This window comes from Anoxybacillus sp. PDR2 (assembly GCF_009834045.1).
In the GTDB taxonomy this organism is placed as follows: Bacteria; Bacillota; Bacilli; order Bacillales; family Anoxybacillaceae; genus Anoxybacteroides; species Anoxybacteroides rupiense.
The window spans coordinates 1,290,833-1,348,503 of record NZ_CP047158.1 but is presented as its reverse complement, the minus strand read 5'-3'; the positions used below and the strand labels follow the sequence as shown (position 1 = coordinate 1,348,503).

General features: G+C 44.5%; 53 protein-coding genes, 1 pseudogene and 1 other annotated feature (2 of these 55 running past the window's edge). Of the genes and pseudogenes, 3 read left to right on the top strand and 51 right to left on the bottom strand.

The window, feature by feature from the left end; translation table 11 throughout:
• From smc to GRQ40_RS06480, 12 genes are all read right to left on the bottom strand, one after another.
• Window positions 1-3,229, bottom strand: the 5' portion of a protein-coding gene (gene smc, locus GRQ40_RS06535) for a chromosome segregation protein SMC (RefSeq protein ID WP_159719592.1). It extends 335 nt beyond the left edge of the window; the window shows 3,229 of its 3,564 coding nt (coding positions 1-3,229); it begins with the start codon at window positions 3,227-3,229; the stop codon falls past the left edge of the window.
• Between the two features lie 270 nt (window positions 3,230-3,499).
• Window positions 3,500-4,243, bottom strand: a complete 744-nt coding sequence (gene rnc, locus GRQ40_RS06530; RefSeq protein ID WP_066147215.1) for a ribonuclease III — start codon at window positions 4,241-4,243, stop codon at window positions 3,500-3,502.
• A gap of 106 nt (window positions 4,244-4,349) precedes the next feature.
• On the bottom strand, window positions 4,350-4,583 hold the full coding sequence (gene acpP, locus GRQ40_RS06525) for an acyl carrier protein (protein ID WP_027408166.1): 234 nt from the start codon (window positions 4,581-4,583) through the stop codon (window positions 4,350-4,352).
• 68 nt (window positions 4,584-4,651) lie between these two features.
• Window positions 4,652-5,392 (bottom strand): 3-oxoacyl-[acyl-carrier-protein] reductase, encoded by a 741-nt coding sequence (gene fabG, locus GRQ40_RS06520; RefSeq protein WP_066147213.1) that lies wholly within the window; start codon window positions 5,390-5,392, stop codon window positions 4,652-4,654.
• 2 nt (window positions 5,393-5,394) lie between these two features.
• Window positions 5,395-6,336, bottom strand: a complete 942-nt coding sequence (gene fabD / locus GRQ40_RS06515; RefSeq protein ID WP_066147211.1) for an ACP S-malonyltransferase — start codon at window positions 6,334-6,336, stop codon at window positions 5,395-5,397.
• Between the two features lie 15 nt (window positions 6,337-6,351).
• Entirely contained in the window at window positions 6,352-7,341 is a 990-nt protein-coding gene (gene plsX / locus GRQ40_RS06510) for a phosphate acyltransferase PlsX (RefSeq protein WP_066147720.1), read from the bottom strand.
• Window positions 7,325-7,921 carry a transcription factor FapR gene (gene fapR / locus GRQ40_RS06505; protein ID WP_044746177.1) on the bottom strand — a complete coding sequence of 199 codons (597 nt, stop codon included), beginning with the start codon at window positions 7,919-7,921 and terminating at the stop codon, window positions 7,325-7,327. The genes plsX and fapR overlap by 17 nt, the downstream gene beginning before the upstream one ends.
• A 92-nt stretch (window positions 7,922-8,013) precedes the next feature.
• Window positions 8,014-10,062 carry an ATP-dependent DNA helicase RecG gene (gene recG, locus GRQ40_RS06500; protein ID WP_080860864.1) on the bottom strand — a complete coding sequence of 683 codons (2,049 nt, stop codon included), beginning with the start codon at window positions 10,060-10,062 and terminating at the stop codon, window positions 8,014-8,016.
• Window positions 10,055-10,942 (bottom strand): L-serine ammonia-lyase, iron-sulfur-dependent, subunit alpha, encoded by an 888-nt coding sequence (gene sdaAA, locus GRQ40_RS06495; protein WP_044746179.1) that lies wholly within the window; start codon window positions 10,940-10,942, stop codon window positions 10,055-10,057. The genes recG and sdaAA overlap by 8 nt, the downstream gene beginning before the upstream one ends.
• 38 nt (window positions 10,943-10,980) lie before the next feature.
• Window positions 10,981-11,643, bottom strand: coding sequence for an L-serine ammonia-lyase, iron-sulfur-dependent subunit beta (gene sdaAB, locus GRQ40_RS06490; protein ID WP_044746180.1), 663 nt, complete (start codon window positions 11,641-11,643; stop codon window positions 10,981-10,983).
• Between the two features lie 66 nt (window positions 11,644-11,709).
• Window positions 11,710-13,380 (bottom strand): DAK2 domain-containing protein, encoded by a 1,671-nt coding sequence (locus GRQ40_RS06485; protein WP_159719591.1) that lies wholly within the window; start codon window positions 13,378-13,380, stop codon window positions 11,710-11,712.
• 22 nt (window positions 13,381-13,402) lie between these two features.
• Window positions 13,403-13,765, bottom strand: a complete 363-nt coding sequence (locus GRQ40_RS06480) for an Asp23/Gls24 family envelope stress response protein (protein ID WP_044746182.1) — start codon at window positions 13,763-13,765, stop codon at window positions 13,403-13,405.
• 243 nt (window positions 13,766-14,008) lie between these two features.
• On the opposite strand from GRQ40_RS06480, the gene rpmB reads away from it, so the two are divergent.
• Entirely contained in the window at window positions 14,009-14,194 is a 186-nt protein-coding gene (rpmB, locus tag GRQ40_RS06475; protein ID WP_044746183.1) for a 50S ribosomal protein L28, read from the top strand.
• A 75-nt stretch (window positions 14,195-14,269) separates the two neighbouring features.
• On the opposite strand, the gene spoVM is transcribed toward rpmB, so the two are convergent.
• The 17 genes from spoVM to GRQ40_RS06390 form a co-directional block, all read right to left on the bottom strand.
• A complete protein-coding gene (gene spoVM, locus GRQ40_RS06470; protein ID WP_003394991.1) occupies window positions 14,270-14,350 on the bottom strand; it encodes a stage V sporulation protein SpoVM in 81 nt (26 codons plus the stop codon).
• Window positions 14,351-14,428: 78 nt separating this feature from the next.
• A complete protein-coding gene (locus tag GRQ40_RS06465; protein WP_066147205.1) occupies window positions 14,429-15,076 on the bottom strand; it encodes a thiamine diphosphokinase in 648 nt (215 codons plus the stop codon).
• A gap of 62 nt (window positions 15,077-15,138) precedes the next feature.
• Entirely contained in the window at window positions 15,139-15,786 is a 648-nt protein-coding gene (rpe, locus tag GRQ40_RS06460; protein WP_044746185.1) for a ribulose-phosphate 3-epimerase, read from the bottom strand.
• Window positions 15,786-16,670 (bottom strand): ribosome small subunit-dependent GTPase A, encoded by an 885-nt coding sequence (gene rsgA, locus GRQ40_RS06455; protein ID WP_044746186.1) that lies wholly within the window; start codon window positions 16,668-16,670, stop codon window positions 15,786-15,788. Before rsgA ends, rpe begins: the two co-directional genes overlap by 1 nt.
• 4 nt (window positions 16,671-16,674) lie before the next feature.
• The gene (gene pknB / locus GRQ40_RS06450) at window positions 16,675-18,630 is read right to left on the bottom strand and encodes a Stk1 family PASTA domain-containing Ser/Thr kinase (RefSeq protein WP_159719590.1); all 1,956 of its coding nucleotides are present in this window, start codon (window positions 18,628-18,630) and stop codon (window positions 16,675-16,677) included.
• A gap of 6 nt (window positions 18,631-18,636) precedes the next feature.
• Window positions 18,637-19,386 carry a Stp1/IreP family PP2C-type Ser/Thr phosphatase gene (locus tag GRQ40_RS06445; RefSeq protein ID WP_159719589.1) on the bottom strand — a complete coding sequence of 250 codons (750 nt, stop codon included), beginning with the start codon at window positions 19,384-19,386 and terminating at the stop codon, window positions 18,637-18,639.
• 4 nt (window positions 19,387-19,390) lie between these two features.
• Complete coding sequence (rlmN, locus tag GRQ40_RS06440; RefSeq protein WP_159719588.1) at window positions 19,391-20,485, bottom strand: dual-specificity RNA methyltransferase RlmN; 1,095 nt, start codon at window positions 20,483-20,485, stop codon at window positions 19,391-19,393.
• A gap of 5 nt (window positions 20,486-20,490) precedes the next feature.
• The gene (gene rsmB, locus GRQ40_RS06435) at window positions 20,491-21,834 is read right to left on the bottom strand and encodes a 16S rRNA (cytosine(967)-C(5))-methyltransferase RsmB (RefSeq protein ID WP_066147198.1); all 1,344 of its coding nucleotides are present in this window, start codon (window positions 21,832-21,834) and stop codon (window positions 20,491-20,493) included.
• Window positions 21,824-22,780, bottom strand: a complete 957-nt coding sequence (fmt, locus tag GRQ40_RS06430; RefSeq protein WP_066147716.1) for a methionyl-tRNA formyltransferase — start codon at window positions 22,778-22,780, stop codon at window positions 21,824-21,826. The genes rsmB and fmt overlap by 11 nt, the downstream gene beginning before the upstream one ends.
• A gap of 12 nt (window positions 22,781-22,792) precedes the next feature.
• The gene (gene def, locus GRQ40_RS06425; protein WP_044746203.1) at window positions 22,793-23,266 is read right to left on the bottom strand and encodes a peptide deformylase; all 474 of its coding nucleotides are present in this window, start codon (window positions 23,264-23,266) and stop codon (window positions 22,793-22,795) included.
• 16 nt (window positions 23,267-23,282) lie between these two features.
• Complete coding sequence (gene priA / locus GRQ40_RS06420; RefSeq protein WP_066147196.1) at window positions 23,283-25,694, bottom strand: primosomal protein N'; 2,412 nt, start codon at window positions 25,692-25,694, stop codon at window positions 23,283-23,285.
• The gene (gene coaBC / locus GRQ40_RS06415) at window positions 25,691-26,893 is read right to left on the bottom strand and encodes a bifunctional phosphopantothenoylcysteine decarboxylase/phosphopantothenate--cysteine ligase CoaBC (protein WP_159719587.1); all 1,203 of its coding nucleotides are present in this window, start codon (window positions 26,891-26,893) and stop codon (window positions 25,691-25,693) included. Before coaBC ends, priA begins: the two co-directional genes overlap by 4 nt.
• Window positions 26,894-26,955: 62 nt before the next feature.
• Window positions 26,956-27,153, bottom strand: coding sequence for a DNA-directed RNA polymerase subunit omega (rpoZ, locus tag GRQ40_RS06410; protein WP_066147192.1), 198 nt, complete (start codon window positions 27,151-27,153; stop codon window positions 26,956-26,958).
• A 3-nt stretch (window positions 27,154-27,156) separates the two neighbouring features.
• Window positions 27,157-27,771 (bottom strand): guanylate kinase, encoded by a 615-nt coding sequence (gene gmk, locus GRQ40_RS06405; RefSeq protein WP_080860881.1) that lies wholly within the window; start codon window positions 27,769-27,771, stop codon window positions 27,157-27,159.
• A gap of 14 nt (window positions 27,772-27,785) precedes the next feature.
• Window positions 27,786-28,049 carry an extracellular matrix/biofilm regulator RemA gene (gene remA, locus GRQ40_RS06400; RefSeq protein ID WP_044746195.1) on the bottom strand — a complete coding sequence of 88 codons (264 nt, stop codon included), beginning with the start codon at window positions 28,047-28,049 and terminating at the stop codon, window positions 27,786-27,788.
• A 55-nt stretch (window positions 28,050-28,104) separates the two neighbouring features.
• On the bottom strand, window positions 28,105-28,980 hold the full coding sequence (locus GRQ40_RS06395) for a YicC/YloC family endoribonuclease (protein ID WP_066147189.1): 876 nt from the start codon (window positions 28,978-28,980) through the stop codon (window positions 28,105-28,107).
• 70 nt (window positions 28,981-29,050) lie between these two features.
• Window positions 29,051-31,741, bottom strand: a complete 2,691-nt coding sequence (locus tag GRQ40_RS06390; protein WP_159719586.1) for a calcium-translocating P-type ATPase, SERCA-type — start codon at window positions 31,739-31,741, stop codon at window positions 29,051-29,053.
• Window positions 31,742-31,845: 104 nt separating this feature from the next.
• Between GRQ40_RS06390 and GRQ40_RS06385 the strand changes: the two genes are divergently transcribed.
• Entirely contained in the window at window positions 31,846-33,558 is a 1,713-nt protein-coding gene (locus tag GRQ40_RS06385; RefSeq protein WP_159719585.1) for an Rqc2 family fibronectin-binding protein, read from the top strand.
• A gap of 651 nt (window positions 33,559-34,209) precedes the next feature.
• Window positions 34,210-35,220, top strand: a complete 1,011-nt coding sequence (locus GRQ40_RS06380) for a hypothetical protein (RefSeq protein ID WP_159719584.1) — start codon at window positions 34,210-34,212, stop codon at window positions 35,218-35,220.
• An 89-nt stretch (window positions 35,221-35,309) separates the two neighbouring features.
• On the opposite strand, the pseudogene GRQ40_RS18475 reads toward GRQ40_RS06380, so the two are convergent.
• The 22 genes and pseudogenes from GRQ40_RS18475 to sigG all read right to left on the bottom strand — a co-directional run.
• Window positions 35,310-35,471: pseudogene (locus tag GRQ40_RS18475) on the bottom strand (Uma2 family endonuclease); the annotation flags it as partial.
• A 50-nt stretch (window positions 35,472-35,521) separates the two neighbouring features.
• On the bottom strand, window positions 35,522-36,145 hold the full coding sequence (pyrE, locus tag GRQ40_RS06375; protein ID WP_066147182.1) for an orotate phosphoribosyltransferase: 624 nt from the start codon (window positions 36,143-36,145) through the stop codon (window positions 35,522-35,524).
• Window positions 36,142-36,861 (bottom strand): orotidine-5'-phosphate decarboxylase, encoded by a 720-nt coding sequence (gene pyrF / locus GRQ40_RS06370; protein ID WP_159719583.1) that lies wholly within the window; start codon window positions 36,859-36,861, stop codon window positions 36,142-36,144. The genes pyrE and pyrF overlap by 4 nt, the downstream gene beginning before the upstream one ends.
• Window positions 36,833-37,774, bottom strand: a complete 942-nt coding sequence (locus tag GRQ40_RS06365) for a dihydroorotate dehydrogenase (protein WP_159719582.1) — start codon at window positions 37,772-37,774, stop codon at window positions 36,833-36,835. Before GRQ40_RS06365 ends, pyrF begins: the two co-directional genes overlap by 29 nt.
• Window positions 37,771-38,541, bottom strand: coding sequence for a dihydroorotate dehydrogenase electron transfer subunit (locus GRQ40_RS06360; RefSeq protein ID WP_066147175.1), 771 nt, complete (start codon window positions 38,539-38,541; stop codon window positions 37,771-37,773). The genes GRQ40_RS06365 and GRQ40_RS06360 overlap by 4 nt, the downstream gene beginning before the upstream one ends.
• On the bottom strand, window positions 38,538-41,735 hold the full coding sequence (carB, locus tag GRQ40_RS06355; RefSeq protein ID WP_066147173.1) for a carbamoyl-phosphate synthase large subunit: 3,198 nt from the start codon (window positions 41,733-41,735) through the stop codon (window positions 38,538-38,540). The genes GRQ40_RS06360 and carB overlap by 4 nt, the downstream gene beginning before the upstream one ends.
• A complete protein-coding gene (locus GRQ40_RS06350) occupies window positions 41,728-42,822 on the bottom strand; it encodes a carbamoyl phosphate synthase small subunit (protein ID WP_044746569.1) in 1,095 nt (364 codons plus the stop codon). Before GRQ40_RS06350 ends, carB begins: the two co-directional genes overlap by 8 nt.
• Window positions 42,819-44,105, bottom strand: a complete 1,287-nt coding sequence (locus GRQ40_RS06345) for a dihydroorotase (protein WP_159719581.1) — start codon at window positions 44,103-44,105, stop codon at window positions 42,819-42,821. The genes GRQ40_RS06350 and GRQ40_RS06345 overlap by 4 nt, the downstream gene beginning before the upstream one ends.
• Window positions 44,071-45,003, bottom strand: coding sequence for an aspartate carbamoyltransferase catalytic subunit (locus GRQ40_RS06340; protein ID WP_044746571.1), 933 nt, complete (start codon window positions 45,001-45,003; stop codon window positions 44,071-44,073). Before GRQ40_RS06340 ends, GRQ40_RS06345 begins: the two co-directional genes overlap by 35 nt.
• A 169-nt stretch (window positions 45,004-45,172) precedes the next feature.
• A complete protein-coding gene (locus GRQ40_RS06335) occupies window positions 45,173-46,474 on the bottom strand; it encodes a solute carrier family 23 protein (RefSeq protein WP_066147165.1) in 1,302 nt (433 codons plus the stop codon).
• A gap of 152 nt (window positions 46,475-46,626) precedes the next feature.
• A complete protein-coding gene (gene pyrR, locus GRQ40_RS06330) occupies window positions 46,627-47,169 on the bottom strand; it encodes a bifunctional pyr operon transcriptional regulator/uracil phosphoribosyltransferase PyrR (protein ID WP_159719580.1) in 543 nt (180 codons plus the stop codon).
• Window positions 47,170-47,328: 159 nt separating this feature from the next.
• Window positions 47,329-48,240 carry an RluA family pseudouridine synthase gene (locus GRQ40_RS06325; protein WP_066147161.1) on the bottom strand — a complete coding sequence of 304 codons (912 nt, stop codon included), beginning with the start codon at window positions 48,238-48,240 and terminating at the stop codon, window positions 47,329-47,331.
• The gene (gene lspA / locus GRQ40_RS06320; protein WP_066147158.1) at window positions 48,240-48,704 is read right to left on the bottom strand and encodes a signal peptidase II; all 465 of its coding nucleotides are present in this window, start codon (window positions 48,702-48,704) and stop codon (window positions 48,240-48,242) included. Before lspA ends, GRQ40_RS06325 begins: the two co-directional genes overlap by 1 nt.
• Window positions 48,705-49,153: 449 nt before the next feature.
• Window positions 49,154-51,928, bottom strand: coding sequence for an isoleucine--tRNA ligase (gene ileS, locus GRQ40_RS06315; protein WP_159719579.1), 2,775 nt, complete (start codon window positions 51,926-51,928; stop codon window positions 49,154-49,156).
• Between the two features lie 53 nt (window positions 51,929-51,981).
• Window positions 51,982-52,199: a binding site (T-box leader), on the bottom strand.
• A gap of 472 nt (window positions 52,200-52,671) precedes the next feature.
• Window positions 52,672-53,184, bottom strand: coding sequence for a DivIVA domain-containing protein (locus GRQ40_RS06310; protein ID WP_139788078.1), 513 nt, complete (start codon window positions 53,182-53,184; stop codon window positions 52,672-52,674).
• Between the two features lie 317 nt (window positions 53,185-53,501).
• The gene (locus GRQ40_RS06305) at window positions 53,502-54,275 is read right to left on the bottom strand and encodes a YlmH family RNA-binding protein (protein WP_159720797.1); all 774 of its coding nucleotides are present in this window, start codon (window positions 54,273-54,275) and stop codon (window positions 53,502-53,504) included.
• 47 nt (window positions 54,276-54,322) lie between these two features.
• The gene (locus tag GRQ40_RS06300; protein ID WP_044746577.1) at window positions 54,323-54,592 is read right to left on the bottom strand and encodes a YggT family protein; all 270 of its coding nucleotides are present in this window, start codon (window positions 54,590-54,592) and stop codon (window positions 54,323-54,325) included.
• Between the two features lie 3 nt (window positions 54,593-54,595).
• Window positions 54,596-55,027 carry a cell division protein SepF gene (locus tag GRQ40_RS06295; RefSeq protein ID WP_044746578.1) on the bottom strand — a complete coding sequence of 144 codons (432 nt, stop codon included), beginning with the start codon at window positions 55,025-55,027 and terminating at the stop codon, window positions 54,596-54,598.
• Window positions 55,028-55,041: 14 nt separating this feature from the next.
• The gene (locus tag GRQ40_RS06290; protein WP_066147153.1) at window positions 55,042-55,722 is read right to left on the bottom strand and encodes a YggS family pyridoxal phosphate-dependent enzyme; all 681 of its coding nucleotides are present in this window, start codon (window positions 55,720-55,722) and stop codon (window positions 55,042-55,044) included.
• 3 nt (window positions 55,723-55,725) lie between these two features.
• Entirely contained in the window at window positions 55,726-56,538 is an 813-nt protein-coding gene (gene pgeF, locus GRQ40_RS06285) for a peptidoglycan editing factor PgeF (RefSeq protein WP_066147151.1), read from the bottom strand.
• Between the two features lie 77 nt (window positions 56,539-56,615).
• Window positions 56,616-56,858 carry a YlmC/YmxH family sporulation protein gene (locus GRQ40_RS06280; protein WP_044746581.1) on the bottom strand — a complete coding sequence of 81 codons (243 nt, stop codon included), beginning with the start codon at window positions 56,856-56,858 and terminating at the stop codon, window positions 56,616-56,618.
• A gap of 583 nt (window positions 56,859-57,441) precedes the next feature.
• On the bottom strand, window positions 57,442-57,671 hold the 3' end of the coding sequence (sigG, locus tag GRQ40_RS06275) for an RNA polymerase sporulation sigma factor SigG (RefSeq protein ID WP_044746582.1). 550 nt of this gene lie beyond the right edge of the window; the window shows 230 of its 780 coding nt (coding positions 551-780); its start codon lies off the right edge, out of view — the gene reads right to left on this strand; its stop codon occupies window positions 57,442-57,444.

The window sequence follows — 57,671 nt, the reverse complement described above, 5'->3', positions numbered from 1 at the left end:
GTGCGACGATTTCCACCCCTGTATTTAATAGATCATTCGAATCTGTAAGTTGCAGATCCGCGCGCCCTCCGCCGAACAGCTGCTGGAATACATCACCAAAATGCGAGCGAATCTGTTGGAATGTCGTCAAGAAGCGCTTTTTCATCTCTTGATCCATCTCGTCAATCACTTGATGCAGCGTTTCCTTTGCATGCTGCAAGTCACTTTTTTGTTCTGTTAAAAATTGATAGCGCTCCGATACGCGGTCATACTCATCAATAGCGCCTAAATTTACCGTTCCAAGTTCATCAATCGCCCGCTTAATGAGCTTCACTTTTTTCCGAGCAGCCTCCGCTTCCATTTGCAGTGGATATTTTTCTTTCGCCGCTTCAAACGTAAGCATATATTCTTCACGCAAGCGGCTAAGCAAGTTTTCAAGCTCCACATCAAGACGATTTAATTTGACTTCTTCATCTTTAATAATCTCTGTTAATTGTTTATATTGTCGTTTTTTCTCTTTTAGCTCGCGCTCACTATTTTCGAGCATTTCTTGATATTGAAGTCTTTGTTCACGTCGGCTAGCTATGAGCTCAAGCGTTTCTTGTTTGTCTTGCACTTTTTGTTGACGCAACTGATCCAGCTGCTCCTCTCCAGAAACATTGGAATTCATTTCGTCTGTAAGCGTCAGTAAATCTTCTTTTGCCACTTGAAGATGCTTCTCTGTTTCCTCTTGCTCAAGGGTCAGCTGCGCGATCTTTTCCTGAATATGCTTCAACAGCTGCTGCTTTTCGGCAACTGCTACTTTCTGCTCCGTAATCGCAGCTTGCAACGCTTCTTTCGAGCTTTGTTCATCCTGCTTTTGCAGCGTAAGATGCTGCATTTGCTCATCAATTTCAGCAAGCTTGGCTTCCATTTGGTAGAGCTTTTGTTCCACCGTTGTGATTTTTTCGCGCAGCTGCCTCATTTCCTGCTCGTCATGCGCTTTTTCTTCATCATATAAAGCCAAGCGTTCGCTCGTATTCTTTTCCTGCCACTCTACTTCGCGCCAAGCACTTTTTATTTCCTGCAAAGCAAAGCGTCTTTCCTCTATTTGCTTCCGCAGCTCCGCCATTTCTGCCTCGCGCTGGGCCGCTTCCTTTTTTTTCGACTGTACAAATAATTCAAGCTGCTCTGTTTTTGCTTCCATGTCTCGGAACTTATCAGTGATCGTTTCTAGTTCTCGGTTTCTGCTAAGTAAAGAATTTGTTTTCTTAGCTACGCCCCCTCCAGTCATCGCTCCCCCAGGGCTAACAACATCTCCTTCAAGGGTGACAAGACGATAACGATAATGAAGAAGCCGAGCTAGCTCATTCGCTCCCTTTAAATTTGTCGTCACAATCACATTGCCAAGCAGATGGGCCAGTACCGTTTGATAGATGGAATCATAGGAAACCAGTTCGTTTGCTACGCCAACAAAAGCTGGATGATTTTTAACAATGGCCAGCTGTTCAGATGGAAGTTGTTTAGGCTGGAGGACGTTCATCGGCAAAAAAGTCGCTCGTCCATATGAATGCTTTTTTAAATAGTGAATGGCTGCGCGTGCCGCTTCTTCGTCAGCAACCACAATATGCTGCATCGCTCCTCCGAGCGCAATCTCTATCGCCGTTTCATATTTGCTGGATACATGAATAAGCTCGACAACGGCTCCGTGAATTCCTGAAAGCTGTTCACGCGCCTTTAAAATTTCCTTAACTCCTTGAAAAAATCCAGCATAATCATGCTGCATTTCCTCCAGCATTTCTTTTCTTGACTTGGTTTGCTGTAAATATTGATAAGCTTGATAAAGCATTGATTCCTTCTGCTCAATTTCTTGTTTCAGCTCGGCAAGCTGAGCGCTTTTTTGCTGAAGCTGTGTTTCCTGCTCCTTCAGCTTTCGCTCCGTTTGCTGATATTTGCTTTCCAAAGCGATATATTGTTCTTTTATACGATTTCGCTCTGTTAAATGTTTTTCGTTCTCTTTCGTTAGCACACTCTGCTTTTTTTCCAATTTTTCAAGCAAAGCCTGCAAATGAGTGCGCTCATTTTTTAACGAAGCTTGTTCATGAACAAGCTCAATATAATCGCTTTTTAACCTTTCCATTTGCTCTTCAACACTGATATCATAGGAGGCAAAAGCACGCTGCTTTTCCTTCAGCTCCGTTTGAAGCGCATGAAGCTCTTCGCGTATGCGGGTTAGCTGCTCCCTCTCCTTTTCCAAAGTTGAGCATAGCTTTCCGCTTTTTTCAGAAAGGGAGGAGATCGTCTCTTCAAGCTGCTTCTGATACTGTGCCGCATTTTTTTTTCGTTCTTTTAATACTTCCTTTCGCCCTTCAAGCTTTTCCAGTTCTTCACTTACAACAAGCAACACTTGCTGAAGACCGTCAATCGATTCATCAAGTGCGGTCATTTGGTCACGCAACTGCTCCACTGTTGCTTCTTCTTTTTGCAACGCCGCTGATAAGGCCATTTCCTTTTGCTGGTGGTCTGTCAGCTGATCGCGTAAATGATTCCATTGGCGATGCAGCTCTTCAATTTCATGGGCAATCAGCGCCACTTCAAACGTTTCCAGCTCGTTTCGTTTTTCAAGATAGTCCTGGGCAATAGAAGCTTGGATTTTCAACGGTTCCAGCTGGCTTTCTAGCTCATGTAAAATATCATTGACGCGATGTAAATTTTCTTGTGTCTCATTCAGCTTATGCTCCGCTTTCTTCTTACGAATTTTATATTTGAGCACCCCTGCCGCTTCTTCAAAAATCGTCCGTCTTTCCTCCGGTTTGCTGCTTAAAATTTCTTCGATTCGCCCCTGTCCAATAATTGAAAAGGCTTCTTTTCCCAATCCTGAATCCATAAATAGATCAATAATATCTTTTAAACGGCATGGCTGCTGATTAATAAGAAATTCACTTTCTCCTGAGCGATAGACGCGTCTCGTGACACTTACTTCCTGATAATCAAGCGGCAAAAACCCATCTTCATTATCGAGTGTCAAAGTAACCTCAGCAATATTTAGCGGCCTGCGTGAGTCGCTTCCCGCAAAAATAATATCTTCCATTTTCGCACCGCGAAGCGATTTGGCTGACTGTTCGCCTAATACCCAGCGAATGGCATCCGTAATATTGCTCTTTCCGCTGCCATTCGGGCCGACAACAGCCGTCACACCCGGCACAAATTCGATCGAGACCCGATCGGCAAATGATTTAAATCCAACAATATCTAATCGTTTGAGGAACATCCGTACCCCGCCTCGCTATCTTTCATCTAAATCTTCATTATTGTATCATAACTACTTGCTCAAACCTATATAGAACTTTTTCTTCAATTTTGCAAATGCAAAGCAGAAAAAGCTTAAAAACACGAAGCTGCTATCTAAATGGAACGGGCGATGTTTGTATTTCCACTTTCCTATCTAGACTAAAGCATCGCTTGTCTGTATATCATTAGAGAAGAAAAAGGGCCGACTATTTTCGAATGAGCCAACCCTTTTTTCACAGCACTGTTTTTCTTATTCCTGTTTCGGCGTTTTTAGCTTTTGCAGCGCCATTTGTGCAGCTTTTTGCTCCGCTTCCTTTTTCGATCTTCCAGCACCAACTCCAAGCTCTTCACCATTTAAAGAAACGCGAGAAACAAACTCTTTGTTATGCGCAGGTCCTTTTTCTTGCAAAATGGCATATTCGATAACGCCACTACCATCCCGCTGAACAAGTTCCTGCAGCTGGCTTTTATAATCCATCACATGAGAAAAAGCACCTTCATTGATCTTCGGAAAAATGGTTTGCTCCAAAAACCGAATGACCGCATCAATTCCTTGATCTAAGTAAAGAGCACCGATAAACGCCTCAAATACATCTGCTAGAAGCGATGGCCGCATTCGCCCGCCGGTGATCTCCTCTCCTTTGCCGAGCAAAACAAGCTGGCCGAATGAAAGGTCATTTGCAAATTTTACAAGAGATGGCTCACATACAATCGCTGCACGCAATTTCGTTAATTCACCTTCCGTCATATTTGGAAAATGACGAAAGAGATATTGAGAAACGGTCAGTTCCAGTACAGCATCTCCTAAAAACTCAAGACGCTCATTATCCTCATGCGGTCGTTTGCGATGCTCATTCACATACGATGAATGGGTAAAAGCCTGAATTAGCAGCTTTTCATCCAGAAAAAATATGCCGATTTTCTCCTGCAACTGTTTAAATTTTACTCGTTTTTTTTCGCTCATGCGCTGCTCTTTGTCTTTCTGCTTCGACATAAATAAGGACCTCCGGGACTTCATTCAATCAAAGTATTCGGCAATTCATCAAAAGCATAGAAAGCCCCGTTAGAGCAACGGGACTTTTCTGCATTATATCGTTTACTTACATGCGGCTTTTTATGTAGTTCACAGCATCTCCTACTGTGACAATTTTTTCTGCTTCCTCATCGGAAATTTCCATATCAAACTCGTCTTCTAGTTCCATGACAAGTTCAACCACATCTAATGAATCAGCACCTAAATCATCTTTGAAAGAAGCTTCAAGTGTTACTTGAGACTCCTCCACGCCTAAGCGGTCAACGATGATTTTCGTTACGCGCTCTAATACATCTGCCACGACAATTCACCTCCTCTCATGATTATAGTAAATTTATCGGCAAAATACTAGCGGATAATCCAGATTCGTTACATGACCATTCCGCCATCGACATGAATCGTCTGTCCGGTAATATAGCTCGCTGCATCCGATGCCAAAAATGCGACCATATTGGCAATGTCCTCTGGATTGCCGAAACGGGCAAGTGGAATTTGCTTTAACATTTCTGTCCGAATCTCTTCATTCAAACGATCTGTCATATCCGTCGCAATAAATCCCGGAGCAATAGCGTTTACCGTGATGCTACGGCTTGCCAATTCCTTAGCGGCTGTCTTCGTTAAGCCGATCACACCTGCCTTAGCAGCTACGTAATTGGCTTGCCCTGGATTCCCCATTACACCAACCACTGAAGCGATATTAATAATGCGGCCGTAACGCTGCTTGAGCATTGGACGTGTAACCGCCTTTGTACAGTTAAACACGCCTTTTAAGTTAATATTGATGACATCATCCCACTCTTCTTCTTTCATGCGCATGAGCAAATTGTCACGGGTAATTCCGGCGTTATTGACTAAAATATCCACGCGGCCATAGCGATCGATCACCTCTTTCACCATTTGCTCAACCGCTTCTGTATTCGACACATCCGCTTGAATTGCCAGTGCTTCGCCGCCAAGACGGTAAATCTCATCCACTACTTCCTTTGCTTTCGCTTCGCTTCCGGCATAATTGACAGCTACCTTCGCTCCTTGACGGGCAAATTCTAAAGCAATCGCTCTTCCAATTCCGCGCGATGCCCCGGTTATAAGCGCTACTTTTCCTTGCAACATGTTTATTCTCCTTTCAACGCTGCGATTGTCGCTTCAAAAGAAGCCGTATCGTTTATCGCATAAACGCGCACATCGCGATGAATTTTCTTCACAAGACCTGATAATACTTTTCCTGGCCCAATTTCTACAAACGTATCGACACCGAACTCAATCATCGTTCTTACGGACTCCTCCCAACGAACAGGAGAATAAAGCTGCTCAATTAAAAGCGTTTGAATCATTTCTTTTTCTGTCATTGGCTTCGCTGTTACGTTCGCGATGACAGGCACATTCGCATCATGAATTGCTACTTCGTTTAGCACTTTTGCCAATTTTTCAGCCGCTGGCTTCATAAGCGATGAATGAAAAGGACCGCTTACTTCAAGAGGGATAACACGTTTGGCACCTTTTTCTTTCGCAAGCTGTGCTGCTCGCTCTACTCCTTCTTTCGATCCAGAAATAACAATCTGCCCTGGACAATTCAAGTTAGCAAGCTGAACAGGCTGGCCTTCTTCAGTAATCTGCTTCGTAATGGCTGCAAGTTCATTCGCTTCCATCCCAAGAACAGCAGCCATCGTTCCTTCACCGGCAGGTACCGCTTCCTCCATAAACTCTCCTCTTTTTCGGACAGCATACACTGCGTCTGTAAATGACATCGCTCCTGCTGCCACAAGCGCCGTGTACTCTCCTAAACTATGTCCAGCAACGTAGTCAGGCGTTAGACCGGCCTCTTTTACTTTTTCAAACAGCGCAATGCTCGTTGTTAATAAAGCGGGCTGCGCATTATATGTAAGCGTCAATGTTTGCTGCGGTCCTTCAAAAATAATCGTAGAAAGGGAAAGACCCAGACGTTCATCAGCCTGTTGAAAAATGGAGGCTGCTTTTGCATCCGTTTCTGCTAATTCTTTTCCCATCCCTACTGTTTGCGAGCCTTGACCCGGGAAAATCAAAGCTAGTTTTCCCATCTATCATTCCCTCCTTTATGAGTGAATATGTTCCATTTCCTGCTTAATCGTGCCAATCATATCCGTAATCACCATTTCGCGCGTCTGACGAATGGCGTGGAAAATCGCTGTCGCATCAGAGGAACCATGCGCTTTCACGACAGGAGCGTTCAATCCAAACAAAGCAGCACCGCCATACTCAGAATAATCCATCTTGCGCTTCATTTCTAAAAGCTTCGGCTTCAGCACAGCGGCTGCCAGTTTGCTAGAAAAACTGCTCGTCAACCCCTCTTTTAGCATCGAAAATACGGAAAGAGCCGTACCTTCAATCGTTTTTAGCGCGACATTTCCGGTAAAACCATCCGTTACCACCACATCAGCCACTCCTTGAAGCAAATCCCTCGCTTCAACATTTCCGATGAAATTCACATTCGCCTCTTGCAGCAGAAGAAAAGCGCGTTTAGTCAAATCATTTCCTTTTTGATCTTCCGTTCCTACATTTAATAGACCGATGCGCGGTTTCGCAATTCCCCTTGCCTTTTTAGCGTAAACAGAGCCCATTAGCGCGTATTGCACCAGATGTTCAGGACGTGCATCGACGTTTGCGCCGACATCTAAAAATACAAAGCCTTCGCCTCCTAGGGTTGGCAGCGTTGGTGCTAATGCTGGACGCTCAATCCCTTCGATTCTTCCGACAATAAATAGGCCAGCAGCCATCAATGCTCCTGTATTTCCCGCTGAAACGCAGGCATCGGCACGACCTTGTTTCACTTCTTCTGCCATTAATACCAAGGATGATTGTTTTTTTCGTCTGACGGCTCGAACCGGCTCATCCGTTGCTTCAATTACTTCATCGGTATGTACAATGTCAATGCGGTCAGCAGCGGGAAGATAGGAGCGAATTTGCTGTTCGTTGCCAAAGAGAATGATTTCTATGTCCTGAAAATGCTGAACTGCTTTCGCAGCCCCAAGCACAATTTCTTTTGGGGCATGATCTCCCCCCATGGCATCAATCGCTATTCTCATCATCTACTCCATCCTTTTTTGCGATGTTTGATCGATACATTTCAAATTCTCCTGAAAACACAAGCTCTTGTCCAACATAACTATTCACTTCGACCATCGTTCTTCCATTTTCATTGATTCCTTTTACTTTTGCCTTTGCCACGACCCGTTCATTTTCTTTCACTTGACGCGTAAATCGAATATTCGCTTTAGCAGTCAAGGCTAGTTCATCATTAATCACGGCAACCGCCAGCGAATTGGCCTGCGCAAACAAATGGTGTCCGCGCGCAATGCGATTCCGTCTAAACACATGCTCAGCCTTGACATCAAAAATAGAGATCGCACTTTTATCTAGAGCAATATCAATAATTTCGCCGACGACTTCTTCAATCGGCAGTGATTTTACCTTATCGGCAAATGATTTCTCGGCAACATGCTTAATTCGTTCGCGCAATTCAGGGATGGATAGCTCTAGTCGGTCTAAACGAATTGTTTGAATGCTGACAGAAAATTGTTCGGCCAATTCTTCGTCTGTAATAAATGGATTTTTTTCAATCGTTTCTTTCAGCATCCGCTGCCGCTCCCGCTTTGTTTTTCGCATGATGCATACACCGTCCAATTTTATGACTAGGTACTAATAGTAGTATATAATTAAAAAAAACAGATTGCAAGACTAAGTTTGCAATCTGTTTTTTAATCTAGTTTTTCACCGCTTAATGCACCGGATTCTTCTAAATAAAGGCGTAGCCAATGATACGCCTCGTCGTGCCAAAATGCATGAGATTCAATTAATTTAGCCGCATCACTTCGCGCTACTTCAAGTACTCGATAATCATGCACGACATCGCCAAGCTTAAAATCTGGCAGTCCGCTCTGCTTTGTTCCAAAAAAATCACCGGGACCTCGCAGCTGCAAATCTTTTTCTGACAACACAAAGCCGTCATTCGTTTCTGTCATAATCCGCATTCGCTCTTTTCCGGTTTCTGATTTAGGATCGGCTAACAAAATGCAGTACGATTGTTCATTGCCACGGCCTACACGTCCTCTTAGCTGATGAAGCTGCGCCAGACCAAACCGGTCGGCATCGTAAATCAGCATGACCGTCGCGTTTGGAACATTGACTCCGACCTCCACAACCGTTGTCGAAACTAAAATATGCACCTCGTTTTGGCTAAAGGCTTTCATGACTTCATCTTTCTCTTCCGAAGAGAGGCGGCCATGCATGAGGCCGATTCGATATTTTCCCCGATAATAATGGACAAGCATGCTATGGACGTCAATCGCATTTTGCACATCAAGCTTCTCCGATTCCTCAATGAGCGGACAGATGACATAGGCTTGCCTGCCTTTTTGCACTTCTTTCTCTATAAAATCAAGAACGCGCTCAAGCATGTTATGTTTTACCCAATATGTTTCAATTTTTTTGCGTCCCGCGGGCATTTCATCAATAATCGAAACATCCATTTCACCGAAAGCTGTAATCGCCAACGTCCGCGGAATGGGAGTCGCGGTCATAAACAAAACATCCGGAGATTCTCCTTTTTCACGCAAAATCCGGCGTTGCTCCACGCCGAAGCGATGCTGCTCATCGGTAATAACGAGCCCTAGTTTATGAAAATTGACTTCATCCTGAATGAGTGCATGTGTGCCAATGACGATATCAATTTGGCCTGCAGCAAGATTGGTAAGCAGTTCTTTTCTCCTCTTTCCTTTTACCGAGCTTGTCAGCAGCTCAACCGACACCTCAGCAGACGCCAGCAGCTGCTTCAGTGAGTGTGCGTGCTGCTCTGCCAAAATTTCGGTTGGCACCATCAGCGCCCCCTGATATCCCGATAAAACGGTGGCATATAAAGCAATCGCAGCGACGACTGTTTTTCCCGAACCTACATCTCCTTGCAACAGTCGATTCATTCGATGCGGGGATCTCATATCTTTCATAATCTCTTGGATGACCCGCTTTTGTGCATGGGTCAATGAGAATGGAAGCTGCTGAATGAATTGCTCCAGCTTTTCCATCGAAAAACGATGGGAAATGCCACGCGAATGTTCACGCTGAATTTTGCGCAAAACATGAATTTTTAATTGAAATAATAAAAATTCTTCGTATACAAGCCGGCGACGTGCTTGCTTCAGCTCTTCATGAGAGCGGGGAAAATGAATGGCTGAAATCGCCGCATGTTTTGAGATCAAGCGATAGGTTTGACGAATAGAAGCGGGTAGCGGATCATGTATCGCTCCCCCATATTGCTCAAGAGCCAGTTTGATAAATCTGCGGATTCCTTTAACCGTCAAGGCTCCTCGCGCAGAATACACCGGTTCTAGCTCACATGCCTCCGATTGCGTTCCTATCTTTATTTCAACAGCGGTAATCGTTTGGCGATGCTGATCCCATTTTCCAATGACAGTGACTGTTTCATTGATGCTGAGCCTGTTTTTCAGATAGGGACGATTAAAGCACACGACGTTAATCAGATAGCGATCAACAAGCAATCGGAATGTCAGACGAGATTTTTTGCGGGAATAATGCATAAGAGAAGGCTCACTATGAACCTTCCCTTGTACGGTTACCTTCTCATCATGCTTGACATCTGCAAGGTCGCGTATTTCATAATCCTCGTAGCGAAACGGAAAATACATCAACAAATCTTCAATCGTCTCAATTCCCATATCCCGCAGCGCTTCGCTTGTTTCTTCTCCAATTCCTTTAATTTGTGTGACTGGTTGTTGCAATTCTTTATTCACGGTGATTGGTAGGAACGCCGAAAATTTTCGCCGCTAGTGCGCGGCCTGTCGGCGTCGCCGCTAACCCCCCTTGTGCAGTTTCTTTGAGTGCCGTTGGCATCGTTTCCCCGATGCGATACATCGCATCAATGACCTCGTCGCAAGGAATGCGGCTTTTAATGCCGGCCAGCGCCATATCCGCTGCTACCATCGCGTTTGCCGCTCCCATGGCATTTCGTTTAACGCAAGGCACCTCGACTAATCCAGCTACTGGATCACATACTAATCCTAACATATTTTTTAACGCAATGGCCATTGCTTCTGCTGCTTGGCTTGGCGTACCGCCCGCCATTTCTACAAGAGCTGCCGCCGCCATTCCTGTTGCGGATCCCACCTCAGCTTGGCAGCCCCCTGCGGCTCCGGAAATCGAAGCGTTGTTGGCGACCACAAAACCAAATGCTCCTGCCGTAAATAAATATTCAATCATTTCTTCACGGGTTGGATGCAGTTTTTCCTTCACTGCAAATAGTGTTCCTGGAACCACCCCTGCCGATCCAGCTGTTGGAGTAGCACAGATGGTTCCCATGGCAGCATTCACTTCATTCGTTGCCACTGCTTTGCTAACAGCATCTAGAATCGTTTCTCCTGACAAAAAACGGCCCTGCTTAATATAATTTTGCAACAGTACGGCATCGCCGCCTGTCAATCCAGAATAGGAAGAAACACCGGCTAGACCTTTCATGACCGCCTGCTCCATTACCTGCAAATTGCGGTCCATTTGGCTGAAAATTTCTTCTCTACTTTTTCCTGTTATTTCAATTTCTTGCCGGATCATAACTTCAGCAATTTTAATGTTCTGACTCTCGGCTAGCTGTACTAATTCTGCAACATTCCGAAACATCTAAGATGCCTCCTTTATATACGAAAACGCTTTCTTTGTTATTCGACAATTTTGGTTACTTGAATAATATGGGGAAGCTGTGAAAGTTCCTCAATTACTGCAGGATCAATCGGCTGGTCGACTTCAATGGTCATTAACGCTTCCTTCCCTTTTTCTTTTCGAGAAACTTCCATATGTCCAATATTAATAGCATATTTCGCCAACACATTTGCCACAGAAGCAATTGTTCCATAACGGTCGTTATGAACAACAAGAATGGCAGGGTGATGGCCTGACAATTTTAGCTCGAATCCGTTCAATTCTGTAATTTCGATTTTTCCGCCGCCAATGGAAATGCCGACAAGCTCTAGTTCCCCTTGTTCATCACCGATTCGAACTCTAGCCGTATTCGGATGAGTTGGGACGGCATCTTCCTCATAAAACACAATTTCCATTCCTTCTTGTCTTGCGATGTCAAGCGATGATTTAATTCGCTCATCAAATGTATCAAAATCTAACAGTCCGCCAACAATGGCTACATCTGTCCCATGGCCTTTGTATGTTTGCGCAAATGAGCCATAGAATGAAATATGGGCCCACTTTGGCTGTCTTCCGAATAAGCTTCGTGCTACTCTTCCGATTCTTGCCGCTCCTGCCGTATGAGAGCTTGACGGCCCAATCATAATTGGCCCAATAATATCAAATACGCTTTTATACTTCATGCTGCCTCTCTCCCTTGAATACCCAATAAAATAGAAGGGGATCCCCCCTTCTGTTATTCTAACATATTATTCGACCGAAAAGATAAATGGATACAATGGTTGTTTTCCATTATGCGCTTCTACCTCAATATCTGTATATGTGGCTTCAATGTAATCAACCAGTTCTTGAACCTCTTCTTCTGTTGCTTCTTCACCGTACAAAATGGTTAAAATTTCTGCATCCTCACTTAAAAGCTCATCTAACAGCTTTTTAGCCGCTTGTAGCTTATCCTTTTCTGACACAGCAATTTTTCCGTCAGCAATCCCCATATAATCTCCTTTAGCAATCTCAATACCATCAATCGCTGTATCGCGCACCGCGAACGTTACTTGTCCTGTTCTTACTTGAGATAGCGCTGCCGCCATCGCTTTCTCATTTTGTTCTGGAGACGCGGATGGATTGAACGCTAAAAGCGCCGATAGACCTTGGGGGATTGTTTTAGTTGGAACCACAATGACACGATTGCCCACTACAGAAGCCGCCTGCTCTGCAGCCATAATAATATTTTTATTATTTGGCAACACAAACACCGTTTCAGCATAAACGCTTTCAATAGCAGTGACGATATCCTCCGTGCTCGGATTCATCGTTTGTCCACCTTCAATGACAGCATGCGCTCCGATGCTTTTGAATAAATCGGCAATGCCGTCTCCCATTGAAATCGCAATGATTCCGTATGGTTGCTTTTGCCTTGCAGTCTTAGGAACTGCTGATGCTGCTTCATTCACAATATGAGCGTGCTGTTCACGCATATTTTCAATTTTTATATTTAACAGGCTCCCATAACGCTGTCCGTAAGTGAGCACTTCTCCAGGATGTTCGGCATGGATGTGGACTTTTACAAGCTCATCGTCAGCAACAACTAATAACGAATCACCAAACTGGCTTAATTCTTTTCGGAATGTCTCCTCGGAAAATGGAGATTGGCGAAGCTTTTCCTCTTCAAATCGAACCATAAATTCCGTACAATAACCAAACTCAATTTCATCTGTGTGAATGTGGCTTTGTGCGCTTTTATGATGTTCTGTATTGATAAGTTCCTGCATCGAGAGGCTCGCTGCTTTTAATCCCTCGACATTTTCTCCCTTTAAACCGGCCAAAAATCCTTCATACACATAGACAAGACCTTGCCCGCCGCTATCAACGACGCCAACCTCTTTTAAAACTGGAAGAAGATCAGGAGTACGCTGCAGCGATGCTTTTGCTTCTTTCACTGCTTCTTCCATCACTATCACAATGTCCGTCTGTTTTTTTGCTACAGCAACAGCACGTTTAGCCGCGTCTTTTGCCACCGTTAAAATGGTACCTTCAACCGGCTTCATCACCGCTTTATAGGCTGTCGTCACTCCTGCCTCCAGCGCAGCCGCAAATTCCACGCTGTTAATGGTTAAGGCCCCTTCAATGGCCTTTGCAAAACCGCGGAATAGCTGCGATAAAATCACACCCGAGTTTCCGCGCGCGCCCATTAATAACCCTTTGGCAAGAGCGCCTGCCACATTTCCAATATGATCAGAAATGTGATTTTTCACTTCTTTAGCCCCAGATGTCATCGATAGATTCATGTTAGTACCTGTATCGCCATCTGGGACAGGAAAGACGTTCAGCGCATCCACAGACTTCGCATTGTTGGATAAATGCTGCGCTCCTTGTAACACCATGTCCGCAAAACGTCTTCCATCTAACGTCCGGATTGCCACCGATAAATTCCTCCTTACAGTCCTATAAGTTCGTAACGCGAACTCCTTGAATATAAATATTAATTGATTTCACAGCAAGTCCTAGTGTCTTGTCTAACGTGTACTTCACTTTCGTTTGCACATTATGAGCCACTTCTGAAATCTTGATTCCATAGCTGACGATGATGTACATATCAATATGTACTTCTCCATCCTCTTCACGTACAATGACACCTTTTGAAAAATTCTCCTTGCGCAAAATTTCTGAAAGCCCGTCTTTAATTTGATTTTTTGACGCCATTCCGACAATTCCATAGCAATCTACAGCTGCTCCACCCGCGATCGTAGCAATGACATCATTTGAAATTTCAATGCGTCCATACGTTGTTTGCATTTCAATGGACATATCGGTTCCCCCTTCGGAAATGTTCGCATAGCTACAGCCATTTTACTACAACAGCCTTCATTTTAAAAGTCCATCGTCCACTAGTATTATTTAGCCTAAAATCAAAATAGATGTCAAGGAGATTTTCTTGAAAGGCAGTGGATGGACTATTGCAATCTGCTATTTTGTATGATAAATTATAGTAGTATTTTGGGTATACGCAGTCCATGACTGAATTTGTTTGGCAAGTAAGGAGGGAAAAAAATGGCGAAATGCTTTGCAACTGGAAAGAAAAAATCTTTCGGAAACTCTCGTTCACATGCGATGAATGCGAATAAACGTACATGGAAAGCAAATCTACAAAAAGTGCGCATTTTAGTAGACGGCAAGCCAAAGCGTGTATGGGTTTCTGCGCGTGCGCTTAAATCAGGTAAAATCGAACGCGCATAATCCGGCATGCGTCTGGCGTCTTAAAAGAAAAACGGAGTTTTTTCCAAAAAAAAAGCACCAGTACTGGTGCTTTTTTTATCCTTTTTTAAACGAATTCAACATCGCCCGGACAATTCCGCCAAGAAACTTTGGCAGCTTAATTGTATAAAACTTCATTCCGATCCCTCCCAAACTATCGTGACGAGCTTTGCCTCATTTCCTTATTAAGTATATTCGACTCATGAAAAATAGTACCTAAAAGGCCTCTTCTAAATCTTTGCTTCTTACCATCATTAATATGCCTTCCGAAAAAGAAAAAGTACCAAAAGATTGGATGAGTTCATTACTAATACATAGTGTAGAGCCAAGCTGAATATGACAATTTTCTAACGGATATTTAAAGCCTTTTAAAGTAATGCCTTTTACTTCATAGGAAATCGGAATGAATGAAATATAATGGTGCCCATCTTTTTCAACAGAATAAGTCCCAGGCAAATGAATGGTCACAACATTTTGCTTATCGACGATTTCGATGGGTTGAGCGATATATTTTGCTAAAAGCTGAATATTTCCAAGCAAATGATCAATTCTTCCTCCGGTCGCTCCAAAAATTCGAATCCGATCGGCTTGTTGCTCTGCCACCCAATCTAAAGCAATTTCCATATCTGTTTTATCTTTCTCCGATGGCCATATATCCAAATCTTTCAGCATCGTCTGTATATACTCTAGCTCCTGCTTGCTGATGGAATCAAAATCACCGAATGCCTTAGTAGGACGAATACCTGCTTGCAATAATGTCAATACTCCTCTGTCTACGCCAATCCATTGAATTTCCTGCTGCTTGTATGGCTGAAATGACGGGAGAAATTCTTTAGGACCTCCCCCTACAATATGAATCAACACCTGTTCCTCTTCCTTTCTATACGCTTTTAACAAAAACGGAAGGTATGCAACCTTCCGTTTTATTAGTGGCCTCGAATCGCTTGAATAGCCGCTTTTCGGTCGATTTCACCGTAAATCGCCGATCCAGCGACAAGTACGTTCGCCCCCGCTTCCACGCAAAGCTGAGCAGTCTTGCGATTCACCCCGCCATCCACTTCAATCTCAAGCTGTAATCCCCGTTCTTTTGCCATTTGCGCAACCTGACGAATTTTAGGCAATACAGAAGAAATAAATTTTTGTCCTCCAAACCCTGGATTGACCGTCATGAGCAGTACTAAATCGATATCATCTAAAATAGACTCAATCATTGCTACTGGAGTGTGGGGATTTAAAACCACTCCTGCTTTTACCCCCAATTCTTTAATCATATGAATGGTACGGTGCAAATGCGGACAAGCTTCTACATGCACAGATAAAATGTCAGCTCCCGCCTTTGCAAAAGCCGGAATATAACGATCCGGGTGTTCAATCATCAAATGGACATCCAAAGGCAATGTGGTAATGGGCCGAATCGCCTCCACAATCAGTGGACCAATCGTGATATTTGGCACAAAATGGCCATCCATGACATCAACATGAATATAATCGGCCCCACCTTGCTCAACATCTCGAATGTCGTCTCCGAGCTTTGCGAAATCTGCCGATAAAATGGAAGGCGCAATTTTAATCATCAGTAGTACCTCGTCTTTCTTTCCTTAATTTCCTCCATGAAATGGCGATAGTGATTATAGCGATAGACCGGAATATCTCCTGCTTCCAATGCGCTTTTTACCGCGCATTTTGGTTCTGTCATATGGGTGCAGCCGCGGAATTTGCATTCATGACTGCGTTGGCGAAACTCCGGAAAACAAAGCGGTAACTGTTCCTCTTCAATATCCTGAAACTCTAATGCACTAAAGCCAGGTGTATCCGCCACAAGCCCATCGCCAATTTCGATCAATTCAACATGTCTTGTCGTATGTTTTCCGCGACCTAAATGAAATGAAATATCATTCGTTTTCAGCTGTAAATCTGGACGAAGCGCATTTAAAAGTGATGACTTTCCCACACCAGACTGGCCCGCAAAGACAGAAATCTTTCCTTCTAAATAAGGAAGCAGTTGCTCAAGACCAGCTTTTGTGACGATCGATGTTTCGATGACATCGTACCCGATGCGGCGATAATCGCTGATGTACCCTTGCACAATCGGCTTTGTCTTCTCATTAAGTAAATCCATTTTATTAACGACAATAATCGGACGAATGTCCTTCGCCTCAATGAGCACAAGAAAACGATCCAGAAGCATCGTACTAAAATCTGGCTCCACCGCAGAAAATACAAGAATCGCTTGATCGACGTTAGCAATTGGGGGACGGATCAGTTCGTTTTTTCGTTCACATACTTCCATAATATATCCATCTGTTTTGCTTTCAGCTTGAAAAATGACATAATCACCGACAAGAGGAGTAATCTTTTGCTTACGAAATACCCCTCTTCCTCGACATTGAATGATTTCTCCATCGCTTAACACATAATAAAATCCGCTTAATGCTTTCATAATTTTTCCTTCTGCCATAGCTTCACCCCTTTGGATAAGGAATGGTTCCTTCCTGTTTTACAATATTATTAACAATGACACGATAGTATCCTTGACCATTATAAGGAATAACAAATTCAACCGTTTCTTTAACTGGTGCTGTAAGGCGATATGTTTTATACGGTTTCGTCATGTCATGGTTGGCATCTTGAATATAGAGCTGAGCCTCTACCGTTTGTCCCGGCTCCTCCGCATCATATGGAATTTCAATTTCCTTTACAACTGTCTTGTTCGGTAACGGTTCTTTTCCCTGCGAAATCACAACAGTAACGGTATCACCTTTTTGCAGTTCTGTATTAGCGCCCGGTGTTTGCGAAATCACGATTCCTTGCGGGACTTGATCAGAATATTCATGCTTCACTACAACATTAAGCTGCTGCTCTTGCGCATAATCACGCACGCTTTTTTCTGTATATCCCGTCAAATCTTTTAGCACAATTTTGGGCACCCCTACACTAATGGTAAATTCCACTTCTGTTTCCTCTGGAACGACCTGTTCACCTGGAGAAGGAAATTGTTCAAGAATGGTGCCAACCGGTTTATCGCTATAACGTTCAATGCGCTTCACCGCTAAATAATGTTCATCCTTCAATTGCTGCTCTACTGTCTCAATATCTTCGCCAACGTAATCTCCAAACTCTATTCTCTTTTTCCCGATGCTTTTATAAATCGTGATCTCTGTTCCTTCTTTGACGACTCGTCCTGCTTCTGGCTTTGTCCGAATGACATTTCCTTCGGCAATATCATTGCTTTCCATGTCAATCGTATCTTTAATTTCAAAGCCTAAGGAAGAAAGTTTTTCTACTGCTTCATCATAATTTTTGTTCGTTACATCCGGAACCGTCACATCCTTTGGAAAGAAGAGCGTCGATCCCCATATGGCGGCACTGACTCCAGCCGCAATTAGGAATAAAAAAAGAGCAATCATCCAGCCAAGCCATTTTCTTTTCCGCTTTTTCTTCGTTTCAGCATCAGGCAGCTGCTTGTCTTCTTCCTTTTTCTCTTTCGCTTCCTCCCGTATAATAGTTTGCTTGGTTAACTCATGATCCTTCACAATAGGAATCGCCTTTGTCGGTTCATCATCAGCCGGAAGCGTAAACTTTTTTTCGTTCACCCGTTCTGGATCAAGGGCTGTGCGAATATCTTCATTCATCTCCTGTACCGATTGATAACGATAAAACGGATCTTTTGCTGTTGCTTTTAAAATAATATTTTCTACACTTTGTGGGATAGAAGGATTCCAAGCTTTTGGCGAAGGAGTTTCTGTCTGCAAATGTTTCAATATAATGGATACTGCTGACTCCCCTGAAAAAGGCAAATGGCCTGTAAGCAATTCAAACATGACAATTCCGAGCGAATAAATATCAGATTTCTCGGTCGCAATCCCTCCTCGTGCCTGTTCCGGAGATAAATAATGAATCGAACCGAGCACGGAATTCGTTTGGGTAATCGTCGTCGAGCTTAATGCAACAGCAATACCGAAATCAGTAATTTTTACGTTTCCTTCTTCGTCAATCAAAATATTTTGCGGCTTAATATCACGATGAATAATGCCATTGGCATGGGCGTGTGAGATCGCTGACGTGAGTTGCTCCATAATATCCAATGCCTTGGCAACGTGCAATGGAGCATGCTGCTGGATATATTGCTTAAGTGTAAAACCGCGCACATATTCCATCACAATGTAATAAATTCCTTCGTCCTCACCCACATCATAAATGCTAACAATATTTTCATGATTTAAACTTGTCGCTGCCTGGGCCTCACGGCGAAATCGTTTAATAAACTGTTCATCATTTGAAAAATCAAAACGCAAAATTTTAATGGCTACTTCGCGCTCCAGAATCATATCTCTCGCGACATAAACATTCGCCATTCCTCCGCCGCCAAGCAAACTTATGATCTTATAGCGCCCATTTAACCGTTTACCAATGAGCATGTGTGATCACCTACTTTCACATTCCGATGAAAATTCAACAATTACTAACGTAATATTGTCCTCTCCACCATGCTCATTCGCTAAATGAACTAGCGCTTGCGCTTTCTCTTCAAGCGATTGTTCCGATGTTAAAATGTCCATCATCGACTGTTCAGACACCTTGTTAGACAAACCGTCTGAGCATAAAAGCAGTCGATCGCGCTCCTCCACTTCAATCGTCTTAATATCTAATTTGACGCTCTTTTCGGTCCCAAGCGCGCGCAATAACACATTTTTGCGCGGATGATGCTCTGCATCCTCTTTAGAAATCTGCCCTGTTTTCACCAATTCATTAACAAGAGAATGATCTTCTGTGATTTGCTGGAATCCATGTTGGTTGAACAAATAACAGCGGCTATCGCCGATATGGCCGATTGTCACAAACTGATCCGTGCAAATCGCACTGACAATCGTAGTCCCCATTCCTTGGCATTCTATATGGCGCAGTGAATGGTCAAACAGCAAGCGGTTGATGCTTGCAATCTGTTCTTTTAACCACCGCTCGGCGATTTCTGGTGATGTAATGTTTTTGGTTTCTTCCCACTGCTTTTTTAAATAGGAAATCGTCATTTCGCTTGCTACATCACCAGCACGATGACCTCCCATTCCATCTGCGACCATCGCTAAGTAGTGGCCATCTTTATTTTTAAAAATACCGCCGCAGTCTTCGTTATGAGGACGAATTTTGCCAACGTCGGTTTGAAAAACGACTTTCATGGTTTCACCTCGTTTCCTCTTTTCGCTCCTTCGCGCGAAGCTGTCCGCATGCGGCATCGATGTCATGTCCTTGTTCGCGGCGAATCGTGACATTAATTCCATGTTGCTTTAGCGTGCGCTCAAAGGCAAAAATTTGCTCGCGTGGTGTTCGCACATAATTTCGTTCTGGCACATAATTGACTGGAATTAAGTTCACATGGCATTTAAGACCTTTGAGCAGCTCTGCCAATTGTTCGGCATGCTCTATTTGATCGTTCACTCCACCAAACAGTCCATATTCGAATGTTACTCTCCTTCCTGTTTTTTCAACGTAATAGCGAACGGCTTCCATTAGTTTAGGAAGCGGATAGGCTTTATTAATCGGCATGAGTTTTGTACGCAATTCGGTCGTTGGTGCATGCAAAGAGATCGCAAAATTAATTTGCGTCCCCTCGTCGGCAAATTGATAGATTTTCGGAATAATGCCGCTTGTTGATACGGTAATGTGGCGTGCGCCGATGTGCAATCCTTTCGCATGATTCACAATGTGTAAAAACTTAATCAATGCATCGTAATTATCAAATGGCTCACCTATTCCCATTACGACAATGCTGCTCACTCGCTCCGCATATTCATCAAGCGCTTTTTGAACTTTTACGACTTGCGCCACAATTTCTCCTGCTTCTAAATGACGCTTTAGACCACCGAGTGTAGAGGCACAAAAGGTACAGCCAATACGGCAGCCTACCTGTGTTGTGACACAAATGGAGTTGCCATAATCATGGCGCATTAACACCGTTTCAATTGAAAAGCCGTCGTGAAGCTCAAATAAAAACTTGATCGTTCCATCCTTTGAGGTTTGCTGAACAAGCGTTTTTAAGGTTGTCATCGTAAAATGGGCTGCGAGCTTTTCTCGCAACACTTTTGGCAGGTTAGTCATATCCTCAAAGGAGGTGACTCGCTTTTGATAAAGCCATTCATAAACTTGCGTCGCGCGAAATGGCTTTTCTCCCTGCTCTACCATCCATTCTCGCAGTTCCTCCAATGTGAAAGAATAGATGGATGGCTGAGACGCATCGGCTGCTCGTTGATGGCTCGTTTGAAATTCTGCTTTTCTCAATGAAGTTACACCTTCTTTCGTAATGATGCGATAAAAAATCCATCTGAATCAAAATAGTGAGGCAGCAAGCGCAATTGCCCATTTGCTACATAGGGACGCACCTTTTCTGGCAATCTTTCCGAAAGCGTATCATCGACGGTAAACTCGGGATGAAGACGCAAAAACTCAGCCACTACCTCCTCATTCTCATCGTGGTCAATCGTACATGTGCTATAAACGATCGTTCCACCTCGTTTTAACAGCGGAGCCACTTCCCTTAAAATAGCCAATTGCAAACGAGCAAGCTCCCGAAGATCCTTCTCATTTTTGGCATATTTAATATCCGGCTTGCGCCGTATCACTCCAAATCCCGAACAAGGGGCATCTACTAAAATTTTATCAAACGATTCACGAGCAAAATACTGCGAAGCTTGCCGGCTGTCTAATACATATGCAGCAATGTTGGGCAGATGAAGACGCTCAGCTTGCTGCTTAATCAATTTTACTTTGTGCTCATGAACATCTAGCGAAATAACTTGTCCCGTCCGTTTCATAAGCTCTGCGATGTGTGTCGACTTTCCTCCTGGAGCCGCACAACTATCCAGCACTCGTTCATGTTCGCTAGGATGGAGCGCTCTGGCCACAAGCATCGAGCTTTCATCCTGAATGGTCATATACCCGTTTCGGAAAGCTTTCGTATCCACCAAGTTTCCTTTTTTCGCTCGAATCGCTTCTTCTGCCAATTCTCCCCGTTCGACTTCCGTTCCTTCTTCTTCCAACATGGCAATCACTTCATCAACGGTCGCCAATACTGTGTTGACTCGCGCTGTTTGTTTTGGTGCGGTTAAATTAGCCATGCATATTTTTTCGGTTTCTTGAAGGCCATATTGTGATGCCCAGCGTTTGACAAGCCAATACGGATGGCTCGTTTTCACGGCTAGTCGTTCAACATCACCTTGAATTTCATCGACAGAAGGAACGCCATCCCGCTGAACGGCACGCAAAACGCCATTGACCATCGACGAAATGCCACGGTGGCCGCGTTTTTTAGCAATTTCAACCGCTTCGAAAATAACGGCGCGATCAGGAATACGATCTAAATATAGCATTTGATAGAGCGATAAGCGAAGCAGCATCCGCACCCATTTTTGCAGCTTATGTGATTTTTTAATAAATGGCTGCAAATAGTAATCGAGCGTATCACGTCTTTGAACCGTTCCATATACAAGTTCTGTCAATAAACCGGTATCTCTTTCTGGCAACCTTGTGGAACGGATCGTTTGATTGAGCAATAGGTTGCTATAGGCTTCCTTTTCATCAATAGCTAAAAGTACATCTAAGGCAACTTCTCTTACATTTTTATGTTTCATTTTCATCTCCTAGCTTCGTTCCGATTGCTATCGCTGCCCCGGCGCCGCGCAAAAATTGTTCAGCGCTCATCCGCTTTTTCCCAGCCGGCTGCAATTCGGTAATTTTAATGGCGACATCATTGCCAGTGGCTACGACAATGCCGTCGTTCACCACTTCCATAATCGTCCCTGGCTGTGTTTGTGAAGAAGCGCGAATTTTTTCTGAACGCCAGATTTTCCAAACTTGCCCTTGATACATGGTATAAGCCACGGGCCAAGGATTTAAACCGCGGATATGATTATAAATTTCTTCTCCTGTACGGGTCCAGTCAATTTTTTCTTGTTCACGCTTAATATTATAAGCAAATGTCGCCTTTTCTTCATCCTGGCGGATTGGTGTAATTTTTCCTTGAAGTAAAAGCGGAATAGTATCGGATAGCAGCTTGGCTCCGGCCATACTTAATTTGTCGTGGAGGGTGCCAACGGTATCGTCTTCCGTAATCGGGACTTCTACCTGTGTTAAAATATCGCCTGCATCAAGCTTTTCTGCCATGTACATAATGGTTATTCCCGTCTTTGTTTTTCCCTGTAAAATCGCATAATGAATTGGCGCACCTCCGCGCAATTCCGGCAACAAAGACGCATGAACGTTGATGCAGCCATATGGAGGCGCCTCCAGCAGCTCCTTCGGCAAAATCTGACCAAAGGCTGCAGTGACAATTAAATCCGGCTTAAATGCTAGCACCCTTTCATATTGTTCCTTCTCACGAATTTTGGTCGGTTGCCAAATTGGAATCCCATGCTTTTCTGCTTCAACTTTGACTGGCGGCGGCGTCAGCTCCCTTTTCCGTCCCTTTGGTTTGTCCGGCTGTGTAACAACCCCAACAACATCGTATCCATCATGGATTAACTGCCGCAATACTGGAACAGAAAAATCCGGAGTTCCCATAAAAACGATTCTTACCATATGATCCATCATCTACCCTTCTAATTCTTCCTCTTCATAATAACGAATGACCTTGGACGTAAATAAAACACCGTTTAAATGGTCAATCTCATGCTGTAAAGCGCGGGCTAAAAAACCGGTCGCTTCAAGCGTATATGCGCGCCCGCGGCGATCTTGCGCCCGAACTTTCACGTAATCCGCTCGTTTCACTTCTCCGAATAGCCCAGGAAAGCTTAAGCAGCCCTCAGGTCCGATTTGCTCGCCTCTCTGCTCAAGAATCACAGGATTTATGAGCTCAATTCTTCCATGCTCATCTCCGACATCTACAACGGCGATTTGCTGGGCGATGCCTACCTGCGGAGCCGCTAATCCGACACCGTCTGCTTCCAGCATCGTTTCATACATATCATTCAGTAATTTTACAAGTTTGCGGTCAAACTCTATGACTTTTTCACAAACGGTTTCTAACACTTCTGCTGGATATGTGACAATATTTAACTTAGCCAATGCAATTTCCTCCATTTTACATCATCATATACGGGTTTGTGTCGATCGTAATCAACAGTTCTCCTTGTGACATTTCCTGCTGATAGCGGTCGACCACATTCTTTAGTATTTTAGTAAAATTAGCCTCTCGCTTGTATTTTATCATGCATTGATAGCGATATCTATCATGGAGACGAGCAATAGGGGAAGCAACCGGGCCAAGAATGATGGCCTCTTTCGATAACTGCGCACGTAAATAACCCGCAATTTTCTCTGTAACCGAAACCGCTTTTATTAATTCGGGATGAGAAACGGTAATAAGCGTTAAATAATAAAACGGCGGATAACCGTGAAACCTGCGGAGTGCCATTTCTTTCTGATAAAAAGCTTCATAATCGTGACGAGCAGCTAGTTCAATGCTATAATGCTCCGGCGTATACGTTTGAATGACGACCTCTCCCGGCAATTCGTGCCGCCCTGCTCGCCCGCTGACCTGCGTCAGCAACTGAAATGTTTTTTCGCAAGCTCGAAAATCTGGAAGGTGGAGCATCGTATCAGCACTCAACACTCCCACAAGCGTCACCTTTGGAAAATCGAGCCCTTTAGCAATCATTTGTGTTCCAAGCAAAATATCTGCCTTTCCTGCGCCAAACTCCGACAATATCCGCTCATGAGCCCCTTTGCGGCTCGTCGTATCAACATCCATGCGAATGACTCGGGCTTGTGGAAGCAGTTTAGTCAGTTCTTCCTCCACTTTTTGCGTGCCTGTGCCAAAGAAACGGATATGCTCGCTGCCGCATGACGGACAGCTGTAAGCAAGCGGTTCCTCATGCCCACAATAATGGCATTTCAATCGCTGCTGCACACGATGATAAGTAAGCGAAATATCACAGTGCGCACAGCGGATGACATGACCGCAGTCCCGACACATCACAAAGGTTGAGTATCCGCGACGATTTAAAAACAACACAGATTGCTCACCTTTATCAAGACGTTCTCGCAATTTTTCAAATAACGTCCGCGAAAACATCGAGCGGTTTCCACTCCGCAACTCCTCACGCATATCAATGATGGACACAGCAGGCAGACCATTTTCGCTCATTCTTTTGGTTAAAGTAAGAAGCTGATAAACTCCTTTTTTGGCGCGAGCAAATGATTCAAGAGACGGAGTAGCGCTGCCCAGCACAACGGGACATTGATGAAAGCGCGCCCGGTAAATAGCCACATCACGTGCATGATAGCGCGGTGTTTCTTCCTGTTTATAACTCGATTCATGTTCCTCGTCAATGATAATCATACCTAAATTTTCAAATGGGGCAAAAATAGCAGAACGCGCTCCAACCACAAGCTTGACTTCTTTGCGATGAATTTTGCGCCATTCATCATACTTTTCACCAATCGATAATCCGCTATGAAGCACGGCCACCTGCGAGCCAAATCTCCCTTTAAATCGCTCAACCATTTGTGGCGTGAGCGAAATTTCTGGAACGAGTACAATGGCTTCCTTCCCTTGCTTTAATACGGCCTCAATCGCTTGCATGTATACTTCTGTTTTTCCGCTCCCTGTCACACCATAAAGCAAAAAGACTTGATGCTCATTCTCCTTGATGCTGTTAACGATCGGCTCGAGCGCTTGCTGCTGCTCCTCCGTTAACATAAGCGGTTGAGTGGCTGCAAAATGGTGCTGTCCATAGGGATCGCGATAAGCTTCAACCTCATATTCGCAAATGATTCCTTTTTGAATTAATGTTTTTACTGAGGCGTGCGAGGCACCGCTTCGCTCGAGCACCTCCTTTAATGGCAAGTGCTCATTGAAAAGCAGCAGCTCTAACAATTGCTTTTGCTTAACAGCATTGGCCGGAAGTGATTCAATCGCCTTCTTTCGCTGCTCTTCTGGCACGGAAAAAGCAACGTATTTGATCGTTTTCTTCGCTGCTTTGTCCTTAAGATGATAAATAACCTCCAAATAGCCGTTTTGAACGTCCTTTTGTAAGCGAGATAACACATTGGTATTCTCAAGCTCTTTCCACGAAACCGCAGAGCGGTTAGAAAAGAAAGGCTGGACATTTGGATGCAAACGATCGCGATATTTTTCATCTACAAGGCGTATCTCTTTTTCATACTTCGCTTTCATCGCAGCCGGAAGCATCGCTTGGTAAGCGGAAATTGCAAAGCAGAGCGTCGTTTCGGTTAAGTATTGGCCCAAACGCAACAGTTCTTCATTCAATACGGGAGCCACATCTAAAATGGCTTCAATCGCTTTTAATGACTTGACATCAGAATAAGTCTTAATATCTACTACAAATCCTTGTAGCCGTCGCGTTCCAAACGGAACAACGACTCGCATGCCAATTTGCAGGACATCCTCCCATTTCTCCGGTATTTTATAGTCAAACGGCCGGTCTGTTTGCCGTGAAGGCACATCAACGATAACTGCTGCAATTTTCATCCAATCGCCTCGGCAATCTCTTTTAAAATTTCTTCAGCTACTTTCTTTTTCGTTAGCAACGGAAGCTTCGTAATGGATCCATCCCGTTTAAAAATTGTGACAATATTCGTGTCGCTGGCGAATCCCGCTCCCTTTTGGGCAACATTGTTAGCGACAATCATATCCAAATTTTTCCTTTGTAGTTTTTGAAGAGCGTACTCTTCCACTTGCTCTGTTTCCGCAGCAAATCCGACTAAAAACTGCTCTGTCTTTTGCTCTCCAAGCGCTTTTAAAATATCAATCGTTCTTTCCAGTTCAACCACAAGATCCCCAGGCTTTTTTTTCATTTTTTCGTTAAATACATATTTGGGGCGGTAGTCGGCGACAGCAGCTGATTTAATAACAATATGAGCAGAAGAAAATCTTTTGATCACTTCTTCGTACATTTCTTGCGCAGACTCAATTCGGATTGTTTCTACATTGCGAGGTGATGGCAGATTGGTAGGCCCGGAAATGAGCGTCACCTCTGCCCCTAGCTCTGCCGCTGTTTCCGCAATGGCATATCCCATTTTCCCTGTCGACCGATTGCTGAAAAATCGGACAGGATCTATTTTTTCACGCGTCGGCCCTGCCGTCACAAGCACTTTCTTGCCCTTCAATAATAGAGATGAAGGAGAGGAAGAAAAATATTGTTCAATCAATGTGACAATATTTTCTGGTTCTTCTAGTCTTCCTTTTCCAACGTAACCGCAAGCCAAATGGCCTTCGGATGGTTCGATAAACTGGTAGCCAAAACGGGCAAGCCTTTCCATATTCTCACAGACAGTCGGATGTTCATACATATGGACATTCATAGCAGGGGCAAGCCACACAGGCGCCCTTGTGGCCAAAAGCGTCGTCGTGATCATATTATCCGCTATTCCATTCGCTAGCTTCCCAATGGTATTGGCTGTCGCCGGAGCTACTAATACAAGATCAGCCCAATCTGCTAAATCGATATGCGCTATTACTTCAGCGTTTTTCTCTTCAAATGTATCGACATAAACATCATGGCGTGACAATGCTTGAAACGTTAACGGCGTTACAAATTTGCACGCTGCCTCGCTCATCATCACTTTCACATTGGCTCCACGCTGTGTTAATCGGCTCGTTAATGCGGCTGCCTTATACACAGCAATTCCACCCGTCACACATAATAAAATATTTTTTTGTTCAATCATTTTTTGGAGCTCTCCTCTCACTTTTGTAAAAAAATAACAACCTAAAACCTAGGTTGTTATTTTTACTCTTCTTTTACAAGTTCAATATGGCCTGCCGCAATTTCTTCTAACGCTTTTCCAACGAATTTTTTTGATACAGGCCTTTCAATTGTAAGATCGTCTTTTTCCTGCAGTTGGCGCGCCCGTTTTGCAGCAACGCTCACAAGCGTGTATTTGGAATCTAGTTTTTCCATTAAAAGATCAATGGAAGGATAAAGCATCGTTTATTCAACCTCCAACATTTTTTTATACCGTTGTGCCACGCGCTCGCGCTTGCAATGTTCAGCTGTGACAATGGCTTTAATGCGCTCGCACGCTAATTCGACCCGGTCATTTTCTACGACATAGTCATAGGCATCCATCATTTCTAATTCTTCTCTTGCCGCTTTCATGCGGTCGTTAATCAGCTCTTCTGTTTCAGTTCCTCTAGTAACAATTCGATTTTTTAGCTCATTTAAGCTTGGCGGGGCAAGAAAAATAAACAATCCTTCCGGAAATGCCTTGCGTACTTGCAGCGCTCCCTGCACCTCGATTTCAAGAAAGACATCCTTGCCTTCCTGCAGCGTCTTCTCAACGTAATCAATCGGCGTACCATAATAGTTGCCGACATATTCAGCCCACTCAAGCAGCTTATGGTCGCGAATCATTTGCTCGAACTCTTCGCGTGTTGTAAAAAAGTAGTCAATCCCGTCTACTTCTCCCTCACGCGGCTTTCGCGTCGTCACTGAAATCGAATAATGCAAATTAATATCGGCTTGCGAGAATAACGCCTTGCGCACCGTCCCTTTTCCAACGCCGGATGGTCCTGATAATACGATTAATAACCCTCTTTCGCTCATAAAAATATAGAAACCTACCCTTCCTCTGATAAATCTTCACGCTCATATAATCGATGTGCCACGGTTTCTGGCTGCACCGATGATAAAACAACATGATCGCTATCCATGATAATGACCGCTCGGGTTCTTCTGCCATGAGTGGCATCCACAAGTTTGCCGCACTCTCTCGCATCTTGAACAATCCGCTTAATCGGAGCGGAATCGGGATTAACAATCGATATGATTCGAGAGGCTGAAACCATATTTCCGTAGCCGATATTGACAAGTTTAACTCCCACCGAACTCCACCTACCATAAAAATTATTGTTGCCGCAACCTAGCCATTATAAACGATTACTCTATATTTTGTACCTGCTCTTTTACTTTTTCAAGTGCGCTCTTCATTTCAACAACTTGTACAGCAATGCGGCTATCATTAGCTTTTGAACCAATCGTATTTACTTCACGATTGAGCTCTTGAATTAAAAAATCCAGCTTTCGCCCGATCGGTTCTTGATGATGCAATGTTTGGACAAACTGCTCAATATGGCTACGAATTCGTTTGAGCTCTTCATTAATATCCGTTTTTTCCGCGAAAATGGCGACTTCCGTTAAAAGGCGAGCCTCATCTACGTCTCCCTGCACCAATTCCTTCATGCGTTTCGTCAATCGCTCCCGATATTGCTCAATAGCTTCAGGAGCAAGATGCTGCACATTTTGTACACATTGTTTAAGCGTCGCCAATTGCTCCTGTACATCGGAAAGCAATGCCTTTCCCTCTTTTTCACGCATCGTCTTCAGCTGCTGAGCCGCTTCATTGACAGCCGATATGAGCAGGTGTTCAATTTCTTCATTGCCTGCTCCTTCTTCAATGATCTCAGCTACTCCTTCAAGCTGGAATAAATGCGATAAAGTAATAGAATCATGAAGTGAGAAACGATGATTTGCTTCTTTTAGCTGTTCGTAATAATCGCTCATCAGCTGCCAATCGACTTGGAGTTTGCGATTTGTCCATCCTTCTCCTTCAATGGCGATAAAAACTTCTACTCTTCCTCTGTGTACATACTGCGAAATCACTTTTTTTATTTTATCTTCAAAGATAAATAGTTGTCTAGGCATGCGAACAGAAATTTCACAAAAGCGATGATTCACAGATTTTACTTCGACTGTTACTCCCATTGAACCATTTGTTGTTTTGCTTCTTCCAAAGCCTGTCATGCTGTATACCATACTATCACACCCATTATGTTAACATACAAAAAGAAAAGGCCATAGAGAAACTTCTCTATCACCTTGCATATTATAACATATTTGTTCGTGATTTTCTTGTTAAAAACGACCCAGCAAACAAAAATGTCGGCAGCGCCGCGAGCCCAACGATTAAAATCCAATCAAGCAGCTCAACTGAAACCGTATGGAACACACGTTGCAGCGGAGGATAATAAATCACCACAAGCACCAACAATAGGGAGAGCAATACAGCCCAAACCAGATACATATTTCCGAGAGGATTGCGGTCAAAAATGGATCGTTCACAACGGCAATCAAACACGTGAATAAGTTGAGCCATCACCAATGTCGCAAACGCCACTGTTTGCGCATACGCCAAATTATTCCCACTTCGTTCATAAACCGTCATAAATGCGGCTAGTGTTACAATCCCAATAATCACCCCGCGGCTAACGATTTTCCAGCCAAGCCCTCTAGAAAACACTCCTTCTTTTGGATGCCTTGGTCTCCGTCTCATGACATTTTCTTCAGCACGATCCAGCCCTAAGGCCATAGCTGGCAGCCCATCTGTCACTAAATTTACCCATAAAATTTGAATCGGTACAAGCGGAAGTGGCAGTGCTAACAGCATGGCAAACAGCATCACTAAAATTTCGCCAACATTTGATGCAAGCAAGTAGCGAATGAATTTGCGAATGTTCTCGTAAATGTTTCTTCCCTCATGAATGGCCGATTGAATGGTCGCGAAGTTGTCATCTAATAATACAAGAGATGCCGCTTCCTTCGCTACATCCGTACCGGATTTCCCCATCGCTACCCCGATATCTGCTGCCTTAATCGCAGGAGCGTCATTCACTCCATCTCCGGTCATAGCAACTACATGTCCTCTTCTCTGTAAAGCTTTCACGATTTTTAGTTTATGCTCCGGCGACACGCGCGCAAACACATAAATGTCATCGACGACTTCTTCAAGCTCATCAACCGAAAGCCGGGATAATGTTGGACCATCCATGATCTTTCCTTTTGGTGGCAAAATACCGAGCTGTTTCGCAATCGCTTTTGCTGTCAACAAATGATCTCCCGTAATCATCACCGTTTTAATGCCCGCCTCTTTACACTGCTGTACGGCTTTCTTTACTTCCGGACGCGGTGGATCAATCATTCCTTGAATCCCCATCAACGTCAAGCCTTTTTCTGCTTCTTTTTCCGATGGAATCGGTTCCTTTGCAGTTAGCGGACGGTAGGCTACAGCAATCGTACGCAACGCCTTACCGGCCATTGCATGGATGACATGCTGCACCGTTTTTCGCCAGTCCGCTGTCATCGGTTGTGTGCGTCCGTTCCACCATATATGTCCGCTAATTTCAAGAAGTACATCGGGAGCCCCTTTCGTAATAATCCATCTTCTCCCTGATTTATCCTTCACAATGACTGTCATCATTTTTCGTTCCGAATCGAACGGAAATTCCTGCTCAACCGTAAACTCTGATTCTAGCTGTGCTTTTGTTAATCCTGCCTTTGCCGCTGCCACAAGCAGCGCGCCCTCCGTCGGATCCCCGTCGATATACCGTCGATGTTCCTTTTCCTTAATTTGCGAGCTATTGCAAAGGACGCTAAATGTCAGCAACTGCTGCAGTACCGCTTCTTTTTTGATATTGATAGGCCGTTCATTTTCATAAAATTCTCCTTTCAGTTCAAGCCCCGTTCCGCTGACTGTCCACATCCTTCCGCTCGCCCATATGTTTGTTACTGTCATCATGTTTTCCGTCATTGTTCCTGTTTTATCAGAGCAAATGACAGATGCACAACCTAACGTTTCTACAGCAGGGAGCTTCCGAACGATCGCGTTTTTCTTAATCATCCGCTGCACACCAAGCGCCAAGGCAATGGTCACAATAGCAGGAAGCCCTTCCGGAATAGCGGCAACCGCCAGTGACACTCCCGCTAAAAACATTTCATACAGTTCATGACCTTGAATAACGCCGACAATGACAACTAAAACGGTAAGCAGCAGAGCAACAATAATCAAAATCTTACCGAGCTGCTCTAATTTTCGCTGCAATGGAGTCGTGACCGTCTCCGCCTCTTGTAGCAGGTTCGCAATTTGCCCCATCGCGGTTTTCATTCCTGTGGCAATCACAACTCCCACTCCGCTTCCTCTCGTTACAAGAGTACCCATGAAAGCCATATTATGCAAATCACCAATTGCGGTGTTTTCATTTGCAAGCGGTGTTGCCAATTTTGCAGTCGGCACCGACTCCCCTGTTAATGCCGATTCTTCAATTTCTAAGCCCTTTGCATCAATCAACCTTACATCGGCACCGATACGATCACCACTGGTAAATTTAATAACATCGCCAACAACAAGCTCTTGAGAATGGATTTTCATCCATTCTCCATCGCGTAATACAGTCGCTTGCGGAGCAGATAGCTGCTTGAGAGCTTCCAATGATTTTTCAGCGCGTCGTTCTTGAAAAAAGCCCAAAAAGGCATTCATAATCACAATTACAATAATCGCGATCGCATCAACATACTCTCCGAGAAAACCGGAAATAATCGTGGCTGCAAGTAGAACAAGAACCATAAAATCGCGAAATTGATTCAAAAATACAATGAGAGCCGATTGCTTTTTAGCCTCTTTTAGTTCATTATAGCCAAACCGCTTAAGCCGTTTTTTTGCTTCTTCCGTTGTTAAACCTTTAGCAAGATCGGTATGTGCCTCCTTTGCTACATCATTTGGCGCGAGCGTATGCCATTGCATCCTTACTCCTCCTCCCTTGTCGCTTTTCTATGAAAGCTTATTCAGACATGTCCAAAAAAATGATATGATAATTGCAGAAATAAAAAATGAGAAAGGTGTTTCATATGGCTTTTGACGGAATATTTACATATGCTATGACGAACGAATTAAAGAAAATGCTTGAAGGAGGACGAATCACAAAAATTTACCAACCTTTTCAGCACGAGCTGTTGCTTTACATCCGCTCCCATGGGCGAAATTACAAATTGCTGCTATCGGCACATCCTAGCTATGCACGTGTTCACCTTACAAATGAAGGATATGACAACCCTGCTGAACCGCCGATGTTTTGCATGCTTTTACGCAAGCATTTAGAAGGGAGCGTCATTGAATCGATTCGGCAAATGGATTTTGATCGGGTGATCATGATTGAAGTAAAAGGACGGAATGAAATTGGCGATCTCTCCATTAAGCAGCTAATGATAGAGATTATGGGACGGCATAGTAACATCATCTTGATCGATAAAGAAACAAATAGGATCATTGACAGCATTAAGCATCTATCGCCGGCTATCAACCGCTATCGCACGGTGCTTCCCGGCCAGCCATACGTAGCGCCACCGTCACACGGTAAACTCAATCCGCTGAAAGCCACTGAAGAAATGGTCATGAAAACACTTGATTTTCATGCTGGAAAGCTGCCAGAGCAGCTTGTCGCTTCCTTTTCCGGCCTCTCACCTCTGTTTGCCAATGAGGTGGCTTTCCGCGCAGGGCTCGCCAATCGCTCCACTTTGCCAAAAAGCTTTATATCGCTTATGGAAGAAGTAAAGAGCGGGCATTTTTCTCCTTGTATATATACAAATGGACAAAAGGAATGGTTTTACGTTCTGCCACTTATGCATTTACAGGCGGAAGCAAAGCCGTTCGCCACGCTCGGAGAAATGCTTGACCGCTTCTATTTTGGCAAGGCTGAGCGCGACCGCGTCAAACAGCAGGCACACGATTTAGAACGGTTTGTCGCCAATGAAAAGGCGAAAAATGAGAAAAAGCTTTTGAAATTGGAACAAACATTAGAAGAAGCAAAACAAGCCGAGCAATATCGGCTTTACGGGGAGCTGTTAACCGCCTATCTGTACGCAGTCAAACGAGGGATGAAAGAAATCGAGGTCATCAACTATTACGATGCAAACGGGGAAACCGTCATGATTCCGCTTGATGCACAAAAGTCACCGTCAGAAAATGCACAAAGCTATTTTCAAAAATATCAAAAGGCGAAAAATGCTATTCACATCGTTCAAGAGCAAATCGAACAGACAAACAAAGAAATCGTTTATTTTGATACGCTATTGCAGCAGCTCGACACCGCCGCACCGAAAGATATCGAAGAAATTCGTGATGAGCTGATCGAGCAAGGCTATTTACGAGCAAAAGCCACAAAACAAAAAAAACAAAAGCCGCGCACGATTGAACTCGAACGTTACGTAGCAAGCGATGGCACGGAAATTCTCGTTGGTAAAAACAATAAACAAAACGACTACTTGACGAACAAACTCGCACAAAAAGATGAAATTTGGTTGCATACAAAAGACATTCCCGGCTCCCATGTCGTCATTCGCAGTAAAAATCCGTCCCAACAAACAATTGCGGAAGCCGCTAACCTTGCTGCCTATTTCAGCAAAGCGCGGCAATCAAGCTCCGTGCCTGTCGACTTCACGCGGATCCGCTATGTCAAAAAACCAAATGGAGCAAAGCCTGGCTTTGTGATCTATGAAAACCAACAAACCATATACGTCACGCCGGATGAGGAATTGGTAATTCAAATGAAAAAAACCGTCTGATGAACAGACGGTTTGAACTCAAATTACAGGGAACTTTTGCTTTATTGGAATCTTGGCATGAAAAAGGAATGGCTTGCATAAAGCAGACTTGTGAACGAATCGCCACTTTGCTAGCGCTTCGAAGTGGGAGCTTCTCAGTTCCGCAACGAAAGCTACCTTTCGTCTCCCTGAGCGTTACTTGGGTCGTCCCCACCCTAGATGTCCGACGATTCGGAGTTCTTTTGTACCTTGGATATTTTACGCATGGAAGGCTCGGCTCGGTCTTCGCATTTGATTTCTCCATGCAACCTCCTAATATCCCGTTCACAAAGAACCTGATATACACGTATTCTATCATGCGTTTTGGCTAACGCCAACCGACATTCATCTCCCGTCTACTCACGGGGCTGTGCCCTTCACGTTCCTTGAGGCGGGAGACTTCTTTCGGAAATTACGTTAAACAGGCAAAAGCCTGTCCTTGCCCGAAGTCAATTCGTCTCCCACTTTCATCAAGTTGCACAAGACTTAGAAATGGGGGACTTCTCAACTGGATAAAGTTAAACAAGTTTCATGTTTTTTTATCTACTGAGAAGTCTTCTAAAATTGATAGAGAACATCAATAAAAGGATGCTATAATAATCTCGTAATCAAAAAAGGAGGTGAAAAAATGAAATGGATCAGATATTGAGTAGGATTTTTGACGAGCTGTCATTTTTGCGTCATCATATGGCGACGAAAGAGGACATGGCTGCTATGGAGAAGCGGATCGAGCGTGTGGAGCAAACCATGGCGACAAAAGACGATCTGGCTGCCATGAACAAACGGATCGAGCGTGTGGAGCAAACCATGGCGACAAAAGACGATCTGACTGTCATCGACAAGCGCTTTGATCGGGTTGAACATGCCATGGCGACGAAAGAGGACATGGCTGCAATGGACAAGCGGATCCAGCAAATTGAGGAAACAATGGCCACCAAAGACGATCTCAACAACATCGAGCAGCGCATGGCCACCAAAGACGATCTCAACAACATCGAGCAGCGCATGGCCACCAAAGACGATCTCAACAACATCGAGCAGCGCATGGCCACCAAAGACGATCTCAACAGCATCGAGCAGCGCATGGCCACTAAAGACGATCTCAACAGCATCGAGCAGCGCATGGCCACCAAAGACGATCTCAACAGCATCGAGCAGCGCATGGCCACCAAAGACGATCTCAACAACATCGAGCAGCGCATGGCCACCAAAGACGATCTCAACAGCATCGAGCAGCGCATGGCCACTAAAGACGATCTCAACAGCATCGAGCAGCGCATGGCCACTAAAGACGATCTCAACAGCATCGAGCAGCGCATGGCCACTAAAGACGATCTCAACAGCATTGAACGGCGCATGGCCACCAAAGACGATATGGTTGCTATGGAGAAACGGATCGAGCATATTGAACAAACAATGGCCACCAAAGAAGATATAAAAGATATTCCATTTATCAAACAAGCCGTGCTGGAGATGCAGGAAACGGTTAAAGAAATTCCAACGATAAAGCAAACGCTCGCCGAAGCGTTGCAAAAGCTGGATGATGTTATCGCTTCACAAGCACGCCAAGAGCTTGTTCTCCAATCGCTTGCCTTTCGCTCGCTTGAGCACGAAAATGCCATTCGCGCATTAAAAGCAAAGTAACTCCTCTCGTAAATACAACGATTATTCCTCTTTTGACAAGATATCATTTCCCTCAAATAAACAGCAACCGCCAATTGGCGGTTGTTTCTTTGTAAATCGATGCGCAAGTCAGGAAAACACGCAGACTGCACCGTTCCTGTCTGCACTTGAATATCCGCTTGCTCATATAGCTCTTCTTCATTCAAAGCATAGACCGTCACAGCCTCTTTCATCGGATTGACAATTCAATACTCTTTCACACCATAAGCCATAATAAAAAAAGAGCGCGAATGATCGTATCGTTCGCACTCCACATATATGTTTATTTCCCCCATGCCTCCGGCTGTTTTCGCCAATCGCGCAGCGTCGCGAGGTCTTGTTCGCCCACAACGCCGAGCTCCACCGCCGTTTCAATGAGGCTGTCATAATCCGTCAACGTATGCACTTGTACATCGCTTTCGGCAAACGCTTGCTTTCCTTTTTCCAAGCCGTATGTAAAAATAGCAATAACGCCTAATACATCACATCCGGCTTCTTTTAAGGCACCAACAGCAGTTAACGAACTGCCGCCCGTAGAAATTAAATCTTCAACAACAACGACTTTTTGTCCCCTCTCTACTTTCCCCTCAATTTGTTTTCCTCTTCCATGTGCTTTTGCTTGGCTACGCACATAACACATCGGTAACCCAAGACGCTCGCTCGTCCATGACGCATGCGGAATGCCGGCAGTCGCTGTTCCCGCAATAATCTCCACATCTGGAAAATGCGCGCGAATGAGCTGGGCCAATCCATCTGCGATTATGCTTCTCACATGTGGATAAGCAAGTGTCAGGCGGTTGTCGCAATAAATCGGTGATTTCAACCCGGATGACCATATAAACGGTTCGTTTGGCTGTAACGAAACTGCGCCAATTTGCAGCAAATGTGTGGCAATTTCTTTGTTCATGATGATTCCTCCTGATTCCATTCTTGTTTAAGGCGCTCATACGCCGCATGCGGATCAGCAGCTCGGGTGATGCTGCGGCCAACAACAACGAAGCTTGAACCGAACTTTCGAGCTTCTTTTGGTGTGACAACACGCGCTTGATCGTTCGCTTCCTCATCAGCAAAGCGGATGCCAGGAGTCACTGTTAAAAATGAGGCTCCACAGTGTTCACGGATCAGCGGTACCTCCTTTGCGGAACAAACAACGCCGTCCAAGCCACTTTCTTGGGCAAGCAAAGCGTAGTGAAGCACTGTTTCCGCCATCGTCCGTGAAATCCAAAGCTCGCGTTGCATCATTTGTTCACTCGTACTCGTCAGTTGTGTGACCGCTATACAAGCTGGACGAGTCGCTCCGCTTGGCGTCCCCGCTTCCAATCCTTCTAATGCTGCTTTCATCATGCTGGTCCCACCAGCAGCATGAACATTCACTAAGTCTATCCCAAGGCGGGCGAGCCCCTTCATCGCTTGCTTCACCGTATTTGGGATATCGTGAAGCTTTAAATCTAAAAAAATGTGGTGCCCTTGCTTTTTTAAAGCGGTGATGATGTCAGGCCCTTCTTGATAATACAGTTCCATCCCAACTTTTACAAAAAGCGGCTCACGGACAAATGGACGCAAAAACGCTTCGACTTCTTCGCGCGATTGAAAATCAAGTGCCACAATAAACGGTTGGTCCACCTTTGTTCCAGCTCCTTCCGATACATTGAGAAATATGGTCAAATCCGAGCTCGTCAAGTAATGCCGGCAGCTCAGCCACAATAGTTGGACAAACAAACGGATCGACAAAATTTGCCGTTCCGATCGCAACAGCGCTGGCGCCGGCGTAGAAAAATTCCAGAGCATCTTCAGCCGTTGCAATTCCGCCCATGCCGATAATCGGAATGGATACCGCTTGGCTTACTTCATAAATCATGCGGATCGCGATCGGCTTAATCGCAGGACCAGAAAGTCCCCCTGTACGGTTAGCCAAAATCGGTTCAGCTGTTTTTATATCGATTCGCATGCCAAGGAGCGTATTAATCATGGTCAGACCATCTGCTCCCGCCGCTTCAATCGCCTTGGCCATTTCCACAATGTTCGTCACATTCGGCGACAGCTTTACATAGACAGGGACGGCGGATACTTGCTTAACGAGGCGAGTGAGCTCAGCGGCTACTTCTGGTACGGTTCCAAACGCAATGCCACCTTTTTTTACATTTGGACATGAGATATTGAGCTCAAGAGCATGAACATTCGGCGCTTGCGAAATCCGCTTGGCGACTTCCACATAATCCTCCATCGTCGAGCCGGCGATATTGGCAATAATCGGTACATCGTATTGCGCGAGCCATGAAAGTTCTTCCTCGATCACTTTTTCTAATCCTGGATTTTGCAGTCCAATCGCATTGAGCATGCCGCTTGGCGTTTCCGCAACCCTTGGGGTTGGATTGCCAAAACGCGGTTCACGTGTTGTTGCTTTGATCATAATGGCCCCTAATTGGCTTAAATCATAAAGCTTAGCGTATTCCCGCCCGAATCCAAAACATCCAGAAGCCGGCATAACCGGATTCTTTAAGGAAAGCCCCGGCAATTCCACCGCTAAACGGCTCATAGCACCACCTCCCCGACTTTAAATACAGGACCATCGCTACAAACTTTTTTGTAGGCTGTTTCATTGTTAGGAACGCGGCAAACGCAGGCAAAACAAGCGCCGATGCCGCAGCCCATCCGCTCTTCCAATGAAAGATACACCTCTTTATCCGGAAACTTCTGCTCAAGCGCTTTTAGCATCGGCTTTGGACCGCACGCATACAGCACGTCGAACGAAAGCCCGCGTCCGCCGATCACATCGGTCACAAATCCTTTCGTTCCGTATGAACCGTCAGCAGTAGCAATGTAGATTTCACCGAGCGAAGCAAACTCTCGCTCATAAAAAATAACATCTTGTGTTTGAAAGCCAAGTATACTCGTCACAGTTACCCCTTTTTTTACAAGCTGCTTAGCCAGTTCATAGAGAGGAGGAACACCAATACCGCCCCCAACAAGAAGCGCGCGCTGTCCCGCTTGAACGGCTTCAAGCGGAAAGCCGTTTCCAAGCGGACCGAGCACATCAATGACCTCTCCTTTTTTCTTTTCCGAAAGGAGCGCAGTACCCGCTCCTTCTTTTCGATAAATAATGGTACACTCACTTGCTTCTTTGTTAATGTCGCAAAGGCTAAGCGGACGGCGCAATAGCGGATCTGTACGCTCTCCTACTTTGACATGGACAAATTGCCCTGCTTCATTCATCTCTTGAACAAGTGTTCCACCTAGGATTAACTGATAAATGTTTCGGGCAATCGGTTCATGATAAACAATGGTCATTTTTTCCACTTTCATGCATGCACCTTCTTTTCCGACATCGCAGTCATCGCAAACGTCATCGACTCCATCACCTGCAGCATGGCTTTTGCCGTATCAAGCGACGTTAAGCATGGAATTCCGTTTTCCACCGCTTCACGGCGAATTCGAAATCCGTCACTTTCCGGCTGCTTCCCTTTCGTTAACGTATTAATGACCACTTGGGCTTTTCCTTGACGGATAATATCTAAAATATTGGGTGATTCCGAATGAATTTTGTTCACGATGGTTACCGGAATATGGGCGGCCCGCAACGCTTCAGCTGTACCATTTGTGGCAAGAAGCTGGTAGCCAATATGATGAAAGCGGCGAGCTACTTCAATCGCTTCAGCTTTATCTTTATCAGCCACTGTAAGCAACACCGCGCCATATGGACGAATATGAATGCCAGAGGCTAAAAGTCCTTTATATAACGCTTTTTCAAATGTTACATCCTTTCCGATGACTTCGCCTGTTGATTTCATTTCCGGGCCAAGCGAAATATCAACATTTCGCAGTTTAGCAAATGAGAAGACGGGTGCTTTAACATATACCCCTTCACTTGCTTGTTTCAATCCTGTTTGATACCCAAGCTCAACAAGCGTTTCTCCTAAAATGACTTTAGTGGCGATGTTGGCCATCGGCACATTTGTAATTTTGCTTAAAAACGGAACCGTTCGACTGGAACGTGGATTGACTTCTAGCACATATATTTCATTTTGGTACATGACAAACTGGATGTTGAGCAGTCCGACAATGCGCAATCCCTTCGCCAGTTTAATTGTATAATCCACGATTTTTTGTTGAATCTCATCTGTCAATGTTTGCGGTGGATAGACCGCAATCGAATCGCCGGAATGGACACCCGCTCGCTCGATATGCTCCATAATGCCTGGAATGAATACCGTTTCTCCATCGGAAATGGCATCGACTTCAATTTCTTTTCCGATTAAATACCGATCTATTAGCACGGGATGCTGCGGATTGACTTTGACTGCATGTTCCATATAGTATAAAAGCTCGGCCTCTTTATAGACGATCTCCATCGCTCGGCCACCGAGCACATATGATGGACGAACAAGGACCGGATAGCCGATTTCAGCTGCGATCCGCACCGATTCTTCAACCGAATAAGCGGTTTTTCCTTTCGGCTGCGGAATGCCTAAGTGCGACAGCGTTTGTTCAAATTTATCGCGATTTTCTGCGCGGTCCAAATCCTCCAATGAGGTGCCAAGAATACGGACACCGCGCGCTGCTAATTCGGCAGCTAAATTGATGGCGGTTTGCCCGCCGAATTGCACAATGACACCAATCGGCTGTTCCAGATCAATGACATGCATCACATCTTCGATCGTTAGTGGTTCAAAATAGAGCTTGTCTGAAACACTAAAATCTGTCGATACGGTCTCCGGATTATTGTTAATAATAATCGCCTCATACCCTGCTTCTTTAATAGCCCAGACAGAATGAACGGTCGCATAATCGAATTCGATGCCTTGTCCAATGCGGATCGGGCCCGATCCCAACACAACGACGCTTTCCTTCTGCGTCACCACCGATTCATTTTCTTCTTCATAGGTTCCATAATAATACGGAGTTTCTGACATAAATTCAGCGGCACACGTATCAACCATTTTGTAAATAGGGACAATCCCCGCTTGTTTTCTTAATTGGTATACATCTCGTTCATTCATGTTCCAAAATTCTGAGATGGCTGCATCAGCAAACCCCATTTGCTTTGCCTTTCGCAGCACATCCAAATCTCCAACATGCTCGCGTACCATCGTTTCATAATGAACAATGCGGGCAATCTTGTGTAAAAAAAAGCGGTCAATTCGGCTCCATTCATGAATTTGCTCGATATCTATACCGCGGCGAATAGCCTCCGCTATATAGAAAAGGCGCTCGTCCCCCGCTTTGCGGATGCGTTTTTCAATCAATTCATCGTCAGCATGGCGAGCCTCTTTAATTTCTAAATGATGGACGTTTGTCTCAAGTGAGCGCACAGCTTTCAGCAGCGATTCTTCAAATGTTCGGCCGATTGCCATGACCTCTCCCGTCGCTTTCATTTGCGTGCCAAGGTGACGGTTCGCGGATTCAAACTTATCAAATGGAAAACGCGGAATTTTCGTCACCACATAATCGAGAGCCGGTTCAAAGCAGGCGTATGTTTGACCTGTTACTGGATTCATGATCTCATCTAACGTTAAACCGACAGCAATTTTGGCTGCTAGCTTTGCAATCGGATAACCGGTTGCCTTAGACGCCAGCGCAGATGAGCGACTTACGCGCGGATTTACTTCGATGACATAGTAATGGAAACTGTGAGGATCAAGTGCCAATTGAACATTGCAGCCTCCTTCAATGCCCAGAGCGCGAATAATGCGCAAGGAAGCGTTGCGCAACAATTGATACTCTCGGTCGCTTAACGTTTGGCTTGGAGCAACGACAAGTGAGTCCCCTGTATGAATGCCTACTGGATCGATATTTTCCATATTGCATACGACAATCGCGTGATCTTGAGCATCACGCATCACTTCATATTCAATTTCTTTATAGCCGGCAATGCTTTTTTCTAACAAGCATTGATGAACCGGACTCATTTTTAAACCGCTGGAAACAATGTCAATCAGCTCTGCTTCGTTTGTACAAATGCCTCCTCCTGTCCCGCCAAGCGTAAAAGCGGGGCGGACGATAACCGGATAGCCGATTTTTTCAACAAATGCATAAGCTTCGTCTAAACTATGGATAATGTCGCTTTCTGGAACTGGCTCTCCTAACTCCTTCATTAACGCTCGGAACAATTCCCGGTCTTCAGCTTTCTGAATGGCCTCCAGCTTTGTTCCAAGAATTTCGACCCCACATTCTTCTAAAACGCCTGCTTCCGCAAGCTCTACAGCTAAATTCAAGCCTGTCTGTCCCCCAAGCGTCGGCAAGATCGCATCTGGACGCTCTTTGCGGATGATGCGGGAAACAAACTCCAGCGTCAATGGTTCCATATACACTTTGTCAGCAATCTCTGTATCCGTCATAATCGTGGCAGGGTTGGAGTTGACTAAAATGACTTTATATCCTTCTTCTTTTAGGGCTAAACACGCCTGTGTTCCAGCATAGTCAAACTCCGCTGCCTGTCCGATGACAATTGGGCCAGAGCCGATCACTAAAATCGTTTCGATATCTTGACGTTTAGGCATGAACGATCTCCCTCTCTTTTTTAAACTGTTCAATCATGGCAATAAACTCATCAAACAAATGATTGGCATCCTCTGGGCCTGGAGAGGCTTCTGGATGATATTGCACAGTAAATGCCGGATAATCCAAATGGCGCAGCCCCTCAATCGTTCCGTCATTTAATGCCACGTGCGTCACCTCTAAACGTGTTTGCTTTAATGATGATGCCATGACCGTATAGCCATGATTTTGCGAGGTAATAGCCACCTTTCCTGTTGCAAGATGCTTCACAGGATGGTTCGAGCCGCGGTGACCGAATTTCATTTTTTCAGTATCGGCCCCGCAGGCAAGCGCGAACAGCTGATGGCCAAGACAAATACCAAAAAGTGGAACGCGACCGAGAATGCCACGAATCATCTCAATAGCTTCTGGAACGTTTTTTGGATCGCCAGGACCATTTGAAAGCATCACTCCGTCGGGATGAAGGTTTAGCACATCCTGAGAGGTTGCATGATAAGGAAGAACAATGACATCACAGTTCCGCTTATTTAATTCCCGTAAAATTCCATGTTTCATTCCAAAGTCAAGCAAAACAACACGATGTCCCCGTCCAGGGCTCGGATATGCGCTTTTCGTAGAAACCCGCTTCACTTGATCGGTCGGCAGCTTTGTTTTCTTCAAATCGCTTACGATCTCGGCAACACTGACATCTAAATCACAAATCATTCCTTTTAATGTTCCGTGCTGGCGAATCATGCGAGTGAGCTTTCTTGTATCGATTCCAGCAAGACCAGGAATATTTTTTTCTTTCAAATATTCATCAATCGTGATCTCACTTCGCCAATTAGAAGGAGTGCGGCATACTTCCTTGACAATCAGCCCATGAATATGCGGTTCAATCGCTTCAAAATCATCACGATTAATGCCATAATTACCGATCAAAGGGTAGGTCATCGTGACAAACTGACCACAATAGGAAGGGTCTGATAAAATCTCTTGATAGCCTGTCATTCCTGTATTAAACACGACCTCCCCCATTTTTTGTGCTGTACTTCCAAACGCTTCTCCAATAAAAAATGTACCGTCTTCTAAAATAAGCTGTCGTTTCATTCCTCTCTCCCTTTCTGCCATACAAGTTTTCCGTTCACAAACGTCATCGTTGGCCAACCTTTACATATCCAACCAGCAAATGGGGTATTTTTACCTTTTGACACAAACGTATCTGGATCAATTGGATGCTCTGTTTGCAAATCAATAACCGTCAAATCCGCTTTTGCGCCGACCGCTAATTTTCCTTGCCGGAGTCCAAACGCTTCTGCTGGCTTTTTGGTCAGCCAATCAATCAATTGCTTTAACGTACAAATGTGGGGTTCAACTAAATTTGTATAGAGCAGTGGAAAAGCTGTCTCAAGTCCAACAATTCCAAATGGAGCCAGCTCCATGTCTTCTCGCTTTTCTTCCTCCGTATGCGGGGCATGGTCAGTTGCGATAAAATCGATCGTCCCATCAAGCAGTCCCTCGATCAATGCAGCGCGATCTTCTTTGCTTCTTAACGGAGGATTCATTTTAAAATTGGCATCCAGCTCCGGAATATCTTCATCGCAAAGCAGGAGATGATGCGGCGTCACTTCGGCCGTCACGCGAATACCAGCACGTTTGGCTTCACGCACCACACGTACAGATTCCTTTGTGCTGATGTGGCAAACATGATAATGGCATCCAGCCGCTTCAGCCAATAAAACATCGCGAGCAATATGAACGGATTCGGCAATCGATGGGATGCCCAAGAGTTCGTATTTTCGTGCGAACTCCCCATCATGAACACAGCCCTTATATGTAAGTGTTTCCTCTTCGCAATGGGCAACAATAGCCATATCTAAGGCAGCTGCTTCCTTCATGGCTTCATACATCATGCGCGCATTCTGCACACCTACTCCATCATCCGTAAAAGCGAAAGCCCCAGATGCCTTTAACGCTGCAAAATCAGTCCGTTCCTTCCCAAGCTGGCGAATCGTGATCGAAGCATATGGAAGGACGTTCACATAGGCTGTTTGGCGAATGCGTTCTTGAAGCCATTCCATTTGTTCCTTTGTATCAGGAACCGGACGAGTATTCGGCATGGCCGCAATCGTTGTAAATCCTCCTTTCGCCGCTGCTAATGAACCTGATGCGATCGTTTCCTTATGCTCACCGCCCGGCTCACGCAAATGGACATGCAAATCGATCAAACCTGGAGCGAGCAGCTGGCCGCCGACATCTACCTGTTCATCCTCTTCTCCTGCATCAATGCGAGATGCGATCTCTGTAATGACATCCCCAACCATTTTCACCTCTGTCGCCACAAGCTCTCCTTCTTCATTAAGCGAACGAGCATTTTTTAAAATAACCGCCATGCTTGATTCCTCCTTCACAAGTTTCCACAGCTCTTTTTAATACCGCCATGCGCACATAAACGCCGTTTTCCATTTGCTTAAAAATACGCGACCGTTCGCACTCGACAAGCTCGCTAGCAATTTCAACGCCGCGATTGACAGGGGCCGGATGCAAAATGATGCTGCGCGTTTTCATTTTTTGCGACCGTTCCACCGTTAATCCGTATTGTTGATGGTACTGTTCTTTCGTCAGTCCCATCTTCTCTCCATGACGTTCGTGCTGAATCCGAAGCAGCATGATGACATCCGCCTCTTTTACAGCCACATCCAAATCAACATAAGTGCCATAACCATTTCGTTCATCCTTCCATTCCTCCGGACTTGAAAAAAGGACAGTCGCACCCAGCCTTGTCAATATTTCAGCATTCGAGCGAGCGACTCGGCTATGGCGAATATCCCCGACAATCGCAACGGTGATCCCTTGAAACGTTCCAAATTCTTGCTGGATGGTCATCAAATCTAACAATGATTGGGTCGGGTGATGGCCACATCCATCTCCTGCATTGATGATTGGAATGTGAATCGAATGGCGGAGTGTTTCAAAATAGCGGTCCTCTGGATGGCGAATGACGACCGTCTGCACGCCAATCGACTCCAGCGTACGGATCGTGTCATATAATGTCTCTCCTTTTTGAACGCTTGACATTTCTGCATCGAATGGTACGACATGGAGTCCTAGTCTTCTTTCTGCTACTTCAAAGCTACATTTTGTTCTTGTGCTCGGTTCAAAAAACAAGTTCGCCACAAAAAACGGTTTTGAACTGGCAAAACTGGCTCCCTGTCGAAACCTTTCTGCTTCATGAAGCAGATTTTGTATATCATCAAGCGACAATTCCGATAAGGTAAGCAAATGGCTCATTTTATTCCCTCCTGTTTTATAAAAAAGCACCCTGCCTTACTCGACAGGGTGCTACAGTTTTGGGCGCAAAAAGGTGTGCAGAAAGAAAGCCATATGATGACTTTCATTTCTTTTTTGCGCGAACAGCAACACCCTTTTAAGTCTCACAGGACTTAATTAAAAGGCGGCACTACGCGACATGATCTTTATTTTCTTCAAGTTCAAACATATTTTCATTTATTTCTGGGCGTCCAGGCAAAAGCAAGTTCAAAATAACACCGCTGATAGCCGCTAATGCCATTCCTTGAATCTGGAAATTCTCAGACACTTTTAAGATGGCTCCACCAATGCCAATCACCAAGATGACAGAGGAAATCACTAAGTTTCGTTTATCTCCAAAGTCAATTTTGCTATCGACAAGCATGCGCAACCCGGACGATGCGATAATTCCAAACAGCAGGATCGAAACTCCGCCCATAACCGGGGTTGGGATCGTACTGATTAAAGCGGTCACCTTTCCGATAAATCCAAAGATAATAGCGAACGCCGCTGCGCCAGCCAGCACATACACGCTATACACTCGTGTGATGGCAAGCACACCAATATTTTCTCCATATGTCGTTTTTGGCGGTCCGCCAATTAAGGCAGAAATCATCGTCGCTGTTCCATCGCCCAAAATCGAGCGATGCAATCCAGGCTTTTTAATGTAATCTTGTCCAACAACTTTACTTAATACAAGTTGATGGCCAATATGTTCAGACAATGTGACAAGCGCTACCGGAACCATCAGCAAAATAATCTTTCCCGTTACATGCACAGGATAATCAACAAAAGGAATCAAGAAATCTGGCATTTCAAGCCATTTAGCTTTAGCAATCGGAGACAAATCCACCACTCCTACTGCTAGAGAATACACATATCCAACCACAATCCCGATAAGAATTGGCACTAAACTAAGCAAACCGCGCAAATAGACGGAACAGATAATGGTTGCCGCAAGCGTCACAAGCGCTACAGAAAAATAAGTGAGATTATATTTTCCATCTGGACCGTTCATTGCCATGCCAACGGCTGTATTCGCAAGGCCGAGGCCGATGACAATAATCACAGGACCGACAACAATTGGAGGCAATAATTTCATAATCCAACGATAGCCGGCTCTTTTAATGACTAAAGCGACAATTCCATAGACAGCACCGGCTAAGAAGCTGCCAACCATGGCTGCTCCAGGACCTCCTGCCGCTTTTGCTGCAATAATCGGTGAGATAAAGGCAAAGGAGGAACCGAGATAGGCCGGAACTTGCCATTTTGTAATCATTAAAAACGCGAGTGTTCCGAGACCGCTGGAAATGAGAGCCATTGAAGGGCTTAAACCGACAAGATAAGGCACTAAAATGGTCGCGCCAAACATGGCAAACAGATGTTGAAGACTAAGCGTCAACCATTGAACTGGCGAAGGTCTATCTTTAATTCCCAATACAGGCTTATTCATTGTTTTTTCAATCTCCTTCCGACTATGATTGAGTCATAAAAAAACCCCTCTTTGCCCAGATGATGCAAAGAGGGTGCAATCGTTGCCTAAAAAATCGGCAGACCAATTTGACCCCCTTTGTCAGTCTCTCAGGACTGCCTTTAAAAGGGCGGTTACACGTTCTCATGAATGGTGACTTGATCCACTTGATCCACTTCTTTTAATTCTACTACAATAATTTCTGAACTCGAGGTCGGTACATTTTTGCCAACAAAATCCGCGCGGATCGGCAGTTCACGGTGACCGCGGTCAATCAGCACAGCCAGCTGGATTTGCGCCGGACGCCCGAAATCAATGATGGCATCCATGGCCGCACGCACCGTCCGCCCCGTAAATAAGACGTCATCTACAAGTACAACCTTTTGGTTTGCCACATCAAACGAAATATTAGATCCTTTTACAAGCGGTTCCTTATCGCCTGTTTTTACCGTTAAATCATCGCGATATAGCGTAATATCAAGCTCTCCGACAGGCATCGCCGCGCCTTCGATCTGTTCAATTCGCTCCGCCAGCCGCTTGGCTAAGTAAATGCCGCGCGTTTTAATGCCGACAAGCACACAGTTTTCAATTCCTTTATTTCGCTCAATAATCTCGTGAGCAATGCGCGTCAGGGCCCGGCGAATCGCCTGTTCATCCATCACTACTGCCTTTTGCATTTTTTTCACCTCCGCAAAAAACCCTCCCACCGATCGGTGAGAGGGCAGAAAACAACCACATTTGCTGTATTTAGATCCGGCTCCTTCTCAGCCTCACGGGACTGATTTTAAAGGACTACTATTCACTTAGCTTTATTGTAAAAGCGGATAAAGCTTTTGTCAACGATTATTTCTAAGCATGTCCAAAACCTCGACAAATTCATGCGGAAGCGGTGCTTCGAATTCTAAATACTCTCCTGTCCGTGGATGAGTAAATCCAAGTACACCTGCATGCAGTGCCTGTCCATTGATCGGTAGCGTTTTTTTAGGTCCATATTTTGGATCTCCGGCAAGCGGATAACCAATATATTTCATATGAACGCGAATCTGATGCGTTCTTCCCGTTTCTAGTTGACATTCAATAAACGTAAAATTAGAAAATCTCTCTAGAACACGAAAATGCGTCACAGCTTCCTTTCCATTCTCCACAACAGCCATGCTTTGACGATCATGTTGATCGCGGCCAATCGGAGCATCGACCGTACCGTAATCATGAGGAATGACTCCGTGAACGATAGCTTTATATTTACGCGTGACGGTTTTATGAACAAGCTGATTGACCAGCGCTTCATGCGCCATATCATTTTTTGCTACCATAAGCAAACCAGATGTGTCTTTATCAATCCGATGAACAATTCCAGGACGAAGTATGCCGTTAATGCCTGATAAATCCTTGCAATGGGCAAGCAAACCGTTAACCAGCGTCCCCCTCATATGACCTGGTGCTGGATGGACAACCATTCCTCTCGGTTTGTTTACAACCAAAACATCGGCATCCTCATAATAAATGTCTAATGACATCTCTTCCGGCTCTACATCCAGTGGTTCTGGCTCTGGAAGTTCCACCGCTACTTCATCCCCGACAGAACATTTATAATTCGCTTTTATTTCCGTTCCGTTGACGGTCACAAGTCCATCTTTGATCCATTGCTGAACCTGTGAGCGAGACCATTCGCCATTTAAAGCAGCAATGACTTTATCAATTCGTTCGCGGTCATACGCTTCCTCAATCTGAAACTGTATTACATCCATTACTGATTCTCCTTTTTCTTCGCTCCGCCAATAAAGGTTTGTAAAAAGACAAGGGCTACCCCGATGCATAAGGCGGAATCCGCAATGTTAAAAATCGGGAAATTATAAGTAAAAATATATGTATGAATAAAATCCACAACCTCCTTGCGAACTAATCGGTCAATAAAATTGCCGATCGCTCCGCCGAGCATAAAGCCAAGAGCGACACCAAACAGACGCTCTTCGCGCGGCAGACGCCGAATATAGAACACTAACCCGATCACAACAATGATCGTAATTAAATAAAATAGCCAAAATTGACCTTGTAAAATTCCCCACGCCGCGCCACGATTTCGATGGGACGTAATATAAAGCACATTCGGAATCACTGAAATGCTTTCTCCTATTTGCATGCGTGTAGCCACGAGCCACTTTGTAAACTGGTCAATGATAATGACAATCAGGGCGATCAAATAATAAAACACGCAACTCCCTCCACAACTTGACATATGTACTTTATGAATTGTAGCATAACCGACGAATAATAGACAATGCATGTTTAGACGCTTTTGCATATGTCCAAAACCTGCCGGGCCTCGCACACATTGCTCTTCTCTTATATACAATTGAGCGAACCTTTCGCTCTTTCCATTTTCGCAATGTAATCCCGGGTAACCATATCAATAAATATATCAAAACCCCCGATCCAATGAACCAATATGACAGGCGGACAACCGTCATAAAATCGAATCGGCTTTTGAATAGGGGACATGTTTCATCTTTTCGTTTAATCTCGATCATTCGCAAATGGAGTCAATGCCGGAATTATGAATCCCTTATATATACGTCGTTCAACAGCGAAAGGCTTCGCGAACGGCGCATCAGCTAAAAAAGGCTGCCTGTGACGGCAGCCTTTTTGCTGTAACGTGACCTCTTATGCTTGGCTATATTCTTTAACAATTTGCGCGCAGCGTGGGCATAAAGTCGGATGCTCTTTATCTTGGCCGACTTCTGGTGTGACAACCCAGCAGCGCTCGCAAGTGTCTCCTTTTGCCTGTTGGACGACAATCGCCATGCTCGCAAATTTTTGTGCTTCTGCTGGCGCTTCGGCATAATCTCCTGCCACCGTAAATCCAGAAACGATAAATAACTGCTTCAAGCTTTCCGCGATGGAATCAAGCAGCTGCTTTGTTTCCGGAGTTGGATAAACCATTAAGCTAGCTGTCAATGACTTACCAATCACTTTTTCATTTCGTGCGATCTCTAATGCTTTTAGAACATCATCGCGCACACTCATAAACGCATCCCATTTTTTTAGCAGCTGATCGGCTCCTTCCAGCTCTTGCACTTCCGGCATATCAACAAGCTGGACGCTCTCTTCCTTTTCTTTTCGATTCGGAATATGTCCCCATACCTCATCGGCTGTATGCGGTAAAATTGGAGCCATAAGCTTCGTTAAGGCGACGAGCGTCTCATACAGAACCGTTTGAATAGAGCGGCGTTCTTGATGATCAGCTGTTTCAATATAAAGAACATCTTTTGAAAAATCGAGATAGAACGCACTCAAATCTACTGTACAGAAATTATTGATATCGTGATAAATGGTAGCAAATTCATATCTTTCATATGAATGCTTTACCTTTTGGATTAATTGATTTAATTTCGCCAGCATATAGCGGTCCACTTCGCGCAGCTTTGCCAATGGGACCGCATGAATTTGCGGATCAAAATCAAATAAGTTGCCAAGCAAGAAACGGAATGTATTGCGAATTTTTCGATATACTTCCGCTACTTGTTTTAAAATGTTATCAGAAATACGCACATCTGCCTGATAATCAACCGAAGCAACCCAAAGCCGCAGGATATCGGCTCCTAATTGTTCCATGACCTTCGCTGGAACGACGACATTTCCAAGTGACTTACTCATCTTGCGTCCTTCCCCGTCAAGCACAAAGCCATGGCTTAATACGGCTTTATATGGTGCTTTTCCCGTCACAGCAACAGCTGTGGAAAGCGAAGAGTTAAACCAGCCGCGATATTGGTCAGATCCTTCCAGATAAAGGTCCGCTGGGCGCTGCAGATCATCACGTTCCTCTAAAACAGCTTGATGTGATGAGCCTGAATCAAACCACACATCCATAATGTCTGTCTCTTTTGTAAAAATGCCATTCGGGCTTGATGGATGAGTAAAGCCTTCTGGAAGCAAATCTTTTGCTTCTCTCTCAAACCAGATGTTTGAACCATATTGTCTAAATAGGTTGGATACGTGTTCAATCGTTTCATCCGTGATGATTGGCTCACCGTCCTCTGCATAAAAGACCGGGATCGGTACTCCCCATGCGCGTTGTCGCGAGATACACCAGTCGCCTCGGTCACGAACCATGTTATATAAACGCGTTTCTCCCCAAGCAGGGATCCATTTAGTCTCTTGAACAGCTTTTAGTAATTCATCGCGAATTTTATCAATGGAAGCAAACCATTGTGCTGTTGCCCTGAAAATGGTCGGTTGCTTTGTTCTCCAATCGTGTGGGTATGAGTGCGTAATAAACTGCAGTTTTAATAATGCACCCGCTTCTTTTAACTTTTCTGTCACAGCTTTGTTGGCATCATCGTAGAACAATCCTGCAAATCCCGGGGCTTCCTCTGTCATATAGCCTCGTTCATCAACCGGACAAAGCACGCCGAGATGATATTTTTGTCCGATGAGGAAATCATCCTCCCCATGTCCCGGCGCTGTATGGACGCATCCTGTTCCTGCATCGGTTGTAACATGTTCACCGCAAACGACGAGTGAATTACGTTCATAAAACGGATGCTTCGCTACGACGTACTCAAGCTCGTTTCCTTTCAGTGTTTTGATCACCTCCGCTTCCTCCCAGCCAATTTCTTTTTTGACCGAAGGGAGGAGAGCAGAAGCAACTACATATTTTTCATCATTTACTCGAACAACGCTATATTCTAAGTTCGGATGGACGGCAATTCCTAAGTTAGCAGGAATCGTCCAAGGGGTCGTTGTCCAAATGATAATTTTCTCGTCACCTTCAAGAACGCCTTTTCCATCTTTAACAGGGAAAGCCACATAAATAGATGGAGAGCGTTTATCTTTATATTCAATCTCTGCTTCAGCTAATGCTGATTCGCTGGATGGAGACCAGTATACAGGCTTTAGGCCTTTATAAATGAGCCCTTTTTTCGCCATCTCGCCAAATACTTTGATTTGCTGAGCTTCATATTCCGGCTTTAATGTGACATATGGATTGTTCCAATCACCGCGAACCCCGAGACGCTTAAATTGCTGACGCTGACTGTCAATTTGTTCATAAGCATACTCTTCACAAAGTTTACGGAAGTCCGCAACACTCATTGTCTTGCGGTTGACACCTTTATTTTTTGTCAAGGCTGTTTCAATTGGCAACCCATGTGTATCCCAACCAGGAACATATGGAGCACAGTAACCGCTCATTGATTTATAGCGAACGATAAAATCTTTGAGAATTTTATTGAGCGCATGCCCCATATGGATATCACCATTTGCATATGGAGGGCCATCATGCAGCACAAATAGCGGACGTCCTTTCGTGCGCTCCTGAACTTTTCGATAGATATCCATCTCTTCCCATTTTGTTTGCATTTGCGGTTCGCGCCGCGGGAGATTTCCACGCATTGGAAAATTTGTTTGCGGCATCAATAATGTATCTTTATAGTCCATCTCCACATTCCTCCATCTTCATCATCATCAAATATAAAAAGCCGCTCTCTCCCAAAAGGGACGAGAACGGCCTCGCGGTACCACCCTTATTGGCTATGTATGATAGCCCTCTTTACATTCGTAACGGGAATGACGCGCCATCGCTTACTCACCAATTCAGCGTGGGAACTCCAGGGTGATCTTCACTCTTTCGCTTATGCCGGGCTTCCACCGTCCCCAGCTCGCTACAATAAGCATATGAAAGAGCTACTGTCCCTTTCATCGTTGATCACAATATTGTATCTTATACTTGAATGGTCATCCATTCATACGCCTTCATTCAGCTGCACAGCTGGTAAACTACTCACCACTTAGCTAACGCTTGAAGTGGGAGCTTCTCAGTTCTACGACAAAAGAACCTTTCGTCTTCCTGAGCGTTACTTCGGGTCGTTCCAACCCTAGTCGGGGTTCTTTCGTGCCTTGGATATTTTACGCATGGAAGGCTTTGCTTGGTTTTCGTATGCGATTTTCTCCATGCCCCCTCATATCCCGTTCACAAAGAACATGATATACATTTATTCTATCATGCGTTTTGGCTGACGCCCACCAAAATTCATCTCCCGCCTACTCAAGGGGCTATGTCCTTCACGTTCCTTGAGGAGGGAGACTTCTTTCGGAAATCCGTTAAAAAGCACATTTGATCCTCTTTATAGATACACATGGTCAATAGTTATTTTGATTATATGCGAAAAGGACAAAATCCGTCAAGATTGGCTCAATTTTTCATGTTCTTCCACTTCAATTTCCTTGACCTCATACTCCATTAAATGGTCCCAATCTCCGTTGTTCAACATTTCAAGCTGGGCTTCCACGAGCATGCGAAAGCGCGTACGGAACACTTTGGATTGACGTTTAAGCTCTTCGATCTCCTGTGCAATCTTCCGCGATTTTGCAAGCGCTTCGCTAATGATGCGATCAGCGTTTTTTTCGGCTTCTTTGATGATAAGCTTAGCCTCTTTTTGCGCATTTCGCTTCACTTCTTCCGCCGTTTCCTGGGCAATCAAAATAGATTTATTAAGCGTTTCTTCAATATTTGTAAAGTAATTAAGCTTTTCCGTTAATTCAGATACCTTTTCCTCGAGCTGTTTTTTTTCGCGAATAATCATTTCATAGTCTTTAATGACTTGATCTAAAAACTCGTTTACTTCGTTTTCATCATACCCGCGGAATCCTTTGCTGAATTCTTTATTATGAATATCTAATGGCGTTAAAGGCACGAATGCCACCTCCGTCTGCATAATTCCTTATATTTACTCGCAGTGCTAGATCAAATCGATTCACTTATGATGTGATGTATACTAGATGAACGAACGGTACCTATTAAATCTCACGACCAGAAGGCAAGGTGGTTCCTTGCCTCGGTTGCGCTTGGCGTGATCGCGCCGACCGTCGAAAGCGGATCATCGCCTGCTCACACAGGAACAAATGTTGAGCGATCGAGTGATATCGATCATCGTTGCATGTAATGTCCAACTAGCACCACAGGTTATATTTCATTTTCGACACATTTCGGCGATTTCCTGCAATTGCTTCATTATTTTTGCATTCCCACTTGAATGCGCCATCGTTCTTTTTTTGTTTTTCCATCGATTGCAATCATTTTAAGACGTCCGAATCCACGGGCAGACAAAACATCGCCTTCCCTGCATTCCCAATGCGCTTGATCCACTGTTTTCCAATTCACCTTTACAAGACCGTTTTCAATGAGCGATTGAATTTTTTGTCTGGATACACCAAAGGCCTGCGCTAATACAGCATCGAGCCGCAGCGATGAAGCCGTTATAGATGCTTCCTTCCACTGTTCTTTTAAAGCAATGATTTGGGTGAATGGTTTTTCCTTAAGAGAAATTTTCGTGCCCCCGATCATATGCAAATGAAGGAGAACATAGTCAGCGATTTCCGATGCGGCAATAAATTGAAGATCGCCGTTTTTCATTAAAATATCGCCGAATTTCCCTCGCTTTAATCCAAGAGACATCAGGGATCCAAGCACTTGCCGATGCTCCAGCGATACAAACTTGCTCGGATAGCCTATAGAAAATAGAGTAAGCGCAAAATCCTCCTCCCCCGGCTGAAAGTATGGGGGATATAAAAGGCCTCTTTTTCTTTCAGTAAATGGCGCTCCTCCAAAAAAAGACAGCTTCACATCTTCATCGCTTCCAATCACCATCCGAACGATTTCTTGTTCGCGCGGATCAAGAAAATCGGTTAGCTTTGGACAATAGTGATTTTTGACAAACTCTTTCCATTCCAGCACTTGATCGATAAAATGATGCTCTTCTTTGCGGAAATGCTGATATAAATTCATCATCCTGACACCTTCTCATAAAGAAGGGAACCCTTATGATGGATTCCCTACACTAAATGTAGCATATTAAACAGAGCATGCAAGCCTCTCGTTGCAAAATTTAACACTAAAAACGCAGCAATAGGCGAGATATCAATCATTCCAATAGGTGGAATAATGCGGCGAAACGGTTCTAAATATGGCTCGCAAATCGTCGCTAAAAGCCGGCCGATCTTTGTATCGCGAGCATTTGGAAACCACGACATTAAAATGTACACAATTAATGCGTACGAATAGATATCGATGAGCGTTGTTAAAAACCAAAGCAAGCTATACATAAACTACCACCTTTTCATCGATGTTTCATCTTCAGAAACAGCAGAGATTGAGCCGGTTACATCTACATTGTCAGGGGTGCATAAAAAAATTCTCGTTCCCACCTGCTGAATGTCTCCGCCGATCGCATAAACGGTACCACTTAAAAAATCAACAATTCGCTTCGCTTGGTCATGCTGAATTCGCTGCAAATTAACCACAACAGCGCGACGGTTTTTTAAATGATCAGCAATTTCCTGCGCCTCAGCATAAGCTCTTGGTTCAATCAACACAACCTTGGATGATTTTTGCACGCTTTGTAGGCTGACGATATTTTGCTTCGCCGTTCCTTTCCCGGCAGGTTGAGGATTTAGCTCCTCCTCTTCCTCATATTCTTCTTCATATTCCTCATAATCTTCTTCTAAAAAATAGTCTTTAAATTTCTTTAGTAAACCCATCTCTCAGCACCTCCTTATTGTTCCTTTCCAACAAGCGATGTTCCCAAACGAATAAATGTCGCTCCTTCTTCAATTGCAATCATGTAATCATTGGACATTCCCATTGACAGTTCTGTGCACGGAGCGTTTGGAATCCCCAATGCTTGTACACGCTGTTGCAACAGCTTCAATTGCCGAAAGCATTGACGCAAAAACGGCTCATCATCCGTGTACGGAGCCATTGTCATCAATCCAACAACCTCGATGTTCGAAAAGCTGCGCAATTGTTCGATAAACGGAAGCACTTCGTCCTTAGACAGCCCATGCTTTGTTGCTTCTCCCGAAACATTCACCTGCACAAAGCATCTGACCGGCTGAAGGGCCCGCTTCTCAATTTCACGGGCAAGAGAAAGGCGATCCAGTGAATGAATATAGTCTACTTTATCGATAATAGCTTTTACTTTGCGAGATTGCAATGTTCCAATAAAATGCCAAGTCGCTTTTTGCCCAATGGCTTCATACTTTTGCAGCAGACCATCATCACGGTTTTCTCCTAAATCGGTTATGCCAGCTGTCAGCGCTTCTTTCGCTCGTTCAATGCTCACATACTTTGTTACCGCGATGATTCGGATGGAGGCGGGATCACGATTCACTCGTTTGCATGCTGTTTCAATGTTAGCGCGGATTATGGCTGCGTTGTTGCGAACAGATTCCATGCACTATTCCTCCTTCCTGACGATAAATGCCATCATTCTTCCAGTTTGTCCATTGTCACGTCGATGGGAAAAAAATAAATCCTCGGCACAGCTTGTGCAATAATCGGACACTTGAATATTGGAAGCAAGTACTCCCTCTTTTATAAGCAATAGCCGATTTAGCTCTTTTAAATCAAGAGCATATTGTCCTAGACTGACTTCTCGATAAGGAAGATCTCTTTTTTCCCCTAATGCATTTTGTGCAGCATTCAACACGCGGTCATCTACAATGTAACAGCAGGAACCGATGGCTGGTCCAATCGCTACCATGATTTCCTGAAGCGGAATATGCTCACGCTCGCACCAAAGACGAACCATTTTGCCGGCGATATTTTTTACGGTTCCTTTCCATCCCGCATGGGCAACGCCGACCAGCCCATAGTTCGGTGCGGCAAAATAAAGTGGAACACAGTCAGCAAAGCAGAGAGCCAATAATAACTCCGCTTCGTTCGTATACAACCCGTCCGTCTGAGCAAGCGCTGTTTCCATATCCACTGCTCCTTTTCCGGCATCCTGCTTTGTTATTTTGGCAATATGTGAGTCATGCGTTTGCTCGCAGCATATCCATCTTGCTAGCGGAATTTGCAAAAGCTCTGACAGCTTTTGTCGATTGCGTACAACAGCAGGCTGAACATCTCCGACATGCAAACCAAGATTGAAGGTCGTAAACGGCTGCTGGCTGAATCCTCCTTGTTTGGTCGTAAAACCCGCCAGCACGTTCTGCCATTCTGTCAACATCAGCAATTCTTCGCCATCTTGATGAAAAATTTCTGGCATGAGTGTCATCCTCTTTGTAGATTTTTATCACTTTTTTTCCTATTTTATCATAGTTTGCTTATAGATGATAACCTTATTTATTCACTTTCGTTTAAACGGACTAAAATAACGTCGGCTCCAATCTTCACAATATTTTGCCACGGAATGACTGTTTCCGCCTCGCGGCCGAATAACCCGAGCACTTTGCCTGATCCCAAAATAATCAATGCATTAATTTGTCCTGTCTGTAAGTTGATATCAATATCACCGATATTCCCTAACTTTTTTCCGTTTGCGACATTCACAACATCTTTTGTTTGAAACTCAGAAATTTTGATCATATGAGTCCCCCGCTTTCATCATCTCTATAGATTGCCACCTCGGTAAAAACAGGCTGATCCGAACCATCCATATTTTTGATCGTGAAAAAACGGTCATGCTGCTCCTGCCCATCAGCGAAAATTCCTTGTGGTTTTTCCACAAACTTCCTAACATCAAAAAGACGAACCCTGAAAAAACAAACTTCATCATATATAAATACAACTTAACCCCCATGTAACCAGTGAATCATGATGCAAAAATAGATGTCTCAACAGCTTGAGCAAGTGATCATCGGATTTCACGAACAATCGGGCGACTGGCTTTTACACATCCGTTCGCATTTATGCACCGTAAGGACAATAACGGAATCTGCCACGAGTAATTGAAAGATTGGAACTGTTCAATCAAGAAAAGAGAATGGGCAATGTTTCGCAGGTCGGGAGTAAATATAATATTTTGTCTTTGCCGTACGAACGTATAAATCCATGCCCTCACATGAACTCCCCATCCATATAAATGATGAAGCCACATCATACACTAATATATATGATATGATGGCTCCTAGCTTTCCGAAAAAAAGAGCTGTTCTAAAATGAACAGCCCTTATACTTGAATATTTTTATTCATTTGACGAATCGCAGCTTTTTCCAATCTCGATACTTGTGCTTGTGAAATACCGATCTCTTCGGCCACTTCCATTTGCGTTTTTCCTTGGAAAAACCGTTTGCGAATAATCATTTTTTCCCGTTCATTTAAACGGCGCAGCCCTTCTTTTAATGCAATTTCCTCAATCCATTGGCTGTCGCGATTTTTTTCATCGCTTAGTTGATCCA

What these genes read in the sequence shown, in the direction of transcription:
- priA (WP_066147196.1), bottom strand. Translation starts at nt 25,694, where the DNA reads ATGAAAATTGCAGCAGTTATCGTTGATGTGCCTTCACGGCAAACAGAC.
- rnc (WP_066147215.1), bottom strand. Translation starts at nt 4,243, where the DNA reads ATGTCGAAGCAGAAAGACAAAGAGCAGCGCATGAGCGAAAAAAAACGA.
- GRQ40_RS06480 (WP_044746182.1), bottom strand. Translation starts at nt 13,765, where the DNA reads ATGTCCATTGAAATGCAAACAACGTATGGACGCATTGAAATTTCAAAT.
- pyrR (WP_159719580.1), bottom strand. Translation starts at nt 47,169, where the DNA reads ATGCAAAAGGCAGTAGTGATGGATGAACAGGCGATTCGCCGGGCCCTG.
- pyrE (WP_066147182.1), bottom strand. Translation starts at nt 36,145, where the DNA reads ATGAACAAAGAAATTGCCACACATTTGCTGCAAATTGGCGCAGTTTCG.
- ileS (WP_159719579.1), bottom strand. Translation starts at nt 51,928, where the DNA reads ATGGACTATAAAGATACATTATTGATGCCGCAAACAAATTTTCCAATG.
- fabD (WP_066147211.1), bottom strand. Translation starts at nt 6,336, where the DNA reads ATGGGAAAACTAGCTTTGATTTTCCCGGGTCAAGGCTCGCAAACAGTA.
- GRQ40_RS06365 (WP_159719582.1), bottom strand. Translation starts at nt 37,774, where the DNA reads ATGAGCCGTTTAGCGGTGGAATTGCCGGGGCTTTCCTTAAAGAATCCG.
- GRQ40_RS06305 (WP_159720797.1), bottom strand. Translation starts at nt 54,275, where the DNA reads ATGAATTTATATCAGCATTTCCGCAAAGAAGAGCATCATTTTATCGAT.
- GRQ40_RS06395 (WP_066147189.1), bottom strand. Translation starts at nt 28,980, where the DNA reads ATGGTATACAGCATGACAGGCTTTGGAAGAAGCAAAACAACAAATGGT.
- rpe (WP_044746185.1), bottom strand. Translation starts at nt 15,786, where the DNA reads ATGATTAAAATTGCGCCTTCCATTTTATCGGCAGATTTCGCAAAGCTC.
- fapR (WP_044746177.1), bottom strand. Translation starts at nt 7,921, where the DNA reads ATGCGAAAAACAAAGCGGGAGCGGCAGCGGATGCTGAAAGAAACGATT.
- GRQ40_RS06380 (WP_159719584.1), top strand. Translation starts at nt 34,210, where the DNA reads ATGGATCAGATATTGAGTAGGATTTTTGACGAGCTGTCATTTTTGCGT.
- carB (WP_066147173.1), bottom strand. Translation starts at nt 41,735, where the DNA reads ATGCCTAAACGTCAAGATATCGAAACGATTTTAGTGATCGGCTCTGGC.
- rpoZ (WP_066147192.1), bottom strand. Translation starts at nt 27,153, where the DNA reads ATGCTTTATCCTTCCATTGATCTTTTAATGGAAAAACTAGATTCCAAA.
- GRQ40_RS06340 (WP_044746571.1), bottom strand. Translation starts at nt 45,003, where the DNA reads ATGAGCCATTTGCTTACCTTATCGGAATTGTCGCTTGATGATATACAA.
- GRQ40_RS06445 (WP_159719589.1), bottom strand. Translation starts at nt 19,386, where the DNA reads ATGAAAGTCGTTTTTCAAACCGACGTTGGCAAAATTCGTCCTCATAAC.
- GRQ40_RS06295 (WP_044746578.1), bottom strand. Translation starts at nt 55,027, where the DNA reads ATGGGTTTACTAAAGAAATTTAAAGACTATTTTTTAGAAGAAGATTAT.
- sdaAB (WP_044746180.1), bottom strand. Translation starts at nt 11,643, where the DNA reads ATGAAGTATAAAAGCGTATTTGATATTATTGGGCCAATTATGATTGGG.
- GRQ40_RS06290 (WP_066147153.1), bottom strand. Translation starts at nt 55,722, where the DNA reads ATGGAATCTGTTCGCAACAACGCAGCCATAATCCGCGCTAACATTGAA.
- GRQ40_RS06300 (WP_044746577.1), bottom strand. Translation starts at nt 54,592, where the DNA reads ATGTATAGCTTGCTTTGGTTTTTAACAACGCTCATCGATATCTATTCG.
- spoVM (WP_003394991.1), bottom strand. Translation starts at nt 14,350, where the DNA reads ATGAAGTTTTATACAATTAAGCTGCCAAAGTTTCTTGGCGGAATTGTC.
- rpmB (WP_044746183.1), top strand. Translation starts at nt 14,009, where the DNA reads ATGGCGAAATGCTTTGCAACTGGAAAGAAAAAATCTTTCGGAAACTCT.
- gmk (WP_080860881.1), bottom strand. Translation starts at nt 27,771, where the DNA reads ATGAGCGAAAGAGGGTTATTAATCGTATTATCAGGACCATCCGGCGTT.
- fabG (WP_066147213.1), bottom strand. Translation starts at nt 5,392, where the DNA reads ATGTTGCAAGGAAAAGTAGCGCTTATAACCGGGGCATCGCGCGGAATT.
- GRQ40_RS06335 (WP_066147165.1), bottom strand. Translation starts at nt 46,474, where the DNA reads ATGAATAAGCCTGTATTGGGAATTAAAGATAGACCTTCGCCAGTTCAA.
- pgeF (WP_066147151.1), bottom strand. Translation starts at nt 56,538, where the DNA reads ATGCCAGAAATTTTTCATCAAGATGGCGAAGAATTGCTGATGTTGACA.
- pknB (WP_159719590.1), bottom strand. Translation starts at nt 18,630, where the DNA reads ATGCTCATTGGTAAACGGTTAAATGGGCGCTATAAGATCATAAGTTTG.
- rsmB (WP_066147198.1), bottom strand. Translation starts at nt 21,834, where the DNA reads ATGAAACATAAAAATGTAAGAGAAGTTGCCTTAGATGTACTTTTAGCT.
- plsX (WP_066147720.1), bottom strand. Translation starts at nt 7,341, where the DNA reads ATGAGAATAGCGATTGATGCCATGGGGGGAGATCATGCCCCAAAAGAA.
- GRQ40_RS06345 (WP_159719581.1), bottom strand. Translation starts at nt 44,105, where the DNA reads ATGGCGGTTATTTTAAAAAATGCTCGTTCGCTTAATGAAGAAGGAGAG.
- GRQ40_RS06385 (WP_159719585.1), top strand. Translation starts at nt 31,846, where the DNA reads ATGGCTTTTGACGGAATATTTACATATGCTATGACGAACGAATTAAAG.
- GRQ40_RS06350 (WP_044746569.1), bottom strand. Translation starts at nt 42,822, where the DNA reads ATGAAACGACAGCTTATTTTAGAAGACGGTACATTTTTTATTGGAGAA.
- GRQ40_RS06325 (WP_066147161.1), bottom strand. Translation starts at nt 48,240, where the DNA reads ATGGATGTAATACAGTTTCAGATTGAGGAAGCGTATGACCGCGAACGA.
- GRQ40_RS06390 (WP_159719586.1), bottom strand. Translation starts at nt 31,741, where the DNA reads ATGCAATGGCATACGCTCGCGCCAAATGATGTAGCAAAGGAGGCACAT.
- GRQ40_RS06280 (WP_044746581.1), bottom strand. Translation starts at nt 56,858, where the DNA reads ATGATCAAAATTTCTGAGTTTCAAACAAAAGATGTTGTGAATGTCGCA.
- sdaAA (WP_044746179.1), bottom strand. Translation starts at nt 10,942, where the DNA reads ATGTTTCGGAATGTTGCAGAATTAGTACAGCTAGCCGAGAGTCAGAAC.
- GRQ40_RS06360 (WP_066147175.1), bottom strand. Translation starts at nt 38,541, where the DNA reads ATGAAAGTGGAAAAAATGACCATTGTTTATCATGAACCGATTGCCCGA.
- fmt (WP_066147716.1), bottom strand. Translation starts at nt 22,780, where the DNA reads ATGGTAAGAATCGTTTTTATGGGAACTCCGGATTTTTCTGTTCCAGTA.
- rsgA (WP_044746186.1), bottom strand. Translation starts at nt 16,670, where the DNA reads ATGGCAGAAGGAAAAATTATGAAAGCATTAAGCGGATTTTATTATGTG.
- coaBC (WP_159719587.1), bottom strand. Translation starts at nt 26,893, where the DNA reads ATGATTGAACAAAAAAATATTTTATTATGTGTGACGGGTGGAATTGCT.